Origin of the sequence: Thermomonas mangrovi (genome assembly GCF_028201335.1) — a bacterium.
GTDB lineage: Bacteria > Pseudomonadota > Gammaproteobacteria > Xanthomonadales > Xanthomonadaceae > Thermomonas > Thermomonas mangrovi.
On the sequence record NZ_JAPEVV010000009.1, the window covers coordinates 111,905 to 165,981 of the forward strand.

Annotated in this window: 62 protein-coding genes (1 of these 62 cut by a window edge); 12 read left to right on the forward strand and 50 right to left on the reverse strand. The window is 68.9% G+C overall.

Annotated elements, in window-relative coordinates:
- On the forward strand, positions 1-1,973 hold the 3' portion of the coding sequence (locus ON759_RS13030; protein WP_271680824.1) for a TonB-dependent receptor. Its footprint begins 253 nt before the window's first position; only the last 1,973 of its 2,226 coding nucleotides appear in the window; its start codon lies beyond the left edge, outside the window; it ends in the stop codon at positions 1,971-1,973.
- A 97-nt stretch (positions 1,974-2,070) separates the two neighbouring features.
- Here ON759_RS13030 and ON759_RS13035 read toward each other — a convergent pair whose 3' ends face one another.
- Positions 2,071-2,562: a transcriptional repressor gene (locus ON759_RS13035; RefSeq protein ID WP_271680825.1), complete on the reverse strand. Its 492-nt coding sequence runs from the start codon at positions 2,560-2,562 to the stop codon at positions 2,071-2,073.
- A gap of 9 nt (positions 2,563-2,571) precedes the next feature.
- Complete coding sequence (gene gltX, locus ON759_RS13040; protein WP_271680826.1) at positions 2,572-3,978, reverse strand: glutamate--tRNA ligase; 1,407 nt, start codon at positions 3,976-3,978, stop codon at positions 2,572-2,574.
- Positions 3,979-4,121: 143 nt separating this feature from the next.
- On the opposite strand from gltX, the gene lpxH reads away from it, so the two are divergent.
- Positions 4,122-4,844 (forward strand): UDP-2,3-diacylglucosamine diphosphatase, encoded by a 723-nt coding sequence (gene lpxH, locus ON759_RS13045; RefSeq protein ID WP_271680827.1) that lies wholly within the window; start codon positions 4,122-4,124, stop codon positions 4,842-4,844.
- A gap of 6 nt (positions 4,845-4,850) precedes the next feature.
- Here the strand turns inward: lpxH and ON759_RS13050 are convergent, their stop codons facing one another.
- From ON759_RS13050 to folC, 5 genes are all read right to left on the reverse strand, one after another.
- Positions 4,851-5,288 (reverse strand): COG3650 family protein, encoded by a 438-nt coding sequence (locus ON759_RS13050; RefSeq protein ID WP_271680828.1) that lies wholly within the window; start codon positions 5,286-5,288, stop codon positions 4,851-4,853.
- Between the two features lie 65 nt (positions 5,289-5,353).
- A complete protein-coding gene (locus ON759_RS13055; RefSeq protein WP_271680829.1) occupies positions 5,354-6,157 on the reverse strand; it encodes a ferritin-like domain-containing protein in 804 nt (267 codons plus the stop codon).
- Positions 6,158-6,358: 201 nt separating this feature from the next.
- Entirely contained in the window at positions 6,359-7,828 is a 1,470-nt protein-coding gene (purF, locus tag ON759_RS13060; protein ID WP_271680830.1) for an amidophosphoribosyltransferase, read from the reverse strand.
- A 32-nt stretch (positions 7,829-7,860) separates the two neighbouring features.
- Positions 7,861-8,853, reverse strand: coding sequence for an SPOR domain-containing protein (locus ON759_RS13065; protein ID WP_271680889.1), 993 nt, complete (start codon positions 8,851-8,853; stop codon positions 7,861-7,863).
- 62 nt (positions 8,854-8,915) lie between these two features.
- Complete coding sequence (gene folC, locus ON759_RS13070; protein ID WP_425608484.1) at positions 8,916-10,208, reverse strand: bifunctional tetrahydrofolate synthase/dihydrofolate synthase; 1,293 nt, start codon at positions 10,206-10,208, stop codon at positions 8,916-8,918.
- 80 nt (positions 10,209-10,288) lie between these two features.
- Here folC and ON759_RS13075 point away from each other — a divergent pair, with 80 nt between their 5' ends.
- Complete coding sequence (locus ON759_RS13075; RefSeq protein WP_271680832.1) at positions 10,289-11,044, forward strand: DUF3313 domain-containing protein; 756 nt, start codon at positions 10,289-10,291, stop codon at positions 11,042-11,044.
- Here ON759_RS13075 and ON759_RS13080 read toward each other — a convergent pair.
- Positions 11,041-11,691 carry a histidine phosphatase family protein gene (locus ON759_RS13080; protein ID WP_271680833.1) on the reverse strand — a complete coding sequence of 217 codons (651 nt, stop codon included), beginning with the start codon at positions 11,689-11,691 and terminating at the stop codon, positions 11,041-11,043. The genes ON759_RS13075 and ON759_RS13080 overlap by 4 nt on opposite strands.
- A gap of 104 nt (positions 11,692-11,795) precedes the next feature.
- Here ON759_RS13080 and ON759_RS13085 point away from each other — a divergent pair, with 104 nt between their 5' ends.
- Positions 11,796-12,188, forward strand: coding sequence for a DUF3224 domain-containing protein (locus ON759_RS13085; RefSeq protein ID WP_271680834.1), 393 nt, complete (start codon positions 11,796-11,798; stop codon positions 12,186-12,188).
- 86 nt (positions 12,189-12,274) lie between these two features.
- Here ON759_RS13085 and ON759_RS13090 read toward each other — a convergent pair whose 3' ends face one another.
- Positions 12,275-14,446 carry a S46 family peptidase gene (locus tag ON759_RS13090; RefSeq protein ID WP_425608486.1) on the reverse strand — a complete coding sequence of 724 codons (2,172 nt, stop codon included), beginning with the start codon at positions 14,444-14,446 and terminating at the stop codon, positions 12,275-12,277.
- Positions 14,447-14,505: 59 nt separating this feature from the next.
- Positions 14,506-16,656, reverse strand: coding sequence for a S46 family peptidase (locus ON759_RS13095; RefSeq protein ID WP_271680835.1), 2,151 nt, complete (start codon positions 16,654-16,656; stop codon positions 14,506-14,508).
- 150 nt (positions 16,657-16,806) lie between these two features.
- Between ON759_RS13095 and tdh the strand changes: the two genes are divergently transcribed.
- Together tdh and kbl are read left to right on the forward strand one after the other, a co-directional pair.
- On the forward strand, positions 16,807-17,829 hold the full coding sequence (tdh, locus tag ON759_RS13100; protein WP_374383493.1) for an L-threonine 3-dehydrogenase: 1,023 nt from the start codon (positions 16,807-16,809) through the stop codon (positions 17,827-17,829).
- 142 nt (positions 17,830-17,971) lie between these two features.
- Entirely contained in the window at positions 17,972-19,165 is a 1,194-nt protein-coding gene (kbl, locus tag ON759_RS13105; protein ID WP_271680837.1) for a glycine C-acetyltransferase, read from the forward strand.
- Positions 19,166-19,168: 3 nt separating this feature from the next.
- Here kbl and ON759_RS13110 read toward each other — a convergent pair whose 3' ends face one another.
- From ON759_RS13110 to ON759_RS13120, 3 genes are all read right to left on the reverse strand, one after another.
- A complete protein-coding gene (locus ON759_RS13110; protein ID WP_271680838.1) occupies positions 19,169-19,918 on the reverse strand; it encodes a pseudouridine synthase in 750 nt (249 codons plus the stop codon).
- Positions 19,919-19,922: 4 nt separating this feature from the next.
- Positions 19,923-20,429: a hypothetical protein gene (locus ON759_RS13115; RefSeq protein ID WP_374383491.1), complete on the reverse strand. Its 507-nt coding sequence runs from the start codon at positions 20,427-20,429 to the stop codon at positions 19,923-19,925.
- 140 nt (positions 20,430-20,569) lie between these two features.
- Positions 20,570-21,649, reverse strand: a complete 1,080-nt coding sequence (locus ON759_RS13120) for an OmpA family protein (RefSeq protein WP_271680840.1) — start codon at positions 21,647-21,649, stop codon at positions 20,570-20,572.
- Positions 21,650-21,898: 249 nt separating this feature from the next.
- Between ON759_RS13120 and ON759_RS13125 the strand changes: the two genes are divergently transcribed.
- Positions 21,899-23,917 carry an oxidoreductase gene (locus ON759_RS13125; RefSeq protein ID WP_271680841.1) on the forward strand — a complete coding sequence of 673 codons (2,019 nt, stop codon included), beginning with the start codon at positions 21,899-21,901 and terminating at the stop codon, positions 23,915-23,917.
- 273 nt (positions 23,918-24,190) lie between these two features.
- Entirely contained in the window at positions 24,191-24,649 is a 459-nt protein-coding gene (locus ON759_RS13130; protein WP_271680842.1) for a cell wall hydrolase, read from the forward strand.
- A 12-nt stretch (positions 24,650-24,661) separates the two neighbouring features.
- Here the strand turns inward: ON759_RS13130 and ON759_RS13135 are convergent, their stop codons facing one another.
- The 8 genes from ON759_RS13135 to ON759_RS13170 all read right to left on the reverse strand — a co-directional run bounded on the left by ON759_RS13135 (position 24,662) and on the right by ON759_RS13170 (position 32,952).
- Complete coding sequence (locus ON759_RS13135; RefSeq protein WP_271680843.1) at positions 24,662-25,165, reverse strand: potassium channel family protein; 504 nt, start codon at positions 25,163-25,165, stop codon at positions 24,662-24,664.
- Between the two features lie 160 nt (positions 25,166-25,325).
- Positions 25,326-26,480, reverse strand: a complete 1,155-nt coding sequence (prpC, locus tag ON759_RS13140; protein WP_271680844.1) for a bifunctional 2-methylcitrate synthase/citrate synthase — start codon at positions 26,478-26,480, stop codon at positions 25,326-25,328.
- Between the two features lie 14 nt (positions 26,481-26,494).
- Entirely contained in the window at positions 26,495-27,379 is an 885-nt protein-coding gene (gene prpB / locus ON759_RS13145) for a methylisocitrate lyase (RefSeq protein WP_271680845.1), read from the reverse strand.
- A gap of 49 nt (positions 27,380-27,428) precedes the next feature.
- On the reverse strand, positions 27,429-29,315 hold the full coding sequence (gene prpE / locus ON759_RS13150) for a propionate--CoA ligase (protein WP_271680846.1): 1,887 nt from the start codon (positions 29,313-29,315) through the stop codon (positions 27,429-27,431).
- A 143-nt stretch (positions 29,316-29,458) separates the two neighbouring features.
- Positions 29,459-30,442 (reverse strand): malate dehydrogenase, encoded by a 984-nt coding sequence (locus tag ON759_RS13155; protein WP_271680847.1) that lies wholly within the window; start codon positions 30,440-30,442, stop codon positions 29,459-29,461.
- A 57-nt stretch (positions 30,443-30,499) separates the two neighbouring features.
- Complete coding sequence (locus tag ON759_RS13160; protein ID WP_271680848.1) at positions 30,500-31,699, reverse strand: pyridoxal phosphate-dependent aminotransferase; 1,200 nt, start codon at positions 31,697-31,699, stop codon at positions 30,500-30,502.
- A gap of 207 nt (positions 31,700-31,906) precedes the next feature.
- Entirely contained in the window at positions 31,907-32,401 is a 495-nt protein-coding gene (locus ON759_RS13165) for a peptidylprolyl isomerase (RefSeq protein WP_271680849.1), read from the reverse strand.
- Between the two features lie 59 nt (positions 32,402-32,460).
- Positions 32,461-32,952: a macro domain-containing protein gene (locus ON759_RS13170; protein ID WP_271680850.1), complete on the reverse strand. Its 492-nt coding sequence runs from the start codon at positions 32,950-32,952 to the stop codon at positions 32,461-32,463.
- Positions 32,953-33,093: 141 nt separating this feature from the next.
- Between ON759_RS13170 and typA the strand changes: the two genes are divergently transcribed.
- The 4 genes from typA (at position 33,094) to ON759_RS13190 (ending at position 37,640) form a co-directional block, all read left to right on the forward strand.
- Positions 33,094-34,935 carry a translational GTPase TypA gene (gene typA, locus ON759_RS13175; RefSeq protein WP_271680851.1) on the forward strand — a complete coding sequence of 614 codons (1,842 nt, stop codon included), beginning with the start codon at positions 33,094-33,096 and terminating at the stop codon, positions 34,933-34,935.
- A gap of 16 nt (positions 34,936-34,951) precedes the next feature.
- Complete coding sequence (gene thpR / locus ON759_RS13180; protein WP_271680852.1) at positions 34,952-35,500, forward strand: RNA 2',3'-cyclic phosphodiesterase; 549 nt, start codon at positions 34,952-34,954, stop codon at positions 35,498-35,500.
- Complete coding sequence (locus ON759_RS13185) at positions 35,497-35,967, forward strand: DUF2127 domain-containing protein (RefSeq protein ID WP_271680853.1); 471 nt, start codon at positions 35,497-35,499, stop codon at positions 35,965-35,967. Before thpR ends, ON759_RS13185 begins: the two co-directional genes overlap by 4 nt.
- A 77-nt stretch (positions 35,968-36,044) precedes the next feature.
- On the forward strand, positions 36,045-37,640 hold the full coding sequence (locus ON759_RS13190) for an amidase (protein ID WP_425608487.1): 1,596 nt from the start codon (positions 36,045-36,047) through the stop codon (positions 37,638-37,640).
- A 1-nt stretch (position 37,641) separates the two neighbouring features.
- Here the strand turns inward: ON759_RS13190 and ON759_RS13195 are convergent, their stop codons facing one another.
- The 29 genes from ON759_RS13195 to rpsJ form a co-directional block, all read right to left on the reverse strand.
- The gene (locus ON759_RS13195; RefSeq protein WP_425608488.1) at positions 37,642-39,000 is read right to left on the reverse strand and encodes a class II 3-deoxy-7-phosphoheptulonate synthase; all 1,359 of its coding nucleotides are present in this window, start codon (positions 38,998-39,000) and stop codon (positions 37,642-37,644) included.
- 104 nt (positions 39,001-39,104) lie between these two features.
- Entirely contained in the window at positions 39,105-39,623 is a 519-nt protein-coding gene (locus ON759_RS13200; RefSeq protein ID WP_271680856.1) for a disulfide bond formation protein B, read from the reverse strand.
- 103 nt (positions 39,624-39,726) lie between these two features.
- Positions 39,727-40,098, reverse strand: a complete 372-nt coding sequence (gene rplQ, locus ON759_RS13205) for a 50S ribosomal protein L17 (protein WP_271680857.1) — start codon at positions 40,096-40,098, stop codon at positions 39,727-39,729.
- Positions 40,099-40,303: 205 nt separating this feature from the next.
- The gene (locus ON759_RS13210) at positions 40,304-41,302 is read right to left on the reverse strand and encodes a DNA-directed RNA polymerase subunit alpha (RefSeq protein ID WP_271680858.1); all 999 of its coding nucleotides are present in this window, start codon (positions 41,300-41,302) and stop codon (positions 40,304-40,306) included.
- A 55-nt stretch (positions 41,303-41,357) separates the two neighbouring features.
- Positions 41,358-41,987 (reverse strand): 30S ribosomal protein S4, encoded by a 630-nt coding sequence (gene rpsD, locus ON759_RS13215; protein WP_271680859.1) that lies wholly within the window; start codon positions 41,985-41,987, stop codon positions 41,358-41,360.
- 19 nt (positions 41,988-42,006) lie between these two features.
- Positions 42,007-42,402 (reverse strand): 30S ribosomal protein S11, encoded by a 396-nt coding sequence (gene rpsK, locus ON759_RS13220; RefSeq protein WP_271680860.1) that lies wholly within the window; start codon positions 42,400-42,402, stop codon positions 42,007-42,009.
- Between the two features lie 12 nt (positions 42,403-42,414).
- Positions 42,415-42,771 (reverse strand): 30S ribosomal protein S13, encoded by a 357-nt coding sequence (gene rpsM, locus ON759_RS13225; protein ID WP_271680861.1) that lies wholly within the window; start codon positions 42,769-42,771, stop codon positions 42,415-42,417.
- Positions 42,772-43,147: 376 nt separating this feature from the next.
- Positions 43,148-44,500 carry a preprotein translocase subunit SecY gene (secY, locus tag ON759_RS13230; protein WP_271680862.1) on the reverse strand — a complete coding sequence of 451 codons (1,353 nt, stop codon included), beginning with the start codon at positions 44,498-44,500 and terminating at the stop codon, positions 43,148-43,150.
- A gap of 7 nt (positions 44,501-44,507) precedes the next feature.
- A complete protein-coding gene (gene rplO, locus ON759_RS13235; RefSeq protein ID WP_271680863.1) occupies positions 44,508-44,945 on the reverse strand; it encodes a 50S ribosomal protein L15 in 438 nt (145 codons plus the stop codon).
- Between the two features lie 4 nt (positions 44,946-44,949).
- Positions 44,950-45,138, reverse strand: coding sequence for a 50S ribosomal protein L30 (rpmD, locus tag ON759_RS13240; protein WP_271680864.1), 189 nt, complete (start codon positions 45,136-45,138; stop codon positions 44,950-44,952).
- The gene (gene rpsE / locus ON759_RS13245; protein ID WP_271680865.1) at positions 45,131-45,670 is read right to left on the reverse strand and encodes a 30S ribosomal protein S5; all 540 of its coding nucleotides are present in this window, start codon (positions 45,668-45,670) and stop codon (positions 45,131-45,133) included. The genes rpmD and rpsE overlap by 8 nt, the downstream gene beginning before the upstream one ends.
- A gap of 175 nt (positions 45,671-45,845) precedes the next feature.
- A complete protein-coding gene (gene rplR / locus ON759_RS13250; RefSeq protein WP_271680866.1) occupies positions 45,846-46,199 on the reverse strand; it encodes a 50S ribosomal protein L18 in 354 nt (117 codons plus the stop codon).
- A gap of 30 nt (positions 46,200-46,229) precedes the next feature.
- Complete coding sequence (gene rplF, locus ON759_RS13255) at positions 46,230-46,757, reverse strand: 50S ribosomal protein L6 (protein ID WP_271680867.1); 528 nt, start codon at positions 46,755-46,757, stop codon at positions 46,230-46,232.
- Between the two features lie 13 nt (positions 46,758-46,770).
- Positions 46,771-47,166 carry a 30S ribosomal protein S8 gene (gene rpsH / locus ON759_RS13260; RefSeq protein ID WP_271680868.1) on the reverse strand — a complete coding sequence of 132 codons (396 nt, stop codon included), beginning with the start codon at positions 47,164-47,166 and terminating at the stop codon, positions 46,771-46,773.
- A gap of 178 nt (positions 47,167-47,344) precedes the next feature.
- A complete protein-coding gene (gene rpsN, locus ON759_RS13265; protein WP_271680869.1) occupies positions 47,345-47,650 on the reverse strand; it encodes a 30S ribosomal protein S14 in 306 nt (101 codons plus the stop codon).
- A 9-nt stretch (positions 47,651-47,659) separates the two neighbouring features.
- The gene (gene rplE / locus ON759_RS13270; protein ID WP_271680870.1) at positions 47,660-48,202 is read right to left on the reverse strand and encodes a 50S ribosomal protein L5; all 543 of its coding nucleotides are present in this window, start codon (positions 48,200-48,202) and stop codon (positions 47,660-47,662) included.
- A 1-nt stretch (position 48,203) separates the two neighbouring features.
- The gene (gene rplX / locus ON759_RS13275; RefSeq protein WP_271680871.1) at positions 48,204-48,518 is read right to left on the reverse strand and encodes a 50S ribosomal protein L24; all 315 of its coding nucleotides are present in this window, start codon (positions 48,516-48,518) and stop codon (positions 48,204-48,206) included.
- 17 nt (positions 48,519-48,535) lie between these two features.
- The gene (gene rplN, locus ON759_RS13280; protein WP_240098937.1) at positions 48,536-48,904 is read right to left on the reverse strand and encodes a 50S ribosomal protein L14; all 369 of its coding nucleotides are present in this window, start codon (positions 48,902-48,904) and stop codon (positions 48,536-48,538) included.
- A gap of 15 nt (positions 48,905-48,919) precedes the next feature.
- The gene (gene rpsQ / locus ON759_RS13285) at positions 48,920-49,183 is read right to left on the reverse strand and encodes a 30S ribosomal protein S17 (RefSeq protein WP_271680872.1); all 264 of its coding nucleotides are present in this window, start codon (positions 49,181-49,183) and stop codon (positions 48,920-48,922) included.
- Between the two features lie 11 nt (positions 49,184-49,194).
- Positions 49,195-49,380 carry a 50S ribosomal protein L29 gene (rpmC, locus tag ON759_RS13290; RefSeq protein WP_271680873.1) on the reverse strand — a complete coding sequence of 62 codons (186 nt, stop codon included), beginning with the start codon at positions 49,378-49,380 and terminating at the stop codon, positions 49,195-49,197.
- Positions 49,380-49,793, reverse strand: coding sequence for a 50S ribosomal protein L16 (rplP, locus tag ON759_RS13295; protein WP_271680874.1), 414 nt, complete (start codon positions 49,791-49,793; stop codon positions 49,380-49,382). Before rplP ends, rpmC begins: the two co-directional genes overlap by 1 nt.
- 3 nt (positions 49,794-49,796) lie before the next feature.
- Complete coding sequence (rpsC, locus tag ON759_RS13300) at positions 49,797-50,555, reverse strand: 30S ribosomal protein S3 (protein ID WP_271680875.1); 759 nt, start codon at positions 50,553-50,555, stop codon at positions 49,797-49,799.
- Between the two features lie 2 nt (positions 50,556-50,557).
- A complete protein-coding gene (rplV, locus tag ON759_RS13305; protein WP_271680876.1) occupies positions 50,558-50,893 on the reverse strand; it encodes a 50S ribosomal protein L22 in 336 nt (111 codons plus the stop codon).
- A 12-nt stretch (positions 50,894-50,905) separates the two neighbouring features.
- On the reverse strand, positions 50,906-51,172 hold the full coding sequence (rpsS, locus tag ON759_RS13310) for a 30S ribosomal protein S19 (RefSeq protein ID WP_271680877.1): 267 nt from the start codon (positions 51,170-51,172) through the stop codon (positions 50,906-50,908).
- 6 nt (positions 51,173-51,178) lie between these two features.
- A complete protein-coding gene (gene rplB, locus ON759_RS13315) occupies positions 51,179-52,006 on the reverse strand; it encodes a 50S ribosomal protein L2 (RefSeq protein WP_271680878.1) in 828 nt (275 codons plus the stop codon).
- Positions 52,007-52,016: 10 nt separating this feature from the next.
- The gene (gene rplW, locus ON759_RS13320) at positions 52,017-52,316 is read right to left on the reverse strand and encodes a 50S ribosomal protein L23 (protein WP_271680879.1); all 300 of its coding nucleotides are present in this window, start codon (positions 52,314-52,316) and stop codon (positions 52,017-52,019) included.
- A complete protein-coding gene (gene rplD, locus ON759_RS13325) occupies positions 52,313-52,918 on the reverse strand; it encodes a 50S ribosomal protein L4 (RefSeq protein WP_271680880.1) in 606 nt (201 codons plus the stop codon). Before rplD ends, rplW begins: the two co-directional genes overlap by 4 nt.
- 2 nt (positions 52,919-52,920) lie before the next feature.
- Positions 52,921-53,577, reverse strand: coding sequence for a 50S ribosomal protein L3 (gene rplC / locus ON759_RS13330; protein WP_271680881.1), 657 nt, complete (start codon positions 53,575-53,577; stop codon positions 52,921-52,923).
- Positions 53,578-53,588: 11 nt separating this feature from the next.
- A complete protein-coding gene (rpsJ, locus tag ON759_RS13335; RefSeq protein ID WP_005408208.1) occupies positions 53,589-53,900 on the reverse strand; it encodes a 30S ribosomal protein S10 in 312 nt (103 codons plus the stop codon).
- Between the last annotated feature and the right edge of the window lie 177 nt (positions 53,901-54,077).

Here is a 54,077-nt window from a genome sequence, read left to right on the forward strand (position 1 = left end):
CCGGCACGCTCGGCGCCACCGTCTCACGCCTCCCTGGCGTGCAATCCGCCAGCTTTGGCCCGGGCGTCGGCCGGCCGATCATCCGCGGGCTCGACGGTGCGCGCGTGCAGGTCATGAGCGACGGGCTGGGTTCCGGCGACGTGTCCACCGTGAGCGTGGACCACGCGGTCTCCATCGAACCCTTCCTTGCCGACCAGATCGAGGTGCTGAAAGGTCCAGCGACGCTGCTGTACGGCAGTGGCGCGATCGGCGGCGCGGTCAACGTGGTCGACGGCCGCATCCCGGAATCGCTGGGCGATGCGCCCTTCTCCGGTCGCGCGGAACTCCGTGGCGGTAGCGTGAATGACGAACGTACCAGCTTGTTGCGACTCGACGGCAACACCGGGGCATTCGCCTTCCATTTCGACGCCCTGCACCGCGAGGCCGGCGACTATGCGATCCCCGGCTACGCCGAGAGCGCCGCGCACATGGCCGAGGAGGGCGAAACACCCGATCCGGATGAAAAGGGCACGCTGGACAACAGTGCGGTGCGCACCGATGGCGCGTCGCTGGGCGTGTCCTGGATCGGCGGCAGCGGCTACCTCGGCGCCGCGTACAGCCTGTTCAACACGCGCTACGGGATCCCCGGCGGCGCCCACCAGCATGCCGCGGGCGACGGCGAGCACGACCACGAAGGCGAGGAACACGAGGGCGAAGGACACGAAGAGGAAGGCCCGGTCCAGATCCGCCTCGACCAGCGCCGGACCGAGGTCCGCGGTGGCTGGAACGCGATCGGCCCATTCGCCTCATTGCGCGTGAAATTGGCCAACACCGACTACACCCACACCGAATTCGAGGGTGAGGAGGTCGGCACCGTGTTCTTCAACGACAGCACCGAACTGCGCGCGGAACTCGTGCACCAACCGATCGCCGGGTGGGACGGCGCACTGGGCCTGCAGGCCAGCAAGCGCGATTTCTCCGCCGTGGGCGCGGAAGCCTTCGTGCCGTCTTCGCTGTCACGGGATGTCGGGATCTTCTGGGTCGGCAAACACGGCTTCAACATCGGCGGGCGCGACCTGCAGCTCGACCTCGGCCTGCGCCACGACCGCGTGCGCATGGATGTCTCGGGTACCGCGCCCGACCGGGACTTCGCCAACACCAGCGCGTCGCTCGGGCTGACCTGGCACGCCAGCGACGCGCTGCACTTCAACGTCGGCCTCGATCGCGCGCAGCGTTCCCCGACCGCGGAAGAGCTGTATTCGAATGGCCTGCACGTCGCAACCGGCGGCTTCGAGCTGGGCGACGCCGGGCTCGACCGCGAGACCGCGAACCGGATCGAGGTCGGCATGCGCGTGCACCATGGCCCGATCGAGGCCGCCATCACCGCCTGGCGCGCGGACTACCAGGACTTCGTCTTCCTCGCCAGCACGGATGCCGAGATCGAAGGCGCGCCGTTGCGCGTGTGGCACCAGGGCGATGCGCGCTTCACCGGCGCCGAAGCCAAGCTGGACTGGGATATCGCCGACACCCGCAGCGGATCGTGGACGCTCGGCCTGTTCGGCGACCTCGTGCGTGCGCGGCTGGACGACCCGGCCGGCACCACCAGCACCATCGAGGTCGAAGTCCCGCACGACGACCACGCCCACGCGATCGAGGCCAACGTAGCAACCGGCGGCAACCTGCCGCGCATCGCCCCTGCGCGGCTGGGCGCCCAGCTGCGCTGGGAATCCGGCGCATGGCGGGCATCGCTTGGCGCTGTGCGTTACGCGCGCCAGGACCGGGTGGCCGAATTCGAGGAGGAAACGGCCGGCTATACCCTGGTCGACGCACACGTCGCCTGGCATCTCGACGGCACCGACGGACGGGCGCTCGAAGTGTTCCTGGACGGCGCCAACCTCACCAACCGCGAGGCCCGCCCGCACACGTCCTTCCTCAAGGATGTGGTCCCGCTGCCGGGTCGCAACATCATGTTCGGCGTGCGCGCGTTCTTCTGACTGTCCCAGGCCGGGCCATGCCGCCCGACGTAGACCCCTTCATCGTTGCGGCACTGTTCGGTCATTCCTGGTTAGCGTTGGCCCGCTTGGCTTCTTGTCAAGTGACCGCTGCGCACTTCGCGCACAGGCCATGCACTTCCAGCGTCTGCGCCTGCGGTGCGAACCCCAGCGCGCGGGCGGCGGCATCCAGCTGGCCGACGATGCCGGCATCCTCGAGCTCGGTCGCCGAATGGCAGCGGTCGCAGATCAGGAACGGCACCGAATGCTGCGCGGCGTTCGGGTGGTGGCAGGCCACGAACGCGTTGATCGATTCCAGCTTGTGGATGAAGCCGTTCGCGAGCAGGAAATCCAGCGCGCGATACACCGTCGGCGGCGCCGCCGCGCCCGCACCTTCGCCCTCGCGCACCTGCTCCAGCAAGTCATAGGCCTTGATCGGCCTGCCCGCCTCGGCCACCAGGCCGAGCACGCGCAGGCGGATCGGGGTCAGCCGCAAGCCCCGCTCGCTGCACGCGCGTTCCACCGCGCCGACGAAGCCCGCCGCGTCGTGGACGTGGTGGGTGGGGTCGGTGCAGGCGTGCGGATGGGCCATGGCGATGATCTAGGGGCCGGCGGGCAGCATCGCAAGGGCGGCATCGATCCGCGCCAGCGCCTCGTCGCGCCCGCAGAGATACACCGTCCAGCCGATGTCCGGGCTGACCTGGCTGCCGGTGATGGCGACGCGCAGCGGCTGCGCGATCTTGCCCATGCCGATGCCGAGCGCCTCGGCGACCGCCTTCACCACCTCGTGGATCGGATCGGGCGACCAGTCGGACAGTTCGGCAAGCCGCGCCCGCATCTGCGCCAGCGGTTCGCGCGCGGCTTCCTTGAGGTGCTTGGCCACCGACGCCTCGTCGTACACCGTCAACGGGCCGAACCACACCGCCGATTTCTCCGCCATCTCCTTCAGCGTCTGCGCGCGCTCGCGCAAGGCGATGACGAGTTCGGCGGGCTTCGGGCCATGCGCCAGGTCATACCCAGCCTGTTGCAGGTGCCAGGCGAGGTGCTTCGCCACCGCCTCGGGATCGTCCGACTTCAGGTATTGCTGGTTGAGCCAGCCGAGCTTGGCCATGTCCAGGCGCGCGGCCTTCGCATTGACGTCGGCGAGGTCGAACAGCGACTGCATCTCCGCGATCGAGAACACTTCCTGGTCGCCGTGCGACCAGCCCAGCCGCACCAGGTAGTTCAACAGCGCATGCGGCAGGTAGCCGGCGTCGCGGTACTGCATCACGTCGGCCGCGCCGGTGCGCTTGGACAGCTTGGCGCCCTGCTCGTCGAGGATCATCGGCAGGTGCGCGAAGTGCGGCACGGGCGCGCCCAGCGCCTGGTAGATGTTGATCTGGCGCGGCGTGTTGTTGACGTGGTCGTCGCCGCGCACCACGTCGGTGATGCGCATGTCGATGTCGTCCACCACCACCGCGAAGTTGTAGGTGGCGTAACCGTCGCTGCGGAAGATGACGAGGTCGTCGAGCTCGCTGTTGGCGATCTCGATCCGGCCCTTGACCTTGTCGTCCCACGCGACCACGCCATCCAGCGGGTTGCGGAAGCGGATCACCCGGTTGGGATCGTCGCGCCAGCCCGCGTCCGCATCGCGATAGGCGCCGTTGTAGCGCGGCTTGTCGCCGGCAGCCATCGCCGCCTCGCGCATCGCCTCGAGTTCTTCCTTGGTCTCGTAGGCGTAATAGGCGTGGCCGGACGCGACCAGCTGTTCGGCGACTTCCTTGTAGCGATCGAGGCGATGGGTCTGGTAGATCGGACCCTCGTCATAGTCCAGGCCCAGCCAGTCCATCGCCTGCAGGATGGCGTCGATCGCGGCCTGCGTGCTGCGCTCGCGGTCGGTGTCCTCGATCCGCAGGATGAACTGCCCGCCCTTGCGGCGCGCCTCCAGCCAGCAATACAGCGCGGTGCGCGCGCCGCCGATGTGGAGGTAGCCGGTCGGGGACGGGGCGAAGCGGGTGCGGACGGTCATGGGGATGCAGGTTCTGGAGTGCGGCGTATTTTAGCCTGCAGCCGGCGGGTACCCCTTCGCGGCTCCTGCGAACATCCTGTTCGAGTCGCCGCCGCAGCCACCCGCCAGCCGCAGGCAATCCGCCGCATCCTTAGAATCACGCCATGACCACCCTGTTCGTCTCCGACCTCCACCTCGACCCGTCGCGCCCCGCGATCACCGAGCTGTTCGGCCGCTTCCTGGATGGCGAGGCGCGCTGCGCCGATGCGCTGTACATCCTTGGCGACCTGTTCGAGGCCTGGGTCGGCGACGACGATCCCGCCGAGACCGGCGCCTTCGTGGCCGGGCGGCTGCGCGCTCTGGTCGATGCCGGCGTGCCGGTCTCCTTCATCCGCGGCAACCGCGACTTCCTGCTCGGCGCAGGCTACGCGCGGCGGTGCGGGATGCGCCTGCTGCCGGATCCCGCGGTGGTGATGCTGCACGGCGAGCCCACCCTGCTCCTGCATGGCGACCTGCTGTGCACCGACGATGTCGCCTACCAGCAGTTCCGCGCGCAGACCCGCGACCCGGCGTGGCAGGCGCGGTTCCTGGCGCAGCCCCTGCAGGCGCGGCTCGCCTTCGCCGCGCAGGCGCGCGCCGCCAGCCAGGCCCGGCACGGGGAATTGCAGGCCAGCGGGATGGCCGAGGCGATCACCGACGTCGCGCCGGCTACCGTGCAGACCTGGTTCGCCCGCTACGGCGTGCGCCGCATGATCCACGGCCACACCCATCGCCCGGCAATCCACGACGAAGGCCACGGCAACACGCGCATCGTGCTCGGCGACTGGTACGAGCAGGGATCGGTGCTGCGAGTGGATGCCGACGGCGCGGTGCTCGATGCGCTGTAGCAGCCGCTACTTGGCGGCTTCGCCGCAGCCGGCGTAGCTCATGTCGCCGAAGCGGAAGCGCGCGGACAACGCATAGACGTTGTCGGACATGCCATCGCTGCATTCGCCCGGCGACACCTCGAGCACGAACGGCTTGCCGCCGTGCGTCCCGCTCAGTTCCAGCGTGTCGCCGCGGGTCCGCCGCGTGCCCTGCATTGCGATGCCGGCCTGGTCATCGGGGGTGGTGAAGGTGAGCGTGTCGCCCTCCACGTTGACGTTCCAGAACGGCTCGGTGCCGAACGCGCGGAACACGGCCATGGGCGGCGTGGCGTCGCCGGGCGCGCGCTTGGCCATCGGGGCCTCCTGGATCGGGGTGGCGGCGGTCGTGGGCACGGGCGACGCCGTCATGGTGCAGCCAGCGAGGCCGAGGGCTGCGGCGAGCAACAGCGGACGAAGGCAGGTCATGGCACGGCTCCACACACGGGACGGGCCGAGCGAGTGTGCCGCATCCCGCGCCGGGGCGTCCGATTTCACCCGGCCGCGGCCAGCAGGCTCTCCAGTTCGTCGAGGTCGAAGCCGGCCTGCAGCCGCGCCTCGGTGTTGAACGGCTTGTGCAGCACGCCCGTGGCGTGCTCGCGCAGCAATTCGCGGAACCGCGCGCGCGGCTCGACGCGGGCGCGCTCGCAATGCCAGCGGTACCAGCGACTGCCAGCGGCGACATGCGCCACTTCCTCGCGCAGGATCACGTCCAGGATGTCGGCGGTGGCGTCGTCGCCCAGCGACCGCAGCTTCACGATCATCCCCGGGGTGACGTCCAGTCCGCGCGCCTCCAGTACCCGCGGCACCAGCGCCATCCGCGCCAGGCCGTCGTGCGCGGTCTTCTCGGCCATTTCCCACAGGCCGTTGTGGGCATCGAAGTCGCCGTAGTCGTGGCCAAGCTCGCGCAGCCGCGCGCGCAGCATCGCGAAATGGCGTGCCTCGTCCCTCGCCACCGACACCCAGTCGGCGTAGAACGTGCTCGGCATCCCGCGGAAGCGGTAGACCGCGTCCCAGGCCAGGTCGATGGCGTTGAATTCGATGTGGGCCACCGCGTGGATGAACGCGGCCCGTCCTTCGTCGCTGCCGAACCCGCGGCGCGGCAGATCGCGCGGATGCACCAGCCGCGGCCGCGGCGGGCGACCGGGCATGCGGATCGGCTCGGGCGGCGGCGCGTCCGTCGGGATCGCCAGCTCGCCACGCGCGAATGCATCGGCCATGGCCAGCGTCAGCGCGGGCTTGTCGTCCGGCGTGGCGGCGTCGAGGCAGGCGCGGGCGGCGGCGAACAGGCTGGTCATCCGGTAAGGGGCTTCCTGCTGAACGCGTCACCGGGTGCGTTCCAAGTCGCTCCCCGATACTCGCTTGGTTGGAACGCACCCGGTGACCCGCCCTGCAGCAGACTCGGGTCCTGATGGCGGGCAGGCCCCGCAACCAAGCGAGTATCGGGGAGCGACTTGCGGGGCCTGCCCGCCATCAGCTTCCCCGGATCCCGTGCATGGTTACCCAGCCCGCCGCTTCTTCTTCGCCTCGTCCGAGCGCAACTGCTTGATCCGCTCGAAGTAGCCGGGCTCGATCCCGGTCACGTATTCGCCGCTGAAGCAAGAGCTGTCGAACTTGCGGCCCGGGAACTTCGGGCCGGCGACCGCCGCCTCGAGGTCCGCCAGGTCCTGGTAGACCAGCCAGTCGCAGCCCAGCAGGTCCTCAATCTCCTTCTCGCTGCGGCCGTGCGCCACCAGCTCCTCGCTCGACGGCATGTCGATGCCGTAGATGTTCGGGTAGCGCACCGGCGGCGCCGCTGAGGCCAGGTAGACCTTGCGCGCCCCGGCATCGCGCGCCATCTGCACGATCTGCTTGCTCGTGGTGCCGCGCACGATCGAATCGTCGACCAGCAGTACCACCCGGTTGCGGAATTCCAGCGGGATCGGGTTGAGCTTGCGCTTGACCGACTTCGCGCGCTCGCCCTGCCCGGGCATGATGAAGGTGCGGCCGACGTAGCGGTTCTTGATGAAGCCCTCGCGGTACTTCACGCCGAGCACGTTGGCGATCTCCAGCGCGGAGTCGCGGCTGGTGTCCGGGATCGGGATGACCACGTCGATGTCGTGGTCAGGCCGCTCGCGCAGGATCTTCTCGCCCAGGGTCACGCCCATGCGCATGCGCGCCTTGTGCACCGAGATCTCTTCCATCATCGAGTCCGGGCGCGCGAAGTACACGTACTCGAAGATGCACGGCGCGTTGGCCTGCTCCGGCGCGCACTGCTGGGCGAACAGCTCGCCGCGCGCGGTGACCACGATGCCCTCGCCCGGGCGCACGTCGCGCACGCGCTCGAAGCCGAGGATGTCCAGCGCCACGGACTCGGAGGCCACGATGTACTCGTCGCCGCCGGCCGCGGCGCGCTTGCCCAGCACAAGCGGGCGGATCCCGTTCGGGTCGCGGAACGCGACCAGCCCCAGGCCCAGCACTGCGCAGACCACCGCGTACCCGCCCTTGGCGCGATGCGCCACGCCGGCGATGGCGCGGAACGCCGCTTCCGGGGTCAGCGCCCTCTGCAGGTCCAGCTCGTGCGCGAACACGTTGAGCAGGACCTCGGAATCGGACTCGGTGTTGACGTTGCGGCGGTCCTGCTCGAACACCTCGCGGCGCAGCGCATCGGTGTTCACCAGGTTGCCGTTGTGCGCCAGGGCGATGCCGAACGGCGAGTTCACGTAGAACGGCTGCGCCTCGTCGCTGCCCTCGCTGCCCGCGGTCGGGTAGCGGCAATGGGCGATGCCGACGCGCCCTTCCAGCAGCGCCATCGACTTCGCATCGAACACGTCGCGCACCAGGCCGTTGCCCTTGTGCACGCGCAGGCGGGTGCCGTGCACGGTGGCGATGCCGGCGGCGTCCTGGCCGCGGTGCTGGAGGACGGTCAGGCCGTCGTACAGCTGGGCCGCGACTTCGCTCTGGCCGACGATTCCGACGATGCCGCACATGGGGGTCTGTCCTGTTCCTGGCGACGCTGATGTCAGGGATGCGGGCGCACGATGCCGTCGATGCCGGCCTTGGCCTTGACTTGCGCCTTCAGCGCATCGGCCTCGGCGCGGTTCATCGCCGGGCCGACGCGCACGCGGGTGCGCTTACCCGACTCGGTCTGCACGACGTCGGTGAAGGCATTGAAGCCGGCGGCACGCAGCTTGTCGCGCAGGCTGGTGGCCGCGGCGGCATCGGCGAAGGCACCCACCTGCACCGCGAATCCGGTGCCTGCGGCAGGCGCCGCGGCGGCAGGCTGGGGCGCCGCGACGGGGGCAGCCGCCACCGGCGCGGGCTTCGCGGCGTCCGGCTTGGGTGCCTCGGCCTTGGCCACCTCCGGCTTGGCCGGTTCCGGCGCGGGCTTGGGCGGCGGCGGCAAGGCGACCGGCTTGGCCGGGGCCGCCGCGACCGGGGCTGGCATCGGCATCGAGGCGGCCTCTGGCGCCGTGGTCCCGGCATCCAGCGCGATCACCTTGGCATCGACCTTGGGGTTCAGTCCGACTGCGGTGAGCCGCGCGGATTCCGCCTGCGCGCGGTCGACGAACGGGCCGATGCGCACGCGTTCCGCGGCCTTGCCGGCCACCGTGGTCGCCTCGCGGTAGGCGGCCAGGCCGGCGCCGCGCAGGGCCGCGATCACCTTGTCGGCGTCGGCCACGCTGGCGTAACTGCCGAAGCTGACGGCGTAGTCGCCGGCGGCCGCCCCGGGGCCGTCCGCGGCGGCGGGCACAGCCGGCGTTGCGACGGGCTGCGCTGCGGCGGGATCGGGCATGCCGGTGGCACCGGCGGCCGAGGCGCCCGCGGGCGTTTCCAGCGGCAGGTCGATCGTCTGCATGTCGCCCGCTTGCTTCGGCTCGGCGGGGACGTCGAGGGACACGTCGGACACGCCGCTGTCGGGGGCCGGGCCCTTGACCAGCATGGGCAGGAAGATCACGCCCAGGGCCACCAGCACCACGGCGCCGACCAGGCGCTGCTTCATCGAGGCATCCATCAGGGGCGGCATCCTGGCGCGTCGGGGAGCGCGATTATAGCGGCGCGCGCCGGCGCACCGGCTTAACCGCGTCCGTCGTCCCCGCCCTCGAGCACGGCTAGGCCCGCCGCCGCGGCGTGGAACGACCCGAACACCAGCACCCGCCCCTCCGGGGCCGCCGCCGCGATCGCGGCGTTCAGCGCCGCGCCCACGTCCGCATGCCGGGATCCCGCTGCCGCAGCGGTGCCGGCCAGCGCGTGCGCGAAGTCCTCGACCGACTGCCCGCGCGGCCCGGCGGCCTGCGACCCGGCGAGATGCCAGGCCGCGATGTCGTCGGCGAGCGCCGCCACCACGCCGGCGCCGTCCTTGTCGCCCAAGGCAGCGAACACCGCCTGCGTCGGCTTGGCCGGCTGCGCCCGCAGCCAGGCGGACAGCGCACGCGCCGCCTGCGGGTTATGGCCAACGTCGACGACCACCTCGACGCCATCGCGGGTGAACCGTTGCAGGCGACCCCGGATCCGCGCGGTCGCGATGCCGCGCGCAAACGTGGCGGGCGTGATCGCCTCCTCGGCATCGAGCGCACGCAACGCGGCGATCGCGCAGGCGGCGTTGCGCAGCTGCACCGGCGCGTCCAGTGCAGGCGGCGGCAGGTCCATCGCGAAGCCGACCTCGCGCCAGCGCCAGGTGGTCGCGTCGAGCGGTTCGGCGAAGAAATCGTTGGCGATCCGCCAGGCCGGGGCACCGATCGCGTAGGCGTGGCGCAGCACGCTGGCCGGCGGGTCGTCGTCGCCCAGCACCAGCGGCCGGCCGGCGCGCGCGATGCCCGCCTTCTCGAAGCCGATCGACTCCACGTCCGGGCCGAGCCAGTCCTGGTGGTCGAGGTCGACGGTGGTGATGATCGCGGCATCGGCATCCACCAGGTTCACCGCATCCAGGCGCCCGCCCAGCCCGACCTCCAGCACCGCCAGGTCCAGGCCGGCGCGTTCGAACAGCCAGAGCGCGCACAAGGTGGCGTACTCGAAATAGGTCAGCGGGGTCTTGCCGCGCGCCGCCTCCACCGCGGCGAAGCCGGCGACCAGCGCTTGGTCGTCCGCCTCGCGGCCATCGATGCGCACGCGCTCGTTGAAGCGCAGCAGGTGGGGCGAGGTGTAGGCGCCGACCTTCCAGCCCTGGGCCAGGCCGATCGCCTCGAGGAAGGCCACGGTCGAGCCCTTGCCATTGGTGCCGCCGACCACGACCACGCGCCCGGCCGGGCGCCCGAGCGCCATCCGCGCGGCGACGCCGCGGATGCGGGCCAGGCCAAGTTCGATGCTGCGCGGATGCTGGCGCTCGATGTAGGCCAGCCACTCGTCGAGGGTTGCGTGCATGCGGCGCATCTTATCGGGGGAAGCCGCCCGCGCGGCCGCATCCGTCGACGAGCGCGGCACGTATCACTGGCATGTCGATCCATCGCCTCATGTCCCTGGCCCTCGCCTGCCTGCTGCTCGGCGGCTGCGCCAGCCTGCCCCCCGGCGCGGCGCGCGACGACGAGGCCGGCTTCCGCAACGTGCGCGAGCAGGCGCACTACCGCGTCCGCGTCCGCGAAGGGACGGCGCCCCTGCCCGAGGGATCGCGGTTCCGCCTCCCGGTGGTGCGGGTGGTCGACGACGGTGCCGGTCCCGGCATCAGCGAGGCGCAGGCCGGTGTGGTCGCCACGCATGCCGCGCGCAGCGTGTGCCTGGTGCTGTCGCCGTGGGTGCGCTGGGTAGATGAGGATGAGGCCGGCCGCATCGCACTGGACTTGCGGCGCATCGGCCAGAGCAGCAGCGGGCTGGCGGCGACGTCGGCCGTGATCGATGCGGTGGTGCCCGGGCCGTTCCGGCTGCCGGCCGGCCTGGGCGCGCTCGAAGTGGACAGCCGCATCGAGGCCGCCGACGGCACGCCGGTGCTGGAGCTGCGCTGGGCCCGCGGCGCCAATCCACTCCTGCATCGCGCCCGCGCCTCGTCGATCGGCGATGCGTGGGAACTCGCGCCCTCCCACGCGCGCGACCTCAAGGCCGCGCTCGCCGCGCTGCATCCCGTCGCGCAACCGGACGAGGTGCGCAAGGCCAACCTGGCCGCCTGCAACGCCCGCTTCGGCGAAGTCAGCGTCGCCGGCCGCGCCGCGTCGTTGTTCGTGCCGCTGTCGCCTGAGGCGCTGGACCCGTCGGACGACGAGGATCCCTCGCCCTAGAGCGCGCGATGCACCGCTTCGCCGAACAACGCGGTGTGGTGGCTGCAATCGTTGAGGCGGACCACATCGAGCGCCTCCACGCCGTCGCCTTCGAGCAGGTTCAGGGTGGTCGGCGCCTGCCGGAAGGTCCACAGCCGCGCCAGCGGGATACCCAGCACCCGCGCCAGCAACACGCGGTTCACCGCATCGTGGGCCACCACCAGCAACGTCTCGTTGGCGCCAAGGCCCGCCGCCGCGCGTGCAAACGCGGGCCAGGCGCGGTCCAGCACCTGCTGCAGCGATTCGCCGCCGGGCCCCGGCATCAGCACGCTGTCCGGCGCCTCGCGCCAGGCGCGCAGGCGCTCGGGATCGCGCGCCGCGATCTCGCTGGCAAGCAAGCCCTCCCAGTCGCCGTGGCCGATCTCCTTCAGGCCGTCGTCGAAGCCGAGCTGCGCCGCCCGGGCCTCGCCGAGGGCCAGTTGCGCGGTGCGCGTCGCGCGCGACAGCGGGGAGGCGACCGCGCGGTCGATGCGCACCTCGCGCAGGCGTTCGCCGAGGGCGCGTGCCTGGGCCAGCCCGACCTCGGACAAGGGGATGTCGACCTGCCCTTGGTAGCGGCCTTCCGCGTTCCAGGGTGTCTCTCCATGGCGGGCAAGCAGGATCCTCATGCGCAGCGCGTCCCGGGCGATGTTGCGGTGCACCAGCGTAGCAGGTTGGCCACGGTTGGGGCGCACGACGCTACGCTGTCGCCCCACCCCTACCGGACACCGCCATGCAGGCCAAGGGCGAATTCGAAGTCACCCGCATTCCGCAGCAGGAACTGGACATCGGCGGCGACGCCCGCGTCGGCCACTCGCGCTTCGACAAGCGCTTCCACGGTCCGCTGCAGGCGACCAGCGTGGTCCACATGCTGGCGGTCATGGCACCGATGCCGGGTTCCGGCGCCTACGTCGCGATCGAGCGCATCGAAGGCACGCTCGACGGCCGCCGCGGCAGCTTCTACGCGCAGCACAACGGCATCATGGATCGCGGCAGGCCCTCGCTGGACCTGACCGTGGTGCCGGACACCGGCACCGATGGGCTGGCGGGCCTGCACGGCCGCATCGCCATCGACATCGTCGACGGCAAGCACTACTACACCTTCGATTACGACTTCCGCGACTGAGCCACACATGCAAACGCCGGCGCGAGGCCGGCGTTTGCGTCATGCGGCGTGCCACCGGCGGGGCGCGGATCCCCGCCCCGCATCCCTCACTTCGGCGCGACGCCCAGTTCCTTGAGCAGCTGCGGCGCCGGCATCACCTCCTGCATGATCCAGCGCATGTAGCGCTGGTCCACCGAGATCATGCGGGTGATGACCGGATCGAACACCCAGTTGCTGGCCACCGACTCCAGGGTGCCGTCGAAGGCCAGGCCCACCAGCCGCCCGTCCGCGTCCAGCACCGGCGAGCCGGAGTTGCCGCCGGTGATGTCGAGGTCGGACAGGAAGTTCACCGGCACCGTCCCAAGCCGGGCGTCGGCCAGGCCGGCGTAACGCTTCGCCGCCACCGCGTCGAGCAGCGCCTTCGGGTTGTCGAACGGCTCGGCGCCGGTCTCCTTCGCCGCGACTTCTTCCAGCTTGGTGAACGGCGTGTACACGGTGCCGTCCAGGCCGGTGTAGCCCTTCACCTGGCCGTAGGTGATGCGCAGCGACGAGTTCGCGTCCGGATAGACCGCCTCGCCCTTGCTGCGCTTGTAATCAGCGATGGCGGCGAGGTAGGTCGGGCGTGCCTGCAGGGCGGTGCCGTACACGGCCTTCGACTTCTCCTCCATCTCCAGCAGGGTGGGCATCACTGCCACCGCGTAGCGGATCGCCGGGTCGTCGCTGGACTCGAAGGCCGCCTTGTCAGCGTTGAACCACTTGAGGCGCTCGTCGAGGCTGCCCAACTTGCTGGCACCCAGGCGCGCAAGCGCCTTATCGGCGGCGGCCTTGTCGCGCCCCCCCAGCCACGCGTCCACCGCCGCCACATGCTGCGCGGCCGGCAACGCGACATAGCGGTCCAGCCAGTACTGCTGGAGCTGGCGGTCCATCGCCGGCACATAGCGGCGCTCCATCTGCTTGAGGCTGCCCTCGATCACCGGCAGGTCGCGCTGCTGGTAGCCGGACTCGCGCGCGGCGTCGGGCTTCTGCTTCTCCAGGGCGAGGCGGTACAGGCTCACCGCGGTGCCCAGCACGCCGGTGCGGTTGAAGCTGCCCAGCACCAGGTCGCGCTCCTGCGTGCGCTTGCCGTCCTCGACCAGCTTCACCAGCGTCGCGTGCGCGGCCAGCCCCGGCTTGCCGGCGTCGCCCTGGGTGCGCAGCCAGTCCAGCACCGCGGCTTCCTCGCGGCGCTTGATCGCCAGCACGTCGTTGCGCTTGAAGCCGGCCAGCTGGCCGTCGTAGTTCTTGCTGGTGTTGTTCCAGCCGGCCATGGTCGCGGCGTACTTCACCGCGATGTCGGGATCCTGCTTGCCGGCGGCCTCGACCAGCGCGATCTGGTCCTTGTACGCCTTGGCGATGGCCGGGTAGCGCCACGCCTGCGTGTTCTCGAATTCGGCGACCAGCGCATAGCGGTCGGTGCGGCCCGGGTAGCCGGCCACCATCACGAAATCGCCCGCGCCCAGCGGCTTGTCGGCGATCTTCAGCCAGTGCTTCGGCTTGTACGGCACGTTGTCCTTGCTGAAGGCCGCCGGCTTGCCGTCCTTGCCCACGTAGGCGCGGTAGAACGAGAAGTCGCCGGTGTGGCGCGGCCACATCCAGTTGTCGATGTCGCCGCCGAACTTGCCGACGCTGCCGGGGGGCGCATACGCCAGGCGCACGTCCTTGATCTCGAGGTTCTTGAACAGGCGGTAGGTGTTGCCGCCCAAGAAGCTGTAGAGCCTGCAGCGGTAGCCCGGCTCGGCTTCGCACGCGGTGGTGGCCTGCTTCTCAAAGGCTTCCAGCGCATTCGCGCGCGCCACCGGGTCCTGGCCCGCCGCCGCCATCGCCGCCTTGGCCTGCGCGGTCACGTCGGTGATGTCTTCCAGCACGTAGATGCGCGCGTTCGGGCCCGCCGAGACCTCATCGGCCAGCGTGGCCGGGTTGAAGCCGTCGCGGATCAGGTTCTTCTCCGCCGTGGAGTTGAGCTGGATCGCGCCGTAGGCGCAGTGGTGGTTGGTCGCCACCAGGCCCTGCGGCGAGACGAAGCTGGCGGTGCAGCCGCCCAGCGAGACCACCGCGCCCATGGGGTCGCCGGTGAGGTCGGCCAGTTGCTTCGGGTCGAGCCGCAGGCCGGCCTTCTTCAGCGGGCCGGCGATCTCCGGCAGCTGTTGCGGGACCCACATGCCCTCGTCGGCGTGCACGGCCAGGCTGAGTCCCATCGTCGCCACGGCGATTCCCGTGGCCAGTCTTGTCCGATTGCGCATCATCATGTCCTTGCGGTGTCCTTCTGGAGTGTCGCGAATGGTTCGGGGCATGCCACGGATCATTCCGCGGGCAGGCCCATTTCCTGCAGCAGGTGCGGTGCCGGGTAGACCTTCGCCAGCAGCCAGCGCAGGTAGCGCATGTCGACGTGGATCGCGCGCTTGTAGCGCGGGTCGAACATCCAGCTGGCGCTGACCGCCTCCCAGTTGCTGTCGAAGTTCAGGCCGATCAGCTTGCCGTTGGCGTCCAGCACCGGCGAGCCGGAATTGCCGCCGGTGGTGTCGAGGTTGGTCATGAAGTCGACGGTCTGGGTGCCGAGGGTCGGATCCGCGGTGCTGCCGAAGTCGCCCTTGGCGATCGCGTCGAGCAGCGGCTTCGGCGCATCGAAGGGTTCGACGCCAGTGTTCTTCTCCACGATCCCGGCCACGGTGGTGAGCGGGCGGTAATCCATGCCGTCGCGCGGGCTCAGCGGGCTGACCTTGCCGTAGCTGACGCGCAGGGTGGAGTTGGCATCGGGATAGACCGCCTTGCCCTGCGAATGGCGGAAGCCGACCAGCGCCTGCATGTAGGCCGGACGCAGGCGCATCAGCTCGCCGCTGCGCTGCTTGCCTTCCTCTTCGAGGCGCAGCAAGGCCGGCTGCAGGGTGGCGGCGGCCTGCAGCAGGGTGTCGTCGGAGGCCGCGAGGGTCTTCGCATCGGCCTTCATCGCGGCCAGGCGCTCGCCCTCGTTGCCGAGCTTGGTGCCGGCGTACAAGGCATCGAGCCGCGCCCTGGCCTGCGCTTCATCGCCGCCGAACACCGCATCGAATTCGGGCACGCGCTGCGCGGCCGGCAACGCGGCATAACGCTTCAGCACGTAGGCCAGCACCGCCTTCTCGACGTCGGGGTGGTAGCGCCGCTGCAACTGCTTGAGGCCGCCTTCGATCAGGGCCTCGTCGCGCTGCTGGTAGCCGGACTCGCGCTGGGCATCCGGCTTGCCGCGCTCCAGCGCCAGGCGCTGCAGGGTGATCGCGGAGCCCAGCAACCCGCTGCGCAGGAACGGCAGCAGGAAGTCGCGCTGGCGGTTGGCCTCGGCGGCATCCAGTTGCGCCTGCATCGCGCGGATGTCGGCCTGCACCGCGGCGGCCCCGGGCTGCTTCGCCAGCCAGGCCAGCATCGCGGCCTCGTCGGCGGCACGCACGCGCACCGCGTCGCTGCGGCGCAGCCCGTCCAGCTCGCCCTGCGCGCGCTTGAGCGTGTTCTTCTGCCCGGCGACGGTGGAGGCGTAGAGCACCTCCTTGGCCTTGTCGCCCGCGGTCGCGGCTTCGATCGTCCTGATCAACCCGCCGACAACCTCGATCCGGGTCGGCAGCAGCCACTCGATCTGGTTGGCGAATTCGGAGGCGGTGCGATGGCGGAAGGTGACGCCCGGGTAGCCGGCCACCATCGCGAAGTCGCCGGCCTTCACCGGCGCGGTGGACACGGTGAGGTGCGCGGGCGGCGCGTAGGGCACGTTGTCGGGGCTGTACGCGGCCGGCTTGCCGTCCTTGCCGACGTAGGCGCGGTAGAACGTGAAGTCGCCGGTGTGGCGCGGCCACATGAAGTTGTCGATCTCGTCGCCGTAGTTGCCGATCGCGCGCGGCGGCGCGTAGACGAGGCGGATGTCCTTCAGTTCCAGCTGCTTGATCAGGTAGTACTCGCGGCCGTAGTACATGCTGGCCACGCTGCACCGACGGCCGGCATCCTGTTCGCAGGCGGCGACGGCGGCCTTCTGCGCGGATTCGACGGCGTCGTAGTAGGCGCGCCCGGTCTTGCCGCGCGCATCGGCCAGGATGCGGTCGGTGACGTTGTCGAAGCCGACCGTGACCCAGACCCGGGCGGCGGGGCCGGCGGAGGGCTCGGCGGCCATGCGCGCGGCGATGAAGCCGTCGTCGATCAGGTTGCGCTGGGCGGTCGAATTCAGCTGGATCGCGCCCAGCGCGCAGTGGTGGTTGGTCACCACCAGGCCCTGCGGCGACACGAAGCTGGCGGTGCACCCGCCCAGCGAGACCACGGCGCTCATCGGATGCCGGGTGAGGTCGGCGAGGTCGGCCGGGTTGCCCTTGAAGCCCGCGGCCTTCAGTTCCTTGGCCAGCTGCGGCAGCTGCGACGGCATCCACATGCCTTCGTCGGCCTGGGCGGCGCCGGCGGCGAGGGCCAGCGCAAGGGTCGGGATCACGGGGCGAAGGCGCATTCAGGTGTCCTCGTCTGCAGGCAAACGTGCATTACACCACCCTGCCCCGGCCACGGCCTGTGCCCGTGGTCATGGCCGCGGCCTGCACGGCACCCGGCGGTAGAATGGCCGACTTTCCCGACGGTGGATGCAGGCATGTCGCAGCCGATGATGAAGGCCCTGGTGAAGCGCGAGGCGGCCAAGGGCATCTGGATGGAACAGGTGCCGGTGCCGACGCCGGGCCCGAACGAAGTGCTGATCAAGCTGGAGAAGACCGCGATCTGCGGCACCGACCTGCACATCTACCTGTGGGACGACTGGAGCCAGCGCACGATCAAGCCCGGCCTGGTGATCGGCCACGAATTCGTCGGCCGCATCGTCGAGATCGGTCCCGGCGTGTCCGGCTACACGCTCGGCCAGCGCGTGTCCGCTGAAGGCCACATCGTCTGCGGCCATTGCCGCAACTGCCGCGCCGGCAAGCAGCACCTGTGCCCGAACACGGTCGGCATCGGGGTGAACCGCGACGGCGCCTTCGCCGAATACATCGTGATGCCGGCCAGCAACCTGTGGCCGATCCCGGACCAGATCCCGAGCGAGCTCGCCGCGTTCTTCGACCCGTACGGCAATGCCGCGCACTGCGCGCTGGAGTTCGACGTGGTCGGCGAGGACGTGCTGATCACCGGCGCCGGCCCGATCGGGGTGATCGCCGCCGGCATCTGCAAGCACATCGGCGCGCGCAACGTGGTGGTCACCGACGTCAACGACTACCGCCTGAAGCTCGCCGCCGACATGGGCGCGACCCGCGTCGTCAACGTCGCCAACACCTCGCTGAAGGACGTGATGTCGGACCTGCACATGGAGGGCTTCGACGTGGGCCTGGAGATGAGCGGCAACCCGCGCGCGTTCAACGACATGCTCGACTGCATGTACAACGGCGGCAAGATCGCGATGCTCGGGATCATGCCGAAGGGCGCCGGCGTGGACTGGGACAAGATCATCTTCAAGGGCCTGACCCTCCACGGCATCTACGGCCGGCGCATGTACGAGACCTGGTACAAGATGACCCAACTGGTGCTGTCCGGTTTCCCGCTGGGCAAGGTGCTGACGCACCAGTTGCCGATCGACGACTTCCAGAAGGGCTTCGAACTGATGGAAGGCGGCAAATCGGGCAAGGTCGTGCTGAGCTGGAATTGACGAGACTGGTCGGGCACGAGGCGGCCGGGGCTGCCTGTGCACGACCATCGGCGGCATGGACGCCGCCGATGAGCCTACATGGACGTATTCACGGCGTGTCGGGCAGAGGCAGCCCTGGCCGCCTCATGCGCACGGAACCACCATGTCCCTGACCCAACGCTACGCCGACACCCTCGACGAGATCCGCGCCGCCGGCCTGTTCAAGTCCGAGCGCATCATCACCAGCCCGCAATCGGCCGAGATCGAACTCGCCGACGGCCGCAAGGTGCTGAACTTCTGCGCCAACAACTACCTGGGCTTGGCCGATCATCCGGAGATCATCGCCGCGGCCAAGGAGGCGCTGGAGACGCACGGATTCGGCATGGCCTCGGTGCGCTTCATCTGCGGCACCCAGGACCTGCACAAGCAGCTCGAAAGGACCATCGCGGACTTCTTCGGCACCGAGGACACCATCCTCTATGCCGCCTGCTTCGACGCCAACGGCGGCCTGTTCGAGCCGCTGCTGGACGAGCACGACGCGATCATCAGCGACGCGCTCAACCATGCCTCGATCATCGATGGCGTGCGCCTGTGCAAGGCCAGGCGCTACCGCTACGCCAACTGCGACATGGCCGACCTGGAAGCACAGTTGCAGCAGGCCAAGGCCGACGGCGCGCGCACGATCATGATCACCACGGACGGGGTGTTCTCGATGGACGGCTTCATCGCGCCGCTCGACGAGATCACCGCGTTGGCCAAGCAGTACGGCGCGCTCGTGCACATCGACGAATGCCACGCCACCGGCTTCCTCGGCGCCACCGGCCGGGGCTCGGCGGAGGTGAAGGGCGTGATGGACAGGATCGACATCTTCACCGGCACCCTCGGCAAGGCGATGGGCGGCGCACTCGGTGGCTTCACCACCGCGAAACGCGAAGTCATCGAACTGCTGCGCCAGCGCTCGCGCCCGTACCTGTTCTCCAACTCGCTGCCGCCGCACGTGGTCGCGGCTGGCATCAAGGCATTCGAGATGCTCTCGTCCGCCGGCGAGCTGCGCACGCAACTGCAGGCGAACACCGCGCATTTCCGCGCGCGCATGACCGCCGCGGGCTTCGACATCAAGCCCGGCGTGCACCCCATCTCGCCGGTCATGCTGTACGACGCCCCGCTGGCCCAGCGCTTCGCGCAACGGCTGCTGGAGGAAGGGATTTACGCGATCGGGTTCTTCTTCCCGGTGGTGCCCAAGGGCCAGGCGCGCATCCGCACCCAGATCTCGGCGGCGCACACGCGCGAGCAACTCGATCGCGCGATCGATGCCTTCATCCGCATCGGCAAGGAACTCGGCGTCATCGCGTCCTGAAGCTCAGCCGCCGCCCAGCGCGGCGACTTCCACCTCGGTGAGGGGTCGCCACGCCCCCTTCGCGAGGTCGCCCAACACGACCTGGCCGATCGACACCCGCACCAGCCGCAGCACGCCGATGCCGAGCGCCGCCAGCAGGCGCCGGATCTGCCGGTTTCGGCCTTCGTCGAGCACGATCTCCAGCCATGCGTGCTTGCCGCCGGCGCGCAACAGCGAGACCGCCTTCGCCCGCAACACCACGCCATCGCACGCCACGCCCTCGCGCATCGCGCGCAGGCGCGCCTCGTCGGGGATGCAATCGACCTGCACGTGGTAGCCCTTGTCCGGGCCGGTGCCGGGATCGGTGATGCGCGCCGCCCACTGCGGATCGTTGGAAAACAGCAACAAGCCCTCGCTGGCCTTGTCGAGCCGGCCCACGGGGGCGATCCAGCCCAGGCCGGCGCCATCGAAGCAGCGATACACGGTGTTGCGCGCCTGTTCGTCGCGCGCGGTGGTGACGAGGCCGCGGGGCTTGTTGAGGGCGATGTAGCGGCGCTCGACCGCGAGTGCACCGACTGCGTGGCGGTCGACTTCCAGCACGTGAAGGCCATCGACTGTCGGGAACTCCGGGTCGGTCACGACGCGCCCATCGACACGCACGCGCCCTTCGCGGATCCACGCGGTGGCCTGGCTGCGCGAGGCGACGCCGCGCTTGGACAGCGCGCGCGCGAGCCCGATGCGACGCGGACGTGCACCCGGACCGTGGCTCGCCATCGGATTACTGCTTCGGCTTCTCCGCCGCAGGCGTTGCCGGTCCGGGCGCTGCAGGCACGGGCGCGGCGTCCTTGCGACCAACCACGCGTACCCCACGCGACTTCAACCAGGCGTCGAATTCATCGGCGGTCATGCGCTTGCCGTTCTGCGTCATGTTGAAGCGCCACGGCGTGTTGTCGAATTGGGTCTTGGGCTTGTAGGCGGCGGGGTCGTTGGGGTCCACGGCACCCGCCGGGCGCGCATTCGCCATCGCCCGGCAACCATCCTGGCGGATGCGCAGGAGCACGTTGTCGACCGACAGCGCCTCGTCGAAAGCCTCTCCCAGCACCCCCGCCGATGCGCCAGCCTGCGACGTGCCCGGATTCAACTCGATCGCCAGCGTCGACAACACCGTCGAGCGCACAGGCATCGCAGACAGTAATTCGTTGCTGCAGGCCAGCTGCGCCTGCGCGAACGAAGCCGGGGACATGCACGCCAAGAGGAGGGCGGCAACGACGCGAATGAAGGTCATGTGGGTTTCCCCGAGGGTTGCGGCAGTGTAGGTCGAAGCTCCGCGACCCTGCAATCGGAGGCTGGGGCCGAACGTGGTCCACAAACAAGAAGCCCGGCGCGAGGCCGGGCTTCCTGATGCCGCGAACGGAACAGTCCGAATTACTGGGTGTTCAGCTCGGTACGGCGGTTGGTCTCGCTCTTGCAGCCCGGGAAGGCCTGGCCCTTGTCCTCGAGCGGACGGCTCTCGCCGTAACCGTTCGGACCCGCCAGACGGCCGGCATCGACGCCGTTGCTGGTCAGGTAGTCGTACACGGCCTTGGCGCGACGCTCGGACAGACCTTGGTTGTACGAATCCTTGCCGCACTGGTCGGTGTGGCCAGCCACTTCGACGCGCAGTTCCGGATAGCGCTTCAGGATCTCGACCGCCTCGTTCAGGATCGCGATCGCGTCCGGACGCAGGGTCGACTTGTCGAAGTCGAAGTTCACGCCCTTCAGGTCGATCGACACCGGCACCGGGCAACCGTCCGGACCGATGGTCTGGCCAGCCTGCGAACCCGGGCACTTGTCGTTGCAGTTGTTGACGCCGTCGCCGTCGTCATCCATGTCGGCGCAGGTCGGCTGCGGGGCCGGCGGCGGAGCAACCGGGGCCATCGGCTCCGGCCCAAGGGCCACGGTCAGGCCGACGGACGCGAGCAGGTCGGTGAACTGGTCTTCGCTCGGTGCCGAGTAAGACGAGTCATTGAAATCGACGCGGGTGCCGATTTCCGTGCGCAGGTCCAAGCGACCGAAGTCGAACTGAAGACCAGCGCCCAAGTTCAGCGCCAAGTTCGAATCCTCGACCTGACCCGGGGACACCGGGTTCGGCGTCGCGGCGTACTCTTCTTCGCTGCGCTGCCAGCCGATCCCGCCACGGACATAGGGCCACCACTTGGAATCGACGCTGCGGAAGTGGTAACGGCCATCCAGCGACACGCCGTACTGGCTCCACCACAGGTTCGGATTGGAGGACTTGTCCGGGTTCTGGTAGTTGATTTCAGCTTCCAGCGAGACGTTCGGCGAGATGAACTTGCCGAAGCCCAAGGTGCCGAAGAGGGAGTCTTCGGTGTTGCGGTCCTTGTCCTGGAAGTTCACGCCGGTCGAACCGGAGACGTACCAACGGTCATCGAACTCCTGGGCGGACGCAGCCTGCGCCAGACCCAGACCACCCAGAAGGGCGGCGCAGAGGAGTTTCTTGTTCATGTTCAGCTCCTTGATCAGTAAAAGAAACCGTGACGCAAATTTTGAATGCACTGAGACGGCTGTGTCCGCACGCCATCCCGTTCAAACTACAGCGGGCGCCGTGAAAGCCATGTTAACGCTAGCATAACGGATGCGGCGATGCAAAATCCCGCAGCGAAGTCTACCGTTCATCCCGAACCACGAGGCGGGCTCGGCCATCCGCGACCATGGAAACGCGACGCGCACCGTACGCCTAGGTATGCTAGGCCCATGAGCCCACCCTATCCTCGCCTCCTGCAACCCCTCGACCTGGGATTCACCCGCCTTCGCAACCGGGTGCTCATGGGTTCGATGCACACCGGGCTGGAAGACCATGCCCGCGACTTCCCGAAGCTCGCGGCCTACTACGCGGAGCGGGCGGCCGGTGGTGTCGGCCTGATCGTGACCGGGGGGTTCGCACCGAATATCGTGGGCTGGCTGAAACCGTTCGCCGGGCGCATGAGCCAGCCTTGGCACGTCGGCCGGCATCGGATGGTCACCTCCGCCGTGCACGCACACGACGGCAAGATCTGCATGCAGCTGCTGCACGCCGGCCGCTATGCCTACCATCCGCTGTCGGTCGCGCCTTCGCGATTGAAGGCGCCGATCAATCCCTTCACGCCCCGCGCCCTGGGTACACGCGCGGTCGAGCGCCAGATCCGCGACTTCGCGACGGCGGCATCGCGCGCGCGCGACGCCGGCTACGACGGCGTCGAGATCATGGGCTCCGAAGGCTACCTGCTGAACGAGTTCACCGCGCCGCGGACCAACCGGCGCAACGACGCCTGGGGCGGCGATGCGACCCGCCGCATGCGCTTCGCGGTGGAGATCGTGCGTCGCGTGCGCGAGGCCTGCGGCCCCGACTTCATCCTGGTCTACCGGTTGTCGATGCTCGACCTGGTGGAAGGCGGCAATGGCTGGGACGACATCGTCGCGCAGGCGCGCGCGGTCGAGGCCGTTGGCGCCACGATCATCAACACCGGCATCGGCTGGCACGAGGCGCGGGTGCCGACCATCGCGACCTCGGTGCCACGCGCGGCCTTCGCCGGCGTGACCGCCAAGCTGAAGCCGCATGTCGGCCTGCCGCTGGTCGCGACCAACCGCATCAACACGCCCGAGGTGGCCGAAGCCGTGCTGGCGGCCGGCGGCGCCGACATGGTCTCGATGGCGCGGCCATTGCTCGCCGACCCGCAGTGGGTGGAGAAGGCCCGCAGCGGGCGCGCGGCGGCCATCAACACCTGCATCGCCTGCAACCAGGCCTGCCTCGACCACGTGTTCGAGAACAAGCGCGCGAGCTGCCTGGTCAATCCGCGCGCCTGCGCCGAGACCGAATTGGTGTACACGCCCGCGGCGGCCCCCAAGTCGATCGCCGTGGTCGGCGCGGGACCGGCCGGCCTCGCCTGCGCCACGGTCGCCGCGGAACGCGGCCATCGGGTCGCCCTGTTCGATGCCGCCGGCGAGATCGGCGGCCAGTTCAACCTCGCCAAGCGCATTCCGGGCAAGGAAGAGTTCCACGAGACCCTGCGCTACTTCCGCCAGCGGATCGAGGACACCGGCGTCGAGCTCCGCCTGCACGCCCCGGTGGATGCCGCGATGCTCGACGGATTCGACGAGGTGGTGGTGGCGACAGGGGTGACGCCGCGCGCGATCGACATCCCCGGCCACGACCACCCCAAGGTCGTCGGCTACCTGGATGTCCTGCAGGGCCGCGTCGTGCCGGGCGCCAAGGTCGCGATCATCGGCGCCGGCGGCATCGGCTTCGACGTGGCCGAATTCCTCGCCGAGCACGGCGCCTCGGCAACGCTGGATCCGGCGCGGTGGATGGCCGAATGGGGCGTCGACCCGAGCTTCGAGGCGGCCGGCGGGCTGGTGGCGCCGCGCCCCGAACCGTCCGCCCGCCAACTGTGGCTGCTGCAGCGCAGCCCGGGGCGTCCCGGTGCGCGGCTGGGCAAGACCACCGGCTGGATCCATCGCGCCACCCTGAAGTCCAAGGGCGTGAAGATGCTCGGCGGGGTGGAATACCTCGGTGTCGACGACGAGGGCCTGCACGTGCGGATCGATGGCGGCGAGCAGCTGCTTGCAGTCGACCACGTGGTGGTTTGCGCCGGCCAGGAGCCGCGCCGCGACCTGCATGCGGCGCTGCTGGCGCGCGGTCGCAACGTCCACCTGATCGGCGGCGCCGACGTGGCCGCCGAGCTCGATGCCAAGCGCGCGATCGCCCAGGGCAGTCGCCTCGCCGCGGCGCTTTGAGCAGGCGACCGAATAAAAACTCCAGTCGGATCAGAGACTTGGCAAAAGGCGCATTCAGCTTTCGTTCGGGAAGCGCCGCCTAAGGTGCGCGCACTTTCGTCCTGCCCCGCCCTCCTGGCGCACGGGCAGCTACCGGCCCCCGACTACGACGGCGGGCCCGGGCAAAGGTCGCCATAGAGCTGCCGCCCTCCCCAGTACGCCATGACGCGTGTCCCCGCCCCGGCCGAACGCCGGTGTCGAAGCCACGCGCCGCAACGGAGCAAGGAGTCCGACATGAAACTGGCCTGGATCCTCTGGCTGTCGCACGTGTTGCCGCAGCCCGCCGCCGATTCGCTGTGCCTGTCCACCACCGTGTACCTGGAAGCGCGCGACCAGTCCGTGCGCGGCCAGCAGGCGGTCGCTGAAGTCGCCCTGCGCCGTCGCGACAGCGGGCTGTGGGGCCGCGACCTCTGCCAGGTGGTCACCGCGCGCAAGCAGTTCGCGCCGACCCTGGTGTCCCCGCAGACCCGCCTGTCGAACACCGAGGCCTGGGCGGAGGCGGTGACCATCGCCCTGGAATCCGAGCGCAACTGGGCCCTGCCCCCGGGGCAGCGCAAGGAAGTCGTGCCGGGCGCCAGCCACTTCGCCGCCCACGCCATCGCCAGCCCGAGCTGGCGCACCGCCTACCAGGTCGCGACCATCGGCGACCACACCTTCTACAAGGTGCAGAGCCTCAAGCCGCGCCGGGGCTGAGCCGGCATCGCGTCACTCGCGACCCGGCGTCCATAGGCGCGACATCTCGAGGTAGGTGAAGGTCGCCGACCAGGTGATCATCAGCAGGCCGGTGATCGCTTCCATGCCCGACATCAGGCGGACCGCGCCGACCGGCGACAGGTCGCCGAAACCCACCGTGCTGTAGGTCATCGCCGAGAAGTAGACCGCATCGAACAGGTGGTCCATGCCGTGCTCGCCGTGCACGAACCCGGTATCCGGGAACTTGACCAGCCACCAGTACCCGAGGCCGTAGCACCAGATCTCCAGCACGTGCAGGCCCAGCAGCGCGAAGATGATCCACAGCATCGACGAGCGGCTGCGCCGCGGCGCACGGCCGCCGTAGCGCCGCGCCAGCGCGTGCAGGCCCTCGTAGTGGATGACCACCACCAGCGCGGTGACGACCAGCGTCGCCAACGCGACCAGCGCATGTTCTACGAAGCGGTCGGCGGGGATCAGCCAGTCGGTATCCATCGGGTCTTGCGAGCGGGTGGCCATGCGCCACGGCCGTTAGGGTAACGCCGCGCCGCCGGCACGCGCATCGCGAATTCTGGCCAGTAGCGCGGCGCATCGTCGATGCGGACGCAAGCGCCAACGTCTCCGACTTTGGTCGGCGGCGTCGATGGGTACGGATCGCGCGCGGCTGGCAGCGCGGGCCTCAGCGCTGGTCGATCGGCACGAAGGCCTGGTCTTCGGGGCCGATGTAGTTCGCGCTCGGGCGGATGATCTTGCCGTCGATGCGCTGCTCGATCACGTGCGCGCTCCAGCCGCTGGTGCGCGCGATGACGAACAGCGGGGTGAACATCGCGGTGGGCACGCCCATCATGTGGTAGCTGACCGCGCTGAACCAGTCGAGGTTGGGGAACATCTTCTTGATGTCCCACATCACCGACTCCAGGCGCTCGGCGATGGCGTACATCTTCATGTTCGACTGCTCGGCCGACAGGTCGTGGGCGACCTGCTTGATCACCTTGTTGCGCGGGTCCGACACCGTGTACACCGGGTGCCCGAATCCGATCACCACTTCCTTGCGCTCCACGCGGGCCTTGATGTCGGCCTCGGCCTCGTCCGGCGTCTCGTAGCGCTTCTGCACCTCGAACGCGACCTCGTTGGCGCCGCCGTGCTTGGGACCGCGCAGCGCGCCGATCGCGCCGGCGATGCAGGAATGCATGTCGCTGCCGGTGCCGGCGATGACCCGCGCGGTGAAGGTCGAGGCATTGAACTCGTGCTCGGCGTACAGGATCAGCGAGGTGTGCATCGCGCGCACCCAGCTCTCCGGCGCCGGCGCACCGTGCAGCAGGTGCAGGAAGTGGCCGCCGATGGAGTCGTCGTCGGTCTCGACGTCGATGGCCCGGCCGTTGTGGCTCCAGTGGTACCAGTACAGCAGCATCGAGCCCAGGCAGGCCATCAGCTTGTCGGCGATGTCGCGCGCGCCGGGGTGGTTGTGGTCGTCCTTCTCCGGCGACACGCAGCCGAGCACCGAGACGCCGGTGCGCATCACGTCCATCGGGTGCGCGGACGGCGGCAATTCCTCCAGCGCGGCCTTGACCGCGGCGGGGATGCCGCGCAGCGCCTTCAGCTTCGCCTTGTAGCTGGCCAGCTCGGCGCGGTTGGGCAGCTTGCCGTGCACCAGCAGGTGGGCGATCTCCTCGAACTCGCTGGTGGTGGCCAGGTCGAGGATGTCGTAGCCGCGGTAGGCCAGGTCGTTGCCGGTGCGGCCCACGGTGCACAGCGCGGTGTTGCCGGCTGCCGTGCCAGACAGCGCGACGGATTTCTTCGGCTTGAACGCCGGGGCGGGGGTCTGCTCGCTCATCTTGGGTCCTCGGCTCACTTCTTCTGCGCAAACAACTGGTCGAGCTTGTCCTCGTAGGCGTGGTAGCCCAGGAAGTCATAGAGCTCGGCGCGGGTCTGCAGGGTGTCGATGACGTGCTTCTGCGTGCCGTCGCGGCGGACCGCCTCGTAGAAGCCCAGCGCGGCCTTGTTCATCGCGCGGTAGGCGCCGCAGCAATACAGGGCGATGTCGACGCCGGCATCGCGCAGCTCGTCGGTGGTGTAGAACGGCGTGCTGCCGAACTCGGTGAGGTTGGCGAGCACCGGCACGCCGACCGCGGCCTTCACCTTGCGGTAGTCGTCCAGCGAGGTCATCGCCTCCGGGAACACCATGTCGGCACCGGCCTCGACGTAGGCGACGGCGCGTTCGATCGCGCTGTCCAGGCCCTCCACCGCGGCGGCATCGGTGCGCGCCATGATCACGAAATCGCGGTCGCTGCGCGCGTCGACCGCCGCCTTCACCCGGTCGACCATCTCGTCCTTCGTCACCACTTCCTTGCCGGGACGATGGCCGCAGCGCTTTTGCCCGACCTGGTCCTCCATGTGCACGGCGGCCACGCCGACGCGCTCGAAGTTGCGGATGGTGCGGGCGATGTTGAACGCGCCGCCCCAGCCGGTGTCGATGTCGACCAGCAGCGGCATGCCGGTCGCGTCCACGATGCGGCGCGCATCGATGAGCACGTCCTCCATGGTGCTGATGCCGAGGTCGGGCATGCCCAGCGAATTGGCGGCGACGCCGCCGCCGGACAGGTACAGCGCGCGGTAGCCGGTGCGCTTGGCCATCAGGCCGGCGTAGGCGGTGATCGCGCCCATCACCTGCAGCGGCGACTCGGCGGACAGGGCGGCGCGGAACCGCGCGCCGGCGGAGGAATTCATCGACATGCAGCCTCCGGGGAAAACGCGATTTTACCGCGAGCGCCCACCTGCCCGCTCAGGCGTCGGAACCGCGCGCCAGCGCGCGCTTCACCTCGTCCAGCGCGGCGGGGTCGTCGAGGGTCGACAGGTCGCCCGGGTCGCGGGCTTCGGCCAGGGCCTGCAACGAGCGCCGCAGCAGCTTGCCGGAGCGGGTCTTGGGCAGTGCGCCGACCACGTAGACGCGCGACGGCCGCGCCACCGCGCCGAGCTGGTCGACGACGCTGCGCAGCATGCCGGTCGCGGCATCGGCGGCGTCGCTGCCCGCGGCCTTCAGGGTGGCGAACACGATCGGCACCTGTCCCTTCAGGTCGTCCTGCACACCGACCACCGCTGCCTCGGCGACCGCCGGGTGGCTGGCTACCGCTTCCTCGATTTCGCGCGTGCCGAGGCGATGGCCGGCCACGTTGATCACGTCGTCGGTGCGGCCGAGGATGAAGGTGTAGCCGTCCTCGTCGCGGATCGCCCAGTCCAGCGAGGAATACAGCAGGTCCTTGAAGTGGCCGAAATAGCTGGCGAGGAAGCGGGCGTCGTTGCGCCACACGGTGGTCAGGCAGCCCGGCGGCATCGGCGGCTCGATCACCAGCACGCCCTTTTCGCCCGCCGGCGCGTCCTCGCCGGTGACCTCGTTGATCACCCGCAGCCGGTAGCCCGGCGCGGGCAGCCCGGGGGAACCGAACTTCACCGGCTTGAGCTCCACGCCCGGCATCAGGCACAGCACCGGCCAGCCGGTCTCGGTCTGCCAGTAGTTGTCGATCACCGTCTTGCCCAGTCCGTCGGTGATCCAGCGCGCGGTCGGCTCGTCCAGCGGTTCGCCGGCGAGGAACAACCACTGGAACTTCGACAGGTCGTAGCGCTTGAGCCAGGCCTCGTCCTGCTTCTTCAGCACGCGCACCGCGGTCGGTGAGGAGAACATCGTGCGCACGCCGTAGGTCTCGCAGATCCGCCACCACACGCCCGCGTCCGGCGAGGTCGGCAAACCCTCGTAGAGGATCGAGGTGGCGCCGGCGATCAGCGGCCCGTACACGTTGTACGAATGCCCGACCGCCCAGCCCACGTCGGAGGTGGAGAACATGACCTGCCCGGCGCGGATGTCGTAGATCGCCCACATCGACAGCGCCAGCGCCACCGCGTGCCCGCCGACATCGCGCTGCACGCCCTTGGGCTTGCCGGTGGTGCCGCTGGTGTAGAGCAGGTAGCTGGGTTCGTTCGACTCCAGCCACGCCACCGGGACCTCGCTGCCGAGGTGGCGTTCACGCAGCGGCGCGTAATCGATGTCGCGGCCCTCGACGCGCGCCATGCCCGGGTCCAGGCCGCGATCCACGACCAGCACGCGCGGCGGCGGCGAGGCGGCTTCGGCCAGCGCGGCGTCGACCAGCGGCTTGTACGGGATCACCTTGCCGCCGCGCATGCCGGCGTCGGCGCAGACCAGCAAGGCCGGCTCCGCGTCGTCGATCCGCAACGCGAGGTTGTGCGCGGCGAACCCGCCGAACACCACCGAGTGGATCGCGCCGATGCGCGCGCAGGCCAGCATCGCGAACACCGCCTCGGCGATGTTGGGCATGTAGATGACGACGCGGTCGCCACGCCCCACGCCGAGCTCGACCAGGCTGGCGGCGAAGGCGTTCACCTCGCGGTGCAGCTCGCGGTAGGTGATCTCGCGGGCCACCCCGGTCTCGCTGGAGATCGCGACCAAGGCCAGCTGGTCGCCGCGCTCCGCGAGGTGGCGGTCGACCGCGTTATGGCAGAGGTTGGTCTCGCCGCCGGCGAACCACTTGCGGAACGGCGGGTTGTCGTCGTCCAGGATCCGTTGCGGCGGTACATGCCAGTGGATGGCCTTGGCCTGCTCGGCCCAGAAGCCCTCCGGATCCTCCAGCGACCAGCGGTGGAATTCTTCGTAGCGCATCGCAGGCCTCCCCAGCGTCGCCGACTAGGCTAGCGCCGCGCCCGGCGTCGCACATTCAGACCTTCGTCGTAACCGCCGGGCCCGGACGCGACGACGCCGGCACGAGGCCGGCGTCGGGTTGCCACGCGGATGGCGCGGCGGGGTCAGAGCAGGTGGGCGACGCCCGCGCGCTCTTCCTCGAGTTCGGCCAGGGTCTTGTCCATCGCGGCGCGGCTGAAGTCGTCCACCGGCAGGCCCTCGATGCGGGTGTACTCGCCGTTCGCGCAGGTCACCGGCACGCCGTACATCACGCCTTCCGGGATGCCGTAGCTGCCGTCCGACGGCACGCCCATGGTCACCCACTTGCCGTCGGTGCCCAGCGCCCAGTCGCGCATGTGGTCGATCGCGGCATTGGCCGCCGAGGCCGCCGACGACAGGCCGCGCGCCTCGATGATCGCCGCGCCGCGCTTGCCCACGGTCGGGATGAAGGTATTGGCGTTCCAGTCGGCGTCGCCGATCTTGTCCTTCAGCGACGCGCCGCCGACGGTGGCGAAGCGGTAGTCCGGGTACATGGTGGGGCTGTGGTTGCCCCACACGACCAGCTTCTCGATGTCGGCCACCGCCACGCCGGCCTTGTTGGCCAGCTGCGACAGCGCGCGGTTGTGGTCCAGGCGCAGCATCGCGGTGAAGTTCTTGGCCGGCAGGTCCGGCGCCGACTTCATCGCGATGTAGGCATTGGTGTTGGCCGGGTTGCCGACCACCAGCACCTTCACGTCGCGGCTGGCGACTTTGTTCAGCGCGGCGCCCTGGGCGGTGAAGATCTTCGCGTTCTCCAGCAGCAGGTCCTTGCGCTCCATGCCCGGGCCGCGCGGACGCGCACCGACCAGCAGGGCGTAGTCGGCGTCCTTGAACGCGACCTCCGGGTCATCGGTGCCGACCATGCCGGCCAGCAGCGGGAACGCGCAGTCCTCCAGCTCCATCATCACGCCGCGCAACGCGGCCTGCGCCTTGTCGAGCGGCAGCTCGAGCATCTGCAGGATGACCGGCTGGTCCTTGCCCAGCATTTCGCCGGAGGCGATGCGGAACAGCAGGGCGTAACCGATCTGGCCGGCGGCACCGGTGACCGCGACACGGACGGGGGCTTTCATGGGGGCGACTCCTGGAGGGTGTGGAGGCGCGGCAGGCGTCCGCGCCGGCGGAATGGGTCAGGACAACTCGGCGAAGAATTCCCGGAAACGCGCCAGGCCAGGGGCCAGCTGCGCGGTCGGGCAGGTGTAGCTGATGCGCAGCGCGCGCGGCTCGCCGAACGCCGAGCCCGGCACGCAGGCCACGCCCTTGCTCTCCAGCAGCGCGTTGCAGAGGTCGACGTCGTTGGCGACGACCTGGCCCGCATGCGACTTGCCGAAATAGGCGCTGACGTCGGGGAACACGTAGAACGCACCCTGCGGCTTCGGGCAGACGATGCCGGGGATCGCGTCCATCACCGCCATCACCTGGTCGCGCTTGGCCTGGAACTCGGCGCACTTCTCGCTTGGCACGTCCTGCGGACCGTCCAGCGCGGCGATCGCCGCGGCGGTGACGATTTCGGGGATGTTGGTGATGTGGTTGGAGTTCATCGTGGTGACCGCTGAGGCCACCGCCTCCGGACCGGCCAGGAAGCCCACGCGCCAGCCCGGCATGCCGTAGGTCTTGGACAGCGAGTCGATGAAGATCACGCGGTCGCGCAACTCGGGGCGGCTCTGCACGAAATTGCGGTAGCCGATCCCGTCGAACACCATCCGGTTGTAGATGTCGTCGGTGATGATCCAGGTATCGGGGTACTTCGCGACGACGTCGGCCAGCGCATCGATCTCGGCGGCGGTGTAGGCCATGCCGGTCGGGTTGTTCGGGTTGTTGAACAGGAACACCTTGGGCTTGCGCGCCAGCGCGGCGTCGAGCTGCGCGGGGGTGAGCTTGTAGTCCTGTTCCGGCGGGCACGGCAGCAGGTCGACCTTCGCCCCGACGATCTCCGCGATGTCCATGTAGCTGGTCCAGTACGGCACCGCGAAGGCGATGGTGTCGCCTTCGTCCAGCAAGGCCTCGGCCAGGTTGTAGATGACGTGCTTGGCGCCGATGCCGGTCGCGCAGTTCACCCGCCCGTAGCCGGTCAGGCCGATCTTCGCCATGTGCGCGATGAAGGCGTCCAGCAGCAGGTCGCTGCCGCGGTTGCTGCCGTACTGGCCGCTGTCCTTGGCCAGCGCCTCGCGGGCGGCGGCGTAGACATGCTCGCCGGGCAGGAAGTTGGGGACGCCGATCGAGAAGCTGATGATGTCGCGGCCTTCGGCCTTCAGGCGCTTGGCCTTTTCGGCGACGGCCATGATGGCGCTGGGCTTGGCGCGACCGACGCGCCGGGCGAGCTGAGGCATCGTGGGGAACCTCGGGACGGGCCGCGCAGGCGCGGCGGAGACGTGGGAAACAGCCCCGTGATGTTACCACAGGGCATCCCCGCGACCGCCCTGCGACCTTGGTCGAAACGCAGGGCCGGCGCGGCTCTCGGCCGTTCGCCGGGCCATCGGCGACAGCCGCCGGCACGCGTGGCGCGGCCGGCGGTCGACGCGCTCAGCGTGCCGCGATCAGGCGGCGAGGATGCGGTTCCACTCGGCGACGCGGTCGGCCTTGGCGGCCAGCACGGCGTCGGCGTCGCCCTCGATCTTGACCGACTTGATCAGGTCGCCTTGGCGGACCGCGTCCACCACGTCCAGGCCCTCGACCACCTTGCCGAACACGGTGTGCTTGCCGTCCAGCCAGCCGCAGGGCACGTGGGTGATGAAGAACTGGCTGCCGTTGGTGTTGGGGCCGGCGTTCGCCATCGACAGCACGCCGCGCTCGTGGCGCAGGCCGTTGTTCGCCTCGTCCTCGAAGCGGTAGCCGGGACCGCCGCGGCCGGAGCCTTCGGGGCAACCGCCCTGGACCATGAAGTCGGCGATGACCCGATGGAAGTTGAGGCCGTCGTAGAACCCGCGCTTGGCGAGGTTGACGAAGTTGGCGACGGTCAGCGGCGCCTTGTCGGCGGCCAGCTCGATGCGGATCGGGCCGCGGTCGGTATCGAAATGGGCAATCAGGGACATCGGGATGCTCCGTCCGGAATCGGGGCGCGCACGGTAACACGCCCCGCCCGGGACGCCGCCTAGAGCCCTTCGTCCGCGGTCTGGCCGGGATGGAAGGTGGTGTACACGAGCACCGGGATCGGCAGGTCGCCGAGGTATTCCTCGACCAGCGGGCGGACCTCGTCCCACTCCAGCCCGCCCACGCCGGTGGCGATCCGCGGCAGCGCCAGGCTGGCGAAGCCCTCGCGCTCGACCTCGTGGCGCAGCGCCTTCAGGGCGTGCCGCACGTTGGCGAGTGTGGCCTTGCCCGGCTTGCCGCCATGGTGGCCCTCGGCCGGCTCCTGGGTGAACAGGTTGACCACGCGCTGGCCGTCGGCGCCGGTCCAAGTCCACAGGCTGCCGGGCTTGGGGTGGGTGGACTGGCAGTAATGGCGGAAATCCTTGTACAGCGCCGGCGCGTGTTCGCGCAGGGACAGGGCCAGGCCGGTGTGGAAGTCGTCGTTCGGGGCCACGCCGTGGGCGATCGCCCGGGCCTGGCTGGACAGGATGTCGCCACTCACTTCACGGATCATGCGGGGTCTCCTTCTGGGGTCGCCACCAGTCTCGACCCACCCCCGGCGCGTCGCATTGAGGCAAATCAACGCGCCGGCAGGCTATAATCCCGGGTTCCCCAACCGCCATCTGGCCGCCCCCACGCGCGCGGCCCCTTCCGCATGTCCGCATCCAATTCCATCGAACGCCTCCGCAACATCGCCATCGTCGCCCACGTCGACCACGGCAAGACCACCCTGGTGGACTGCCTGCTCAAGCAGTCGGGCACCCTGTCCGAACGCACCGTGCTGGCCGAGCGGGTGATGGACAGCAACGACCAGGAAAAGGAGCGCGGCATCACCATCCTGGCCAAGAACACCGCCATCACCTGGCGCGGCAACCGCATCAACATCGTCGATACCCCGGGGCACGCCGACTTCGGCGGCGAGGTCGAGCGCGTGCTGTCGATGGTGGACTCGGTGCTGATCCTGGTCGACGCCATGGACGGTCCCATGCCGCAGACGCGCTTCGTGACCCAGAAGGCGTTCGCGATGGGCTTCCGCCCGATCGTGGTGGTCAACAAGATCGACCGCCCGGGGGCGCGCCCCGACTGGGTGATCGACCAGGTGTTCGACCTGTTCGACAAGCTCGGCGCGACCAACGAGCAGCTCGACTTCCCGATCGTCTACGCGTCGGCGCTGCACGGCTTCGCCAGCCTGGACGACAGCGTCCGCGAGGGCGACATGACGCCGCTGTACGAGGCGATCATGCAGCACGTGCCGGCCCCGCCGGTGGCCAAGGACGGTCCGTTCCAGATGCGCATCAGCCAGCTGGACTACAACAATTTCGTCGGCGTGATCGGCATCGGCCGCATCCAGCGCGGCACCCTCAAGCGCAACATGCCGGTCACGGTGATCGACCGCGAGGGCAAGAAGCGCCAGGGCAAGGTCCTGCAGGTGCTCGGCTTCATGGGCCTGGAGCGGATCGAGCAGGAGACTGCGGAGGCTGGCGACATCGTGGCCATCTCCGGCATCGCCGACATCGGCATCTCCGACACCATCTGCGCGGTCGACCATCCGGAGGCGCTGCCGGCGCTGACCGTGGACGAACCGACCATCTCGATGACGTTCCAGGTCAACAATTCGCCGTTCGCCGGCAACAAGGACCTGTCCGGCGGCAAGTTCCTGACCAGCCGCCAGCTCAAGGACCGGCTGGACCGCGAGACCGTGCACAACGTGGCGCTCAAGGTCGAACAACTGGAGGACGCCGACAAGTTCCTGGTCAGCGGCCGCGGCGAGCTGCACCTGTCGGTGCTGATCGAGAACATGCGTCGCGAGGGCTTCGAGCTGGCGGTGTCGCGCCCCGAGGTGATCATCAAGGAAATCGACGGCCAGCTGATGGAGCCGATCGAGCAGCTCGTCGTCGACGTCGAGGAAAACCACCAGGGCGGCGTGATGGAGAAGCTGGGCATCCGCAAGGCGCAGCTGAAGAACATGGAGCCCGACGGCAAGGGCCGGGTGCGCCTGGATTACGAAATCCCCGCCCGTGGCCTGATCGGGTTCCAGAACGAATTCAAGACCCTGACCCAGGGGTCGGGCCTGCTGTTCCACGTGTTCGACCGCTACGGCCCGAAGGAAACCGGCCCGATCGCCAAGCGCCTCAACGGCGTGATGATCGCCAATGCTGCGGGCGCCACCCCGGCCTATTCGCTCGGCCCGCTGCAGGAGCGCGGCAAGCTGTTCGCCGCCGAAGGCGACCAGGTCTACGAAGGCCAACTGGTCGGCATCCACAGCAAGGACAACGACCTCACGGTCAACGCAATCAAGACCAAGCCGCTGACCAACATGCGCGCTTCCGGCAAGGACGACGCGATCCAGCTGACCCCGGCGACCAAGTTCACCCTGGAGCAGGCGCTGGACTTCATCGACGACGACGAGCTGGTCGAGATCACCCCGAAGGAAATCCGCCTGCGCAAGAAGCTGCTGACCGAGAGCGACCGCAAGCGCGCCAGCCGCGCCGGCTGACCGGGCGGGATCGCCGGTGAGCGTGTTCCTGGGCTGGATGCCGGACGCAGCCGCCCAGGCCGTGCTGGGCGACATGCGCGACGGGCTCGCCGCCGCGCTGCCGGCAGGCGCGCCCCGCCACCAATGGCGCCTCCCGGCGCAGTGGCATTGCACGCTGCGCTACCTCGGCGAGTCGCTGTCACCGCCACGGCGCGATGCGGTCGAGGCGTCGGTGGCCGCGGTGGCGGCCGCGCATGGCCGGTTCACGATCGCCCTCGAGCAGGCGCAGTACTGGCCTGGCGCGAAGGTGCTGGTCGCGCTGCTGTCCTGCCCCGCACCGTTGCGGCAGCTGCACGCCGACCTCGAGCACGCCCTGCGCACCTGCGGGCTGCCTGCCGAGGGCCGCGCGCTGCGCCCGCACGTTACCCTGGCCTACCTGCCCACCCGCGACGCCCCGCCGCAACCGGCGCAAGGGTCGGCATCCCACCCGCTGAACATCGACCGCATCCACCTCTTGCAGACCGCCCCGCGCGGCTACACCTCGTTGCAATCGTGGGCGCTCGCCGGCCCGGTGCAGGACGCATGAGCCAGGGCCACTACAACCCGGATCCGCACGCCCATCCCGGGCTGCACGTGATCGCGCTGATCGAGGCCGCCAAGGGCGCGCTGGCCCTGCTCGCCGCGAGCGGGCTGGAACTGCTCGGCCCGGCGCCGCTGCAGCGCGCCGTGCACACAATGATCGCGAAGTTCCAGCTCGACCCCGACCACGGCGCGATGGCCTGGCTGGCGCATGCCATCAACCCCGGGTCGGTGCACCTGGCGGCACTGGTCGCCGCGCTGTACGGCCTCGTCCACCTCGCAGAAGGCTGGGGCCTGTGGCGTGCCAAGGCGTGGGCATCGTGGCTGGGCTGCCTCACCGCCGCCGCCTACCTGCCGTTCGACCTCTACGCCTTCGCCACCCATCGGCACTGGCTGGAGGCGCTGGTGGTGGCGATCAACCTGGTGGTGGTCTGGGTGCTGGCGCGCGACCTGCGGGTGCGCCGCCGCCACTGAGTTGCCGACCCGCGGGAGAGGCGCGATGCTGCGCGCTTTCCCACGGGACTTCCTGCATGCGCCTGTTGCCGCTCGCGATCGCCGCCGCCCTCCTCGCCGCCTGCCAGCAAACGCCCGCGCCGGGCGCCGCGACACCGGCCGCCACAAGCGCCGCCCCCGATGCGCGGGCCGCCTTCGCCCATGAAGAAGCCGGCATTGCCGACCTGCAGGCGAAGATGCAGGCCGGCAGCCTCACCAGCCGGGCGCTCACCCAGGCCTACTTCGACCGCATCGCCGCGATCGACGATGCCGGCCCGACGCTCAATGCGGTCATTGAGCTCAATCCGGACGCGCTGAAGGACGCCGACGCGCTCGACGCCGAGCGCAAGTCTGGCAAGGTCCGCGGCCCGCTGCACGGCATCCCGGTGCTGCTCAAGGACAACATCGACGCGCTCCCGATGGCCAACTCCGCAGGCTCGCTCGCCCTCGCCGAGCACCACCCCAAGGCCGATGCGTTCCTGGTGCGCAAGCTGCGCGAGGCCGGCGCGGTGGTGCTGGGCAAGACCAACCTGTCGGAATGGGCGAACTTCCGTTCCACCCGTTCCAGCTCGGGCTGGAGCGGCCGCGGCGGGCAGACCCGCAACCCGTACGCGCTCGACCGCAACCCGTGCGGCTCCAGCGCCGGCACCGGCAGCGCGATCGCGGCCAACCTCGCCGCGGTCGGCATCGGCACCGAGACCGACGGCAGCATCATCTGCCCGTCGGCCGTCGCCGGCCTGGTCGGGATCAAGCCGACGGTGGGCCTGGTCAGCCGCGGCGGGATCATCCCGATCTCGATCTCGCAGGACACCGCCGGCCCGATGACCCGCAGCGTGGCCGACGCCGCCGCCCTGCTCACCGCGATCGCATCGCCGGACCCCGCCGATCCCGCTGCGGGCGAGCGCACCGACGCCACCCCGATCGACTACAGCGCCCACCTGAAGGCCGATGGGCTGAAGGGCGCCCGGATCGGCGTGGTGCGCAAGCTGATGGGCTACCAGCCGGATACCGATGCCGCGATGGAACGCGCGATCGCGGCGCTCAAGGCGGCTGGCGCGACGGTCGTGGACGCGGAGATTCCGACCCTCGGCCAGTGGGACGCGGACGAGTACCAGGTGCTGCTGTACGAGTTCAAGGATGGACTGGACCGTTACCTCGCCGAGAGCGGCGCGCCGCATGCATCGCTGGCCGCGCTGATCGAGTTCAACAAGGCGCATGCGGTGGAGGAAATGCGCTTCTTCGGCCAGGAGATCTTCGAGCAGGCGCAGGCCAAGGGGCCGCTGACCGAACCTGCCTACGTCGCCGCCCGCGACAAGGCGCGTCGCCTGGCCGGACCCGAGGGCATCGACGCCGCACTGAAGGCGCAACAGCTGGATGCGCTGGTGGCACCGGCAATGTCGCCCGCCTGGCCCACCGATCCGGTCAACGCCGACCACTTCACCGGCGCCGGCTACGGCGCGGCCGCGGTCGCCCGCTACCCGAGCATCACCGTGCCGATGGGCGACGTGCACGGACTGCCGGTCGGCATCGTGTTCATGGGCACCGCATGGAGCGAGCCGCGGCTGGTCGAACTCGCCTACGCCTACGAGCAGGCGAGCAAGGCGCGCAAGGCGCCGCGCCTGCTGCCGACGATCGAGCTCGCGCCGGCGAAGTGACTCAGCCGGCGATCTGCCCGCGCTTGCGCACGATGAGCATGGCGATCTCCAGCGCCTGCTCGTAGTTCAGGCGCGGGTCGACCGTGGTCCGGTAGGCGCGCTTGAGGTCGAGCTCGGTGAGTTCGCGCGCGCCGCCGAGGCATTCGGTCACGTTCTCGCCGGTGAGCTCGAGGTGCACGCCGCCCAGCCGGGTCCCGGCGGCGGCATGCAGGTCGAACGCCTGCTCCAGCTCGCTGCGGATGTTGTCGAAGCGCCGCGTCTTGTAACCGTTGCTGGTCGACTCGGTATTCCCGTGCATGGGATCGCAGATCCACAGGATCCGGCGCCCGTCGCGCTTCACCGCGTCGAGCAGCGGCGGCAGCTTGGACGCGATGCTGCCGGCGCTCATCCGGTGGATGAAGGCCAGCCGCCCGGGCTCGTCGTCCGGGTTCAGCACGTCGATCAGGCGCAGCAGCTGGTCGGGGGCCACCGACGGCCCGACCTTCACCGCGATCGGGTTGCGGATGCCGCGGAAGTACTCGAGGTGCGCGCCCTCCAGCGCCGCCGTGCGCATGCCGATCCACGGATAGTGGGTCGACAGGTTGAACCAGCCATGCTGGCGCGGGACCTGGCGGGTCTGGGTTTCCTCGTAGGGGAGCAGCAGGGCCTCGTGCGAGGTGTAGAAGTCGACCCGGTTGATGTTGTGGACCTGGCCGCCGGCGAGGGTCTCCATGAAGCGCACGGCGTCGCCGATCGCGCCCACCATGCGCTGGTACTCGTGCGCCAATGGCGCATGCCCGACCCACGCAAGGTCCCAGTACTCGGGGTGGTGGAGGTCGGCGAAGCCTCCATCGATCAGCGCACGCACGAAGTTCATGGTCATCGCGGAGCGCGCATGCGCGCGGACCATGCGGCGCGGATCCGGGATGCGCGCGGCCTCGGTGAACGCGGGTGCGTTGACCATGTCGCCGCGATAGCACGGCAGGGTGACGCCATCGATGGTTTCGGTGTCGGCCGAACGCGGCTTGGCGTACTGGCCGGCGAAGCGGCCCACGCGCACGACCGGCAGCTTGAGGCCGTGGACGAGCACCAGGCTCATCTGCAGCAGCACCTTCAGGCGGTTCGAGATCACCGAGGAATTGCACTCGGCGAAACTCTCGGCGCAATCGCCGCCCTGCAGCACGAAGCGTTCGCCGGCCTGCGCCTCCGCCAGCTGGCGCTTGAGCGCGAGGATCTCCCACGAGGTCACCAGCGGCGGGAGGTTGCGCAACTCGTCCTGCGCCGATGCCAAGGCCTCGGCGTCGGGATAGTGCGGCAACTGCAGCGCCGGCCGCGAGCGCCAGCTGTCCGGCGCCCAGGCGGCATCGGCGGAAGCGGGCATCACGGGCAACGGCGAGGCAGGCGACATGCGGGGTTCCAACGCGGGATGGTGCATCGCATCATCCGCCGGCAGCCCGCCCCCTGCAACCGTTACCGCTGGAACGGTCAGCGATGGAAGCGGTGCGTGTTGCGCCGGCGGAATGCCGCCTGCAAGGCCCAGATCGCGAGCCCGATGAACCACACCAGCGACCACATCGGCATGGTCAGCCCCAGGAACTGCCAGTCGATGTTGCTGCAGTCGCCGGTCGCCATCAGCACCTGCCGGGCCGCACCGAGCCAGGAATGCTGCTCGATCATGAAGTTCAAGCCAGGCCCGCAGCTCGGCAATTCCGGCGGGTGCAACTGCACCCACGCATGGCGGCCGGCATAGCCCATGCCCGCCGCGGCGGCGGCCAGGGCGGCCAGGCCCCAGGCCTTGCGCGTCCCGGCGGCGCGTGGCGCATGCAGGGCGCCGAACAGGAACACCAGGCCCAGCACCGCGAAGCAGATGCGCTGGAAGATGCAGAACGGGCACGGCATGAGTTGCTGCACGAACTGCACGTACAGCGCGTAGCCGATCAACGACGCGCACGCCACGAAGCCGAGCAGGAACTGGGAGCGGAACGACCAGCGGAACGGATTCATCGACGCGCCTGCAGGGAGGGATCGCCCGATTATCGTGCACGCGGCGCAAACGAAAAACCCCGGGAGGTCCCGGGGCCTTTCGACATACCGCTGGCGGTCGCGATTACTCGGCGGCCTGCGGGCGATCGACCAGCTCGACGTACGCCATCGGCGCGTTGTCGCCGGCACGGAAGCCGCACTTGAGGATGCGCATGTAGCCACCCGGACGCTGCGCGTAGCGCGGGCCCAGGATGGTGAACAGGGTGCCCACCGCTTCCTTGTCGCGCAGGCGCGCGAAGGCGAGGCGGCGGTTCGCCACGCCGTCGGTCTTGGCCAGGGTGATCAGCGGCTCCGCGACGCGGCGCAGTTCCTTGGCCTTCGGCAGGGTGGTGCGGATGACTTCGTGCTTGAACAGCGAGGCCGCCATGTTCGAGAACATGACCTGGCGGTGGGCGCTGGTGCGGTTGAACTTGCGGCCGGCTTTCTGGTGGCGCATGGCGGGAATTCCTTACGAAGGTAATGGTGTGGCGTTGAGGTTCGCTGTCGCCATCCTGGCGGGTGCCCGTCGGAGCGGGCGGTGGACTGCGGGTGGCCCGTGCCGGCATCCCTTGCCGGTCATGCCGCGGACGTGTCGTCCGTCGGCAGTGGTGGTGCGGTGTCGCCGGGCCGGCCCGCATCGCTGCGGGCCGGGACCGTCTTGCTCAGCCGAGCATGCCGTGGGCGGAAATGCCCGCCGGCGGCCAGTTCTCGAGCTTCATCCCGAGCGAAAGGCCGCGCTGGGCGAGGACTTCCTTGATCTCGGTGAGCGACTTCTTGCCCAGGTTCGGGGTCTTGAGCAGCTCGACCTCGGTCTTCTGGATCAGGTCGCCGATGTAGTAGATGCTCTCGGCCTTCAGGCAGTTGGCCGAACGCACGGTCAGCTCGAGGTCGTCGATCGGGCGCAGCAGCACCGGATCCACGCCGCTCGCCGCCGGCTTGGCCGCACCGCGGTCGCGGTGGGTGAAGTCGCCGAACACCGACAGCTGGTCGCTGAGGATGTCGGCGGCGGTGCGCACGGCTTCCTCGGCGTCGATGGTGCCGTTGGTCTCGATGTCGAGCACCAGCTTGTCCAGGTCGGTGCGCTGCTCGACGCGCGCGGCTTCCACCGCGTACGCGACGCGACGGACCGGCGAGAACGAGGCGTCCAGCACCAGCTTGCCGATCGCGCGGGTTTCCTCGTCCGGGCGGCGGCGCGCGGCGGCCGGCTGGTAGCCGTAGCCGCGGCTGATGGTCAGGCGCATGTTCAGCGCCACGTCCTTGGTCAGGTTGGCGATCACGTGGCCGGGGTTCAGCACCTCGACGTTGTGGCTGGTCTTGATGTCGCCGGCGGTGACGATGCCCGGGCCCTGCTTCTTCAGCTCCAGGGTGTCGCTGTCGCCGTTGTGCATGCGGATGGCGACGTCCTTGAGGTTCAGCAGGACTTCGAGCACGTCCTCCTGCAGGCCCTCGACCGTGGTGTACTCGTGCAGCACGCCGTCGATCTCGACTTCGGTGATCGCGAAGCCCGGGATCGAGGACAGCAGCACGCGGCGCAGGGCGTTGCCCAGGGTGTGGCCATAACCGCGCTCGAGCGGCTCGATCACGACCTTGGCGCGGTTGTCGGTGATGCGCTCGATCTGCGGGCCGCGCGGACGCAGCACTTGGGTGGCGGTAACCGTCATTCGTGGTGTCTCCCGTTGGCCCGCGCCGGGGAATGCGCGGGCCGGTGGCAATGGCTTACTTCGAGTACAGCTCGACGATCAGCGCTTCGTTGATGTCGGCCGGCAGGTCGGCGCGATCAGGCACCGCCTTGAACACGCCACTGAACTTGTCGGCGTCGACTTCGACCCACGACGGCGACAGGTCCATCTGCTGGGACACGGTCAGCGATTCCTTGACGCGCAACTGCGTCTTGGCCTTCTCCGACAGCGCGATCGCGTCGCCGGCCTTGACGGCGTACGACGGCAGGTTGACAGACTTGCCGTTCACGGTCACGCCGCGGTGGCTGACCAGCTGGCGCGCGGCCGGACGGGTGACGGCGAAGCCCATGCGGTAGACGACGTTGTCCAGGCGGGTCTCCAGCATCTGCAGGAGGTTCTCGCCGGTGTTGCCCTTCTTGGTCGCGGCCTTCTTGTAGTAGTTGCGGAACTGGCGCTCCAGCAAGCCGTAGATGCGCTTGACCTTCTGCTTCTCGCGCAGCTGGGTGGCGTAGTCGGACAGCTTGCCCTTGCGCGCGGTGGGACCGTGCTGGCCGGGCTTCTGCTCCAGCTTGCACTTGGAATCCAGCGCGCGGGCCGGGGACTTCAGCGACAGGTCGGCGCCTTCGCGGCGCGCGAGCTTGCAGGTGGGACCGATATAACGAGCCATGTTCTGGTGCTCCTGCGCGTCAGACGCGACGCTTCTTCGGCGGACGGCACCCGTTGTGCGGGATCGGCGTCACGTCGATGATGTTGAGGATCTTGTACCCGACGTTGTTCAACGAACGGACGGCGGACTCGCGACCCGGACCCGGGCCCTTGATGCGCACTTCCAGCGCCTTCACGCCGTAGTCGAGCGCGGCCTTGCCGGCCTTCTCGGCGGCGACCTGCGCGGCGAACGGGGTCGACTTGCGCGAACCGCGGAAACCCGCGCCGCCCGAGGTCGCCCAACTCAGCGCGTTGCCCTGGCGGTCGGTGATGGTGACGATCGTGTTGTTGAACGAAGCGTGGACGTGCGCGATGCCGTCGGTGACGATGCGCTTGACCTTCTTCTTGGTCTTGGAGGCTGCAGCCGGCTTGGCCATGGTCTGGGTTCCTTACTTCTTGATGGCCTTGCGCGGGCCCTTGCGGGTGCGCGCATTGGTCCGGGTGCGCTGGCCACGGAGCGGCAGGCCGCGGCGATGGCGCAGGCCGCGGTAGCAGCCCAGGTCCATCAGGCGCTTGATCGCCATGCCGACTTCGCGACGCAGGTCGCCCTCGACGATGAACTTGCCGACCTCGGCGCGCAGGCGCTCGACTTCCGGCTCGGACAGGTCGCGGATCTTGGTCGACGAATTCACGCCGGCCGATTCGCACACCTGCTTGGAACGGGTACGGCCAATGCCGTAGATGCTTTGCAGCCCGACCCAGACGTGCTTCTGGGCAGGCAGGTTGACGCCCGCAATACGCGCCATAAGGCGATCTCCGATGACGAAATCGCGTCGTATCTCTCGATCCGACGCAGGGAACATGAAATTTTAGCAGGGTTCCGGCTGTTCAGGAAGTCCCGGCCCGAGGGTCGAGACCCGGCATGGGGAGTGTGCCCATGCTCCGGCGATGGCCGGGGACTGGCAGTGGCCGGGCTTGCGCCCCACCCTGCCCCCGCGCTCCTCTTGCGCGGGGATCGGTCCCTGGCCACCTGCGCCCGGAACCGCTGCGCAGGTCGCCCATTTGCCGTGCGGACGCGTGTGTTCCGCGCCGGCGCTTGTTCGTGGCCGTCCCGGCCCCGGTTCGGATCCCGCGGGATCCCCGCCAGGCCTCCAGCCCGGCGGTCGTGCGGCGTGCCCGCGCTCAGCGCGTGCGGTTGCCGCCCTTCAGGTTCGCCTTCTTCAGCAGGCTCTCGTACTGGTGCGACATCAGGTGGGCCTGGATCTGGGCGATGAAGTCCATCACCACGACCACCACGATCAGCAGCGACGTGCCGCCGAAGTAGAACGACGTGCCCAGCTGCGTCCGCATCACTTCAGGCAACAGGCAGACCAGCACCAGGTAGGCCGCGCCGGCGCCCGTCAGCCGGGTCAGCACGCCGTCGATGTAATCCGCCGTCGCCTTGCCCGGCCGAATGCCCGGGATCAGCGCGCCCGACTTCTTCAGGTTGTCGGCGGTCTCCTGCGAATTGAAGACCAGCGCGGTGTAAAAGAAGGCGAAGCCGATAATCAGGCCGGCGTACAGGATCATGTGCAGCGGCTCGCCCGGCGACAGCATCTGGCTGACCTTCTGCAGCCACGTCGTGGCAGAACTGCCGGACTGGCCGAACCACGTCGACGCCGTGGCCGGGAACATGATGATCGACGACGCGAAGATCGGCGGGATCACGCCCGACATGTTGAGCTTGAGCGGCAGGAACGAGCTCTGGTTCATGTAGGCGCCGCGGCCACCCTGGCGACGCGCGTAGTTCACGGTGATGCGGCGCTGGCCGCGTTCCATGAACACCACGAACCAGGTGAAGGCCAGCACGATCGCCAGGATGAAGAACACGGTGATCCACTGCATGTCGCCGCTGTTGGCCTGCTGCAGGGTGTTGAGCACCGCGCCCGGCAGGCCGGCGACGATGCCGGAGAAGATGATCAGCGAGACGCCGTTGCCGATGCCGCGCTCGGTCACCTGCTCGCCCAGCCACATCAGGAACATGGTGCCGGCGGTCAGCGAGACCACCGCGGTCATCACGAAGCCCGGACCGGGGTTGTACACCACCGGGATGCCGCTGCCGGCGCCCTGGTTCTGCAGCGCGATCGCGATGCCGGCGGCCTGGAAGATCGCCAGGAAGACCGCGCCGTAGCGCGAGTACTGGGTGATCTTGCGGCGGCCGGACTCGCCTTCCTTGGACATCGCCTTCCAGCTCGGCAGGATCTGGGTCATCAGCTGGACCACGATCGACGCCGAGATGTAGGGCACCACGTTCAGCGCGAAGATGCTGAAGCGGTGCAAGGCGCCGCCCGAGAACATGTTGAACATGTCCACGATCGTGCCCTTCTGGGATTCCATCAGCTGCAGCATCGCCTCGGGGTTGACGCCCGGCACCGGGATGAAGCACCCGATGCGGTAGACGATCAACGCCCCGAGGACGAACAGCAGGCGCGAGCGAAGTTCGGTGAACTTGCCCGCACCGGCCAGGCCGGACAACGCATCCGCGGTTCGCGACATGCCCGGCTTACTCCGCCAGCTTGCCGCCGGCGGCCTCGATCGCGGCCTTGGCGCCGGCGGTCGCGGCGATGCCCTTCAGCACGAAGGCCTTGGTCACTTCGCCCTTGGCGACGACCTTGGCGCGCTTCGCGGTGCTCGGCACCAGCTTGGCTACGCGGAGCGCGGCGAAGTCGACGTCGCCCGCGGGCAGGCTGTCGAGCTTGTACAGCAGCACTTCGGCGGTGTCGCCGGCCAGCTTCGAGGCGAAGCCGATCTTCGGCAGGCGGCGCTGCATGGGCATCTGGCCGCCTTCGAAGCCGGCCTTGATCTTGCCCTTGCCGGCGCGCGCGAACGAACCCTTGTGGCCGCGGCCGCAGGTCTTGCCGAGGCCGGAACCAATGCCGCGGCCGACGCGCTTCGCCGCCTGGCGGGCGCCCTCGGCGGGGCTGAGCGTGTTCATCTTCATCGAATTACTCCTCGACCTTGACCAGGTAATGCAGCTGGTTGATCAGGCCACGCACCTGCGGGCTGTCCTTCAGCTCGCGGACGCTGTTGAGCTTGCCCAGGCCGAGCGCCTTCACCGACAGGCGGTGGCGCGACTGGGTGCCGCGCAGGCCCTTGACCAGACGGACCTTGATGGTCTTGCCTTCGTTAGCCATTGATCAGGTCCTCCACCTTCTTGCCGCGCTTGGCCGCGATCTTGGCCGGCGAATGCATCGCCTCGAGACCCTTGACCGTGGCGCGGACCAGGTTGATCGGATTGCGCGAACCGACCGCCTTCGCCAGCACGTTCTTGACGCCCACCGCTTCCAGCACGGCGCGCATCGCGCCGCCGGCGATCACGCCGGTACCTTCCGAGGCCGGCTGCATGAACACGCGTGCCGCGCCGTGGCCGGCCTTCACCGCGTGGAACAGGGTGCCGTTGTTGAGGTCGACGGTGCGCATGTTCTTGCGCGCGCCTTCCATCGACTTCTGGATGGCGACCGGCACTTCGCGCGCCTTGCCATAACCGAAGCCGACCTTGCCGCCGCCGTCGCCGACGACCGTCAGCGCGGTGAAGGTGAACTGGCGACCGCCCTTGACCGTCTTGCTGACGCGGTTGACCGCGATCAGCTTCTCGATCATGCCATCGTCGACTTTCTCCTCGCGGGGACCGCGATCGCGGCCGCGGGATTCGCGTTGCTCTGCCATTTCGATATCTCTTGGATTGAGGGAATTGCGGCGTCGCCGCTTATCGTTGTGGATTACCGCGGGTGGATCGCCGTGGCCGCAACCGGCACCGGCGCCCGATGCACCTCGCATCGGCGAGCGGGCATCGCCAGGGGCGAGCCCACGCCATGGGGACGATGCCCCAGGGCGCTCGGGATCAGAACTGCAGGCCGGCCTCGCGGGCGGCTTCCGCCAGGGCCTTGACGCGGCCGTGGTAGCGGTAGCCCGAGCGGTCGAACGCGATCTTCTCGACGCCGGCGGCCTTGGCGCGCTCGGCGATCACGCGACCGACCTTGGCGGCCGCGTCGGCGTTCTTGCCGTTCTTCAGGCCGTCCTTGACGTCGGCCTGCAGGGTGGAGGCCGAAGCCAGCACCTTGGAGCCGTCGGCGGTGAACAGCTGGGCGTACAGGTGCTGGCCGGTGCGCAGCACCGACAGGCGCGGCACGCCGAGTTCGCGGATGTGGGCACGGGTCGACTTGGCGCGACGCAGGCGGGCGATCTTCTTTTCCATGGTCTTCTTCTCCGGAAGCTGAAAGCCCGCTTAGGCCTTCTTGGCTTCCTTGCGGATGATGTTTTCGCCGGCGTACTTCACGCCCTTGCCCTTGTAGGGCTCCGGCGGACGGTAGCCGCGGATCTTGGCGGCGACTTCACCCACCAGCTGCTTGTCGGCGCCCGCGACCACGATCTCGGTCTGGGTCGGCGTGGTGATGGTGATGCCTTCCGGCGCCTTGAACACGACCGGGTGCGAGTACCCGAGCGAGAGGTTCAGGTCCTTGCCCTGGGCGGCGGCGCGGTAACCGACGCCGACCAGCTCGAGCTTGCGCTCGAAGCCGGCGCTCACGCCCTGCACCATGTTCGCGACGATCGCGCGCAGGGTGCCGGCCAGCGGCACCAGGGCCGGGTCGTTGGCGGACAGCAGCGCACTGCCGTCCTCGATCTTGACTTCGATGCCGGCCGGCTTGGCGACGCTCAGGGTGCCCTTCGGGCCCTTGACGCTGATCGATTCCGGCTGGACGTTGAGTTCGACGCCCTTGGCGAGGGCGACAGGCTTCTTGGCAACGCGGGACATGGTCGTCTCTCCCTTAGGCCACGATGCACAGGACTTCGCCACCGACGCCCTGCTGGCGCGCCTGCGAGTCGGTCATGATGCCCTTGGAGGTGGAAATGATGGCGACGCCGAGGCCGTTCAGCACCTTCGGCAGCGCGTCCTTGCCGCGGTAGTGGCGCAGGCCCGAGCGCGACACGCGCTTCAGGGTCTCGATCACCGGCTTGCCCTCGTAGTACTTCAGGGCGATTTCCAGCTCGGCCTTGGCGCCGGCCTGGGTGACGCGCGCGTCGGCGATGTAGCCCTCGCCCTTGAGGACGTTGGCGATCGCGACCTTGGTCTTGGAGGACGGCATCTTCACCGTCTGCTTGCCGACCGCCGCCGCATTCTTGATGCGGACCAGCATGTCGGCGATGGGATCAGTCATGCTCATGGATTCACCTGATGAGTAGCACCGATATCCGCTTTCGCGAAAATCTGTCGGATTGTGGGCGCCGTTGCGCGGCGCTTGTCGCGGCCGAAGGCCCGCATCGCTGCGGGCCCTTCGGTGTTCCTGCCGGTTGGCGGGAGCCGCCTAGTATAGCAGGCGGTTCGCCATCCGTGCGGATCGGTTACCAGCTGGCCTTGCGCAGGCCGGGCACGTCGCCGTTCATCGTCGCCTTGCGCAGCGCGTTGCGGCCCAGGCCGAACTTGCTGTACACGGCGCGCGGGCGGCCGGTCAGGGCGCAGCGGGTGGTCTGGCGGGACGCCGACGAGTCGCGCGGCAGCTTCTGCAGCTTGGTCGCGGCGGCCATCTTGTCCTCGTAGGACGCGTCCTGGCTGGCGATGATCTTCTTCAGGGCTTCGCGCTTGGCGCCGTGCTGCTTGGCCAGCTTGGCGCGCTTGGCCTCGCGGTTGATCATGGAGGTCTTGGCCATGGTCGGTCCTTAGTTGCGGAACGGGAAGCGGAAGGCCTCGAGCAGGGCCTTGGCCTCCGCGTCGGTCTTCGCCGTGGTGGTGATCGCGATGTCCATGCCGCGCATCGCGTCGACGGCGTCGAAGTCGATCTCCGGGAAGATGATCTGCTCCTTCACGCCCATGTTGTAGTTGCCGCGGCCGTCGAAAGAGCGGCCGGACACGCCGCGGAAGTCGCGGACGCGGGGCAGCGAGATGTTGATCAGGCGGTCCAGGAACTCGAACATCTTGGCGCGACGCAGGGTCACCTTGCAGCCGATCGGCCAGCCGTCGCGGATCTTGAACGAAGCGACCGACACGCGCGACTTGGTCACCACCGGCTTCTGGCCGGTGATCTTGGCCATGTCGGCGACGGCGTTCTCCAGCACCTTCTTGTTGGTCGCGGCTTCGCCGACGCCCATGTTGATGGTGATCTTGGTGAGCTTCGGCACTTCCATCGGATTGGTGTAGCCGAATTGCTGCATCAGCTTCGGCACCACTTCATCCTTGTAGAACTTCTCGAGTCGGGTGGTCATGTCAGATGGCCTCGCCGCTGGAGCGGAACACGCGGATGCGCTTTCCATTCTCCAGCACCTTGGTGGCAACGCGCTCGCCCTTGCCCGTCGCCGGGTTGAGCAGCATCACGTTGGAAATGTGGATCGACGCCTCGCGCTCGATGATGCCGCCGGCCTGGCCGGCCTGCGGGTTCGGCTTGGTGGCGCGCTTGACCAGGTTCAGGTTGGAGACGTACACGCGCTCGCCTTCGACGCGCAGCACTTCGCCGGTCTGGCCCTTGATCTTCTTGTTGCCGGTGGTGATGACCACCTGGTCGCCCTTGCGGATACGGTTCATGTTCTTCCTTCCTCCGCTCAGAGCACTTCGGGCGCGAGCGAGACGATCTTCATGAACTTCTCGGAGCGCAGCTCGCGGGTCACGGGCCCGAAGATGCGGGTGCCGATCGGCTCATGCTTGTTGTTGAGCAGCACGGCGGCGTTGCCGTCGAAGCGGATCAGCGACCCGTCCGGGCGACGCACGCCCTTGCGGGTGCGCACGACGACCGCGTTGTACACGTCGCCCTTCTTCACCTTGCCGCGCGGGATCGCGTCCTTCACCGAGACCTTGATGATGTCGCCGATGCCGGCGTAGCGGCGCTTGGAGCCGCCCAGCACCTTGATGCACATCAGTTCCTTGGCACCCGAGTTGTCGGCGACGTCGAGATAGCTCTGCATCTGGATCATGGCTGTCTCTCCTGCTTACTCGGCTGCGCGGGCGAGGATCTCGACCACGCGCCAGTTCTTGGTCTTGGACATCGGCGCGCACTCGGCCACGCGGACGAAGTCGCCTTCGTTGCACGCGTTCTCGGCGTCGTGGGCGTGCAGCTTGGTCGAGCGGCGGATGTACTTGCCGTACAGCGCGTGCTTGACCTGGCGCTCCACGAGCACGGTCACGGTCTTGTCCATCTTGTTGCTGACGACGCGGCCTTCGACCGTGTGCAGCTTCTTGGTTTGTTCGGTCATCTCGGCCGTCCTTACTTCTTCTGCCCGAGCAGCGTGTTGACGCGAGCGATCTCGCGGCGCACGCGGCGGGCCTCGTGGGTCTTGGCGAGCTGGCCGGTGGCCTTCTGCATGCGCAGCGCGAAGCGCTCCTTCTGCAGCTCGACCAGGTGGGCCTTGAGCTCGTCCGCCGACTTCGACTTGAGTTGCTTGAGTTCCATCAGCGCACCGTCCGGGTCACGAATTGGGTGGTGACCGAGAGCTTGGCGGCGGCCAGGCGGAACGCCTCGCGCGCCACGTCTTCGCTCACGCCCTCGATCTCGTAGATCATGCGGCCGGGCTGGATCTGCGCGACCCAGTACTCCACGTTGCCCTTGCCGGAGCCCATTCGGACTTCGATCGGCTTCTTGGTGATCGGCTTGTCGGGGAACACGCGGATCCACATCTTGCCGCCGCGCTTGACGTAGCGGCTGATCGAGCGGCGCGCGGCCTCGATCTGGCGGGCGGTGAGCTGTCCGTGGGCGGTCGCCTTCAGGCCGAACTCGCCGAAGCTGACGGCGTTGCCGCTCCAGCTCAGGCCCTCGTTGCGGCCCTTGTGGACCTTGCGGTATTTGGTTCGCTTGGGTTGCAGCATGGTTTATTCCCTCGCTTCGCCGCGCTCGGCGCGGTCGCCACGGTCGCGGCGCGGGCCGCGCGGACGGTCACGGTCGCCACGCTCGCCGCGCGGTGCCGGGGTGTCGTCCTGCTTCTCCTGGCCGATCTGGGTGAAATCGAAGATCTCGCCCTTGTAGACCCACACCTTGATGCCGATGATCCCGTACGTGGTCTTCGCCTCGGCGAAGCCGTAGTCGATGTCGGCGCGCAGGGTGTGCAGCGGGACGCGGCCCTCGCGGTACCACTCGGAGCGCGCGATCTCGGCGCCGTTCAGGCGGCCGGCCACGTTGACCTTGATGCCCAGCGCGCCCAGGCGCATCGCATTGCCCACGGCGCGCTTCATCGCGCGACGGAACATGATGCGGCGCTCGAGCTGCTGCGCGATGGACTCGGCGACCAGCTGGGCGTCGAGCTCGGGCTTGCGGACCTCGGTGACGTTGATGTGCGCCGGGACGCCCATCACGTCGGAGACTTCCTTCCGCAGCTTCTCGATGTCCTCGCCGCGCTTGCCGATCACCACGCCCGGGCGGGCGGTGTGGATCGTCACGCGGGCGTTGTTCGCCGGGCGCTCGATCAGGATCTTGCTGATGCCGGCCTGGGCCAGCTTCTTGCGAAGCATCTCGCGGACCTTCAGGTCGGCGGACAGGTACTCGGCGAAGTGCTTCTTGCCGGCGTACCACTTGGAGTTCCAGTCCTTGGCGATGCCCAGGCGGATGCCGATCGGATTGACTTTGTGACCCATGATTACTTGCCCTCGCCCACGACCACGGTGATGTGGCTGGTGCGCTTGCTGATGCGCGTGCCACGGCCCTTCGCACGCGCCATGAAGCGCTTCAGGATGGGACCTTCATCGACCATGATGGTCTTGACCTTGAGTGCGTCGACGTCGGCACCCTGGTTGTTCTCGGCGTTGGCGATGGCGGACTCCACGACCTTGCGGATCAGGGTGGCGGCCTTCTTGTCCGAGAACTTCAGTAGGTTGACGGCGCGCTCGGCCGACAGGCCGCGGACCTGGTCGGCGACCAGGCGGGCCTTCTGCGGGGAGATGCGCACGGTGCGCAGGATGGCTTTCGCTTCCATTGTCATCTCTCCTTACTTCGACTTCTTGTCGCCGCCGTGACCCTTGAACGTCCGGGTCAGGGCGAACTCGCCGAGCTTGTGGCCAACCATGTTCTCGTTGACCAGCACCGGGACGTGGTTCTTGCCGTTGTGCACGGCGATGGTGAACCCGATCATCTCCGGGAGCACGGTCGAACGGCGCGACCAGGTCTTGATCGGCTTCTTGCTGCTGCCCGCGGCCTCCACCTTCTTCTGCAGGTGGTGGTCGATGAACGGGCCCTTCTTGAGTGAACGTGCCATTGCCGATTAGCTCCTGCGGTCGCGCACGATGAACTGCTGGGTGCGCTTGTTCTTGCGGGTCTTGTAACCCTTGGTCGGGACGCCCCACGGGGTGACCGGATGCGGGTTGCCCTGGCCGGCCTTCGCCTCGCCGCCACCGTGCGGGTGGTCGACCGGGTTCATGGCGGCGCCGCGGACGGTCGGCTTCACGCCGCGCCAGCGCTTGGCGCCTGCCTTGCCCAGCTTCTCGAGGTTGTGCTCGTCGTTGCCGACTTCGCCGATGGTCGCGCGGCACTCGGCCGGGACCTTGCGCATCTCGCCGGAACGCAGGCGGAGCATCGCGTAGACGCCCTCGCGCGCGACCAGCTGCACGCCGGCGCCGGCGGCACGGGCGATCTGCGCGCCCTTGCCGGGCTTCATCTCGATGCAGTGCACGGTGGAACCGACCGGGATGTTGCGCAGCGGCAGCGTGTTGCCCGCCTTGATCGGGGCGTCGCGGCCCGCGATCACCTGGTCGCCGGCCTTCAGGCCCTTCGGCGCGATGATGTAGCGGCGCTCGCCGTCGGCGTAGCACAGCAGCGCGATGTGCGCGGTGCGGTTCGGGTCGTACTCGATGCGCTCGACGCGCGCCGGGATGCCTTCCTTGTCGCGCTTGAAGTCGATGATGCGGTAGTGCTGCTTGTGGCCACCGCCGATGTGGCGGGTGGTGATGCGGCCGTGGTGGTTACGACCACCGGTCTTGCCCTGCTTCTCCACCAGCGCCGCGAACGGGGCGCCCTTGTGCAGGTCGGGCGTCACCACGCGGACCGCGGAACGGCGGCCGGCGGAGGTGGGCTTGAATGTCATCAGTGCCATGGATGGTTCCTCAGGCCGAGGTCGTCATGACGTCGATCGACTGGCCGTCGGCCAGCGTGACGTACGCCTTGCGCCAATCGCCGCGGCGACCCTGGCGGAACTTGAAGGCCTTGGACTTGCCCTTCACGTTCACCACGTTCACCGCCTCGACCTTGACGTCGAAGATCTTCTCGACCGCGGCCTTCACATCGGCCTTCGTGGCGGTCTTCGCGACTTCGAAGACGTATTGGTTGGAGACTTCCTGCAGGCGCGCGGTCTTCTCGGACACGCGCGGCGCACGGATCACTTCGTACAGGTTTGCGGCGCTCATGCCAGCCACTCCTCGATCTTCTTGACCGCGTCGGTGGTCACGAACACGGTGTCGGCACCGACCAGCGCGACCGGGTCCAGGCCCTGGACGTCGCGGACCTGCACGTACGGCAGGTTGCGGGCGGACAGGTACAGGTTCTCGGAGGCGTCCTCGGTGACGATCAGCGGACGCTGGCCGGCGTTGAGGTCCTTCAGCTTCGCGACCAGGCCCGAGGTCTTCGGGGCGTCGACGTCGAAGCCCTCGACCACGGTGATCCGGCCCTGGCGGTTCAGCTCGGACAGGATCGCGGCGATCGCGGCGCGGTACATCTTGCGGTTCACCTTCTGCGCGAAGCTGCGCGGCTTGGCCGCGAAGGTCACGCCGCCGCCGACGAAGATCGGGGCCGTCAGGGCGCCATGACGCGCGCCGCCGCCCTTCTGCTTCTTCGACTTCTTGGTGGTGCCGTTGACTTCCGAACGGGTCTTCTGGGCCTTGGTGCCCGCGCGACCGGCGTTGCGGTAGGCGACCACCACCTGGTGGACGAGGTCGCCGTTGAACTCACGGCCGAACACGGCGTCGGAGACCGACACGGCGCCCTTGCCGCCATTGATGCTCAGTTCCATGTTCAGACTCCCTTGCTCGTCGGGCGCACGATCACGTCGCCGCCCGGCGCACCCGGGACCGCGCCGCGCACGGCGATCAGGCCGCGCTCGGCGTCGACCTTCACGACCTGCAGGTTCTGCGTGGTCTGGGTGACGTGGCCCATGTGGCCGGCCATCTTCTTGCCCGGGAACACGCGGCCAGGCGTCTGGCGCTGGCCGATAGAACCCGGCGAGCGGTGCGACAGCGAGTTGCCGTGCGTCGCGTCGCCCATGGTGAAGTTCCAGCGCTTGATCGTGCCCTGGAAGCCCTTGCCCTTGGTGACGCCCTGGACGTCGACCTTCTGGCCGACCTCGAAGATGTCGGCCTTGATCTCGCCGCCCACTTCGTAGGCGCCGATCTGGTCGGCCTCGACGCGCAGCTCCCACAGGCCGCGGCCGGCTTCCACCTTGGCCTTCGCCAGGTGGCCGGTCGCCGGCTTGCTCAGCAGGCTGGCGCGCTTGACGCCGGCGGTCACCTGCACGGCGCTGTAGCCGTCGGTGTCCAGCGTCTTGATCTGGGTGATGCGGTTCGGCGTGGCCTCGATCAGGGTCACCGGCACGGACTTGCCGTCCTCGGTGAACATGCGGCTCATGCCGGCCTTGCGACCGACGATGCCGAGCGAATGCTTCTTCGCGCTCATGGTCGGTCTCCTCAGGTCAACTTGATCTGGACGTCGACGCCGGCAGCCAGTTCGAGCTTCATCAGCGCGTCCACGGTCTTGTCGTTGGGGTCGACGATGTCGAGCACGCGCTTGTGCGTGCGGGTCTCGTACTGGTCGCGCGCGTCCTTGTCGACGTGCGGCGACACCAGGACGGTGTAGCGTTCGATCTTGGTCGGCAGCGGGATCGGGCCGCGCACCTGCGCGCCGGTCCGCTTGGCCGTTTCGACGATCTCGCTGGCCGAACGGTCGATCAGTCGATGATCGAACGCCTTCAGCCGGATGCGAATCTTCTGGTCCGCCATGAGGATTGCCTCGTATCTAAAGAGCGACAGGTGCGACGGCGTCTGTTGCGCCGCACCCCGTGGAAACAACGGGTGCTACGGGTACCGCGTGGAACCAAAACCCCTGAAACGACGCGGCGGCCCGGTCACCCGGCCCGCCAGCGTGGGAATCCATGAACGCGCCGAAAGGCCCCGCCG

Bases quoted from the DNA above. Each gene is read 5' to 3' on its own strand.
- rplW (WP_271680879.1), bottom strand. From the start codon at position 52,316: ATGAGCGCCGCAAACCTGTACGAAGTGATCCGTGCGCCGCGCGTGTCC.
- lpxH (WP_271680827.1), top strand. From the start codon at position 4,122: ATGACCACCCTGTTCGTCTCCGACCTCCACCTCGACCCGTCGCGCCCC.
- rpsD (WP_271680859.1), bottom strand. From the start codon at position 41,987: ATGGCTCGTTATATCGGTCCCACCTGCAAGCTCGCGCGCCGCGAAGGC.
- typA (WP_271680851.1), top strand. From the start codon at position 33,094: ATGTCCGCATCCAATTCCATCGAACGCCTCCGCAACATCGCCATCGTC.
- rplN (WP_240098937.1), bottom strand. From the start codon at position 48,904: ATGATCCAGATGCAGAGCTATCTCGACGTCGCCGACAACTCGGGTGCC.
- rplQ (WP_271680857.1), bottom strand. From the start codon at position 40,098: ATGCGCCACCAGAAAGCCGGCCGCAAGTTCAACCGCACCAGCGCCCAC.
- ON759_RS13055 (WP_271680829.1), bottom strand. From the start codon at position 6,157: ATGACCAGCCTGTTCGCCGCCGCCCGCGCCTGCCTCGACGCCGCCACG.
- prpB (WP_271680845.1), bottom strand. From the start codon at position 27,379: ATGTCGATGAATTCCTCCGCCGGCGCGCGGTTCCGCGCCGCCCTGTCC.
- ON759_RS13120 (WP_271680840.1), bottom strand. From the start codon at position 21,649: ATGAACAAGAAACTCCTCTGCGCCGCCCTTCTGGGTGGTCTGGGTCTG.
- rpsH (WP_271680868.1), bottom strand. From the start codon at position 47,166: ATGAGCATGACTGATCCCATCGCCGACATGCTGGTCCGCATCAAGAAT.
- purF (WP_271680830.1), bottom strand. From the start codon at position 7,828: ATGTGCGGCATCGTCGGAATCGTCGGCCAGAGCGAAGTCGCGGCCCAG.
- rplE (WP_271680870.1), bottom strand. From the start codon at position 48,202: ATGACCACCCGACTCGAGAAGTTCTACAAGGATGAAGTGGTGCCGAAG.
- prpC (WP_271680844.1), bottom strand. From the start codon at position 26,480: ATGAGCGAGCAGACCCCCGCCCCGGCGTTCAAGCCGAAGAAATCCGTC.
- rplD (WP_271680880.1), bottom strand. From the start codon at position 52,918: ATGGAACTGAGCATCAATGGCGGCAAGGGCGCCGTGTCGGTCTCCGAC.
- rplP (WP_271680874.1), bottom strand. From the start codon at position 49,793: ATGCTGCAACCCAAGCGAACCAAATACCGCAAGGTCCACAAGGGCCGC.
- ON759_RS13155 (WP_271680847.1), bottom strand. From the start codon at position 30,442: ATGAAAGCCCCCGTCCGTGTCGCGGTCACCGGTGCCGCCGGCCAGATC.
- ON759_RS13210 (WP_271680858.1), bottom strand. From the start codon at position 41,302: ATGACGGTTACCGCCACCCAAGTGCTGCGTCCGCGCGGCCCGCAGATC.
- rpsJ (WP_005408208.1), bottom strand. From the start codon at position 53,900: ATGGCGGACCAGAAGATTCGCATCCGGCTGAAGGCGTTCGATCATCGA.
- rpmD (WP_271680864.1), bottom strand. From the start codon at position 45,138: ATGGCTAACGAAGGCAAGACCATCAAGGTCCGTCTGGTCAAGGGCCTG.
- ON759_RS13095 (WP_271680835.1), bottom strand. From the start codon at position 16,656: ATGCGCCTTCGCCCCGTGATCCCGACCCTTGCGCTGGCCCTCGCCGCC.
- rplV (WP_271680876.1), bottom strand. From the start codon at position 50,893: ATGGAAGCGAAAGCCATCCTGCGCACCGTGCGCATCTCCCCGCAGAAG.
- ON759_RS13165 (WP_271680849.1), bottom strand. From the start codon at position 32,401: ATGTCCCTGATTGCCCATTTCGATACCGACCGCGGCCCGATCCGCATC.
- rpsM (WP_271680861.1), bottom strand. From the start codon at position 42,771: ATGGCGCGTATTGCGGGCGTCAACCTGCCTGCCCAGAAGCACGTCTGG.
- rpmC (WP_271680873.1), bottom strand. From the start codon at position 49,380: ATGGAACTCAAGCAACTCAAGTCGAAGTCGGCGGACGAGCTCAAGGCC.
- rplX (WP_271680871.1), bottom strand. From the start codon at position 48,518: ATGAACCGTATCCGCAAGGGCGACCAGGTGGTCATCACCACCGGCAAC.
- ON759_RS13035 (WP_271680825.1), bottom strand. From the start codon at position 2,562: ATGGCCCATCCGCACGCCTGCACCGACCCCACCCACCACGTCCACGAC.
- rpsK (WP_271680860.1), bottom strand. From the start codon at position 42,402: ATGGCCAAGCCGGCTGCAGCCTCCAAGACCAAGAAGAAGGTCAAGCGC.
- rpsS (WP_271680877.1), bottom strand. From the start codon at position 51,172: ATGGCACGTTCACTCAAGAAGGGCCCGTTCATCGACCACCACCTGCAG.
- rpsC (WP_271680875.1), bottom strand. From the start codon at position 50,555: ATGGGTCACAAAGTCAATCCGATCGGCATCCGCCTGGGCATCGCCAAG.
- ON759_RS13185 (WP_271680853.1), top strand. From the start codon at position 35,497: ATGAGCCAGGGCCACTACAACCCGGATCCGCACGCCCATCCCGGGCTG.
- secY (WP_271680862.1), bottom strand. From the start codon at position 44,500: ATGTCGCGAACCGCGGATGCGTTGTCCGGCCTGGCCGGTGCGGGCAAG.
- tdh (WP_374383493.1), top strand. From the start codon at position 16,807: ATGAAGGCCCTGGTGAAGCGCGAGGCGGCCAAGGGCATCTGGATGGAA.
- ON759_RS13200 (WP_271680856.1), bottom strand. From the start codon at position 39,623: ATGAATCCGTTCCGCTGGTCGTTCCGCTCCCAGTTCCTGCTCGGCTTC.
- folC (WP_425608484.1), bottom strand. From the start codon at position 10,208: ATGCGCCGCATGCACGCAACCCTCGACGAGTGGCTGGCCTACATCGAG.
- ON759_RS13135 (WP_271680843.1), bottom strand. From the start codon at position 25,165: ATGGCCACCCGCTCGCAAGACCCGATGGATACCGACTGGCTGATCCCC.
- rpsE (WP_271680865.1), bottom strand. From the start codon at position 45,670: ATGGCAGAGCAACGCGAATCCCGCGGCCGCGATCGCGGTCCCCGCGAG.
- rpsQ (WP_271680872.1), bottom strand. From the start codon at position 49,183: ATGACCGAACAAACCAAGAAGCTGCACACGGTCGAAGGCCGCGTCGTC.
- ON759_RS13080 (WP_271680833.1), bottom strand. From the start codon at position 11,691: ATGAGGATCCTGCTTGCCCGCCATGGAGAGACACCCTGGAACGCGGAA.
- ON759_RS13110 (WP_271680838.1), bottom strand. From the start codon at position 19,918: ATGGCGAGCCACGGTCCGGGTGCACGTCCGCGTCGCATCGGGCTCGCG.
- ON759_RS13125 (WP_271680841.1), top strand. From the start codon at position 21,899: ATGAGCCCACCCTATCCTCGCCTCCTGCAACCCCTCGACCTGGGATTC.
- rplF (WP_271680867.1), bottom strand. From the start codon at position 46,757: ATGTCCCGCGTTGCCAAGAAGCCTGTCGCCCTCGCCAAGGGCGTCGAA.
- ON759_RS13115 (WP_374383491.1), bottom strand. From the start codon at position 20,429: ATGACCTTCATTCGCGTCGTTGCCGCCCTCCTCTTGGCGTGCATGTCC.
- kbl (WP_271680837.1), top strand. From the start codon at position 17,972: ATGTCCCTGACCCAACGCTACGCCGACACCCTCGACGAGATCCGCGCC.
- ON759_RS13130 (WP_271680842.1), top strand. From the start codon at position 24,191: ATGAAACTGGCCTGGATCCTCTGGCTGTCGCACGTGTTGCCGCAGCCC.
- rplC (WP_271680881.1), bottom strand. From the start codon at position 53,577: ATGAGCGCGAAGAAGCATTCGCTCGGCATCGTCGGTCGCAAGGCCGGC.
- ON759_RS13075 (WP_271680832.1), top strand. From the start codon at position 10,289: ATGTCCCTGGCCCTCGCCTGCCTGCTGCTCGGCGGCTGCGCCAGCCTG.
- rplO (WP_271680863.1), bottom strand. From the start codon at position 44,945: ATGAAGATGAACACGCTCAGCCCCGCCGAGGGCGCCCGCCAGGCGGCG.
- ON759_RS13160 (WP_271680848.1), bottom strand. From the start codon at position 31,699: ATGCCTCAGCTCGCCCGGCGCGTCGGTCGCGCCAAGCCCAGCGCCATC.
- gltX (WP_271680826.1), bottom strand. From the start codon at position 3,978: ATGACCGTCCGCACCCGCTTCGCCCCGTCCCCGACCGGCTACCTCCAC.
- ON759_RS13065 (WP_271680889.1), bottom strand. From the start codon at position 8,853: ATGGATGCCTCGATGAAGCAGCGCCTGGTCGGCGCCGTGGTGCTGGTG.
- ON759_RS13050 (WP_271680828.1), bottom strand. From the start codon at position 5,288: ATGACCTGCCTTCGTCCGCTGTTGCTCGCCGCAGCCCTCGGCCTCGCT.
- ON759_RS13090 (WP_425608486.1), bottom strand. From the start codon at position 14,446: ATGCGCAATCGGACAAGACTGGCCACGGGAATCGCCGTGGCGACGATG.
- prpE (WP_271680846.1), bottom strand. From the start codon at position 29,315: ATGCGCTACGAAGAATTCCACCGCTGGTCGCTGGAGGATCCGGAGGGC.
- ON759_RS13170 (WP_271680850.1), bottom strand. From the start codon at position 32,952: ATGATCCGTGAAGTGAGTGGCGACATCCTGTCCAGCCAGGCCCGGGCG.
- ON759_RS13195 (WP_425608488.1), bottom strand. From the start codon at position 39,000: ATGCCCGCTTCCGCCGATGCCGCCTGGGCGCCGGACAGCTGGCGCTCG.
- rplR (WP_271680866.1), bottom strand. From the start codon at position 46,199: ATGGAAAAGAAGATCGCCCGCCTGCGTCGCGCCAAGTCGACCCGTGCC.
- rpsN (WP_271680869.1), bottom strand. From the start codon at position 47,650: ATGGCCAAGACCTCCATGATCAACCGCGAGGCCAAGCGCGCCAAGCTG.
- ON759_RS13085 (WP_271680834.1), top strand. From the start codon at position 11,796: ATGCAGGCCAAGGGCGAATTCGAAGTCACCCGCATTCCGCAGCAGGAA.
- rplB (WP_271680878.1), bottom strand. From the start codon at position 52,006: ATGGCACTGATGACATTCAAGCCCACCTCCGCCGGCCGCCGTTCCGCG.